At 62.1% G+C, this 55,449-nt stretch carries 56 protein-coding genes and 3 pseudogenes (2 of these 59 only partly in view); 24 read left to right on the top strand and 35 right to left on the bottom strand.

Going from position 1 to position 55,449, the window contains the following annotated elements; all coding sequences use genetic code 11:
- On the bottom strand, window positions 1-252 hold the 5' portion of the coding sequence (locus tag KDK82_RS09325) for an alpha-xenorhabdolysin family binary toxin subunit A (protein ID WP_088164668.1). It extends 987 nt beyond the left edge of the window; only the first 252 of its 1,239 coding nucleotides appear in the window; it begins with the start codon at window positions 250-252; the stop codon falls past the left edge of the window.
- A gap of 229 nt (window positions 253-481) precedes the next feature.
- On the opposite strand from KDK82_RS09325, the gene KDK82_RS09320 reads away from it, so the two are divergent.
- Window positions 482-1,681, top strand: coding sequence for a restriction endonuclease (locus KDK82_RS09320; RefSeq protein WP_306417366.1), 1,200 nt, complete (start codon window positions 482-484; stop codon window positions 1,679-1,681).
- A 59-nt stretch (window positions 1,682-1,740) separates the two neighbouring features.
- On the opposite strand, the gene KDK82_RS09315 is transcribed toward KDK82_RS09320, so the two are convergent.
- Window positions 1,741-1,947, bottom strand: coding sequence for a phage integrase N-terminal SAM-like domain-containing protein (locus tag KDK82_RS09315; RefSeq protein ID WP_088164667.1), 207 nt, complete (start codon window positions 1,945-1,947; stop codon window positions 1,741-1,743).
- A 154-nt stretch (window positions 1,948-2,101) separates the two neighbouring features.
- Here KDK82_RS09315 and KDK82_RS09310 point away from each other — a divergent pair, with 154 nt between their 5' ends.
- On the top strand, window positions 2,102-2,827 hold the full coding sequence (locus KDK82_RS09310) for a hypothetical protein (protein WP_143343426.1): 726 nt from the start codon (window positions 2,102-2,104) through the stop codon (window positions 2,825-2,827).
- A gap of 407 nt (window positions 2,828-3,234) precedes the next feature.
- Window positions 3,235-3,918, top strand: coding sequence for a hypothetical protein (locus tag KDK82_RS31875; protein ID WP_143343422.1), 684 nt, complete (start codon window positions 3,235-3,237; stop codon window positions 3,916-3,918).
- 261 nt (window positions 3,919-4,179) lie between these two features.
- Here the strand turns inward: KDK82_RS31875 and KDK82_RS09305 are convergent, their stop codons facing one another.
- Window positions 4,180-4,401 (bottom strand): hypothetical protein, encoded by a 222-nt coding sequence (locus KDK82_RS09305; RefSeq protein WP_013802306.1) that lies wholly within the window; start codon window positions 4,399-4,401, stop codon window positions 4,180-4,182.
- A gap of 286 nt (window positions 4,402-4,687) precedes the next feature.
- Window positions 4,688-5,093 (bottom strand): annotated as a pseudogene (locus tag KDK82_RS09300) (YkvA family protein).
- Between the two features lie 587 nt (window positions 5,094-5,680).
- On the opposite strand from KDK82_RS09300, the gene KDK82_RS09295 reads away from it, so the two are divergent.
- The 3 genes from KDK82_RS09295 to KDK82_RS09285 all read left to right on the top strand — a co-directional run bounded on the left by KDK82_RS09295 (window position 5,681) and on the right by KDK82_RS09285 (window position 7,843).
- Window positions 5,681-6,619: a hypothetical protein gene (locus tag KDK82_RS09295; protein ID WP_088164665.1), complete on the top strand. Its 939-nt coding sequence runs from the start codon at window positions 5,681-5,683 to the stop codon at window positions 6,617-6,619.
- Window positions 6,620-6,630: 11 nt separating this feature from the next.
- Window positions 6,631-7,140, top strand: coding sequence for a hypothetical protein (locus KDK82_RS33110; protein ID WP_256974426.1), 510 nt, complete (start codon window positions 6,631-6,633; stop codon window positions 7,138-7,140).
- Between the two features lie 211 nt (window positions 7,141-7,351).
- Window positions 7,352-7,843, top strand: coding sequence for a hypothetical protein (locus KDK82_RS09285; RefSeq protein WP_088164663.1), 492 nt, complete (start codon window positions 7,352-7,354; stop codon window positions 7,841-7,843).
- A 41-nt stretch (window positions 7,844-7,884) separates the two neighbouring features.
- Here KDK82_RS09285 and KDK82_RS09280 read toward each other — a convergent pair whose 3' ends face one another.
- Window positions 7,885-9,327, bottom strand: coding sequence for an iron-containing redox enzyme family protein (locus KDK82_RS09280; RefSeq protein ID WP_088164662.1), 1,443 nt, complete (start codon window positions 9,325-9,327; stop codon window positions 7,885-7,887).
- 295 nt (window positions 9,328-9,622) lie between these two features.
- Here KDK82_RS09280 and KDK82_RS09275 point away from each other — a divergent pair, with 295 nt between their 5' ends.
- The 6 genes and pseudogenes from KDK82_RS09275 (at window position 9,623) to KDK82_RS09255 (ending at window position 16,625) form a co-directional block, all read left to right on the top strand.
- The gene (locus KDK82_RS09275; protein WP_088164661.1) at window positions 9,623-9,901 is read left to right on the top strand and encodes a hypothetical protein; all 279 of its coding nucleotides are present in this window, start codon (window positions 9,623-9,625) and stop codon (window positions 9,899-9,901) included.
- A 489-nt stretch (window positions 9,902-10,390) separates the two neighbouring features.
- Complete coding sequence (locus KDK82_RS31870) at window positions 10,391-11,674, top strand: hypothetical protein (protein WP_143343421.1); 1,284 nt, start codon at window positions 10,391-10,393, stop codon at window positions 11,672-11,674.
- A 500-nt stretch (window positions 11,675-12,174) separates the two neighbouring features.
- A pseudogene (locus KDK82_RS09270) lies at window positions 12,175-12,438 on the top strand (dihydroxy-acid dehydratase); the annotation flags it as partial.
- An 83-nt stretch (window positions 12,439-12,521) separates the two neighbouring features.
- Window positions 12,522-12,905 (top strand): hypothetical protein, encoded by a 384-nt coding sequence (locus KDK82_RS09265; RefSeq protein ID WP_088164660.1) that lies wholly within the window; start codon window positions 12,522-12,524, stop codon window positions 12,903-12,905.
- 367 nt (window positions 12,906-13,272) lie between these two features.
- A complete protein-coding gene (gene aspT, locus KDK82_RS09260; protein ID WP_034398603.1) occupies window positions 13,273-14,964 on the top strand; it encodes an aspartate-alanine antiporter in 1,692 nt (563 codons plus the stop codon).
- Between the two features lie 64 nt (window positions 14,965-15,028).
- Window positions 15,029-16,625 (top strand): annotated as a pseudogene (locus KDK82_RS09255) (bifunctional aspartate transaminase/aspartate 4-decarboxylase).
- Between the two features lie 41 nt (window positions 16,626-16,666).
- On the opposite strand, the gene KDK82_RS09250 reads toward KDK82_RS09255, so the two are convergent.
- Complete coding sequence (locus KDK82_RS09250; RefSeq protein ID WP_088164658.1) at window positions 16,667-17,605, bottom strand: DMT family transporter; 939 nt, start codon at window positions 17,603-17,605, stop codon at window positions 16,667-16,669.
- A gap of 75 nt (window positions 17,606-17,680) precedes the next feature.
- On the opposite strand from KDK82_RS09250, the gene KDK82_RS09245 reads away from it, so the two are divergent.
- Complete coding sequence (locus KDK82_RS09245) at window positions 17,681-18,583, top strand: LysR family transcriptional regulator (protein ID WP_088164657.1); 903 nt, start codon at window positions 17,681-17,683, stop codon at window positions 18,581-18,583.
- A gap of 29 nt (window positions 18,584-18,612) precedes the next feature.
- Here KDK82_RS09245 and KDK82_RS09240 read toward each other — a convergent pair whose 3' ends face one another.
- From KDK82_RS09240 to KDK82_RS09225, 4 genes are all read right to left on the bottom strand, one after another.
- Window positions 18,613-19,872: a TolC family protein gene (locus KDK82_RS09240; RefSeq protein WP_088164656.1), complete on the bottom strand. Its 1,260-nt coding sequence runs from the start codon at window positions 19,870-19,872 to the stop codon at window positions 18,613-18,615.
- Window positions 19,873-19,949: 77 nt separating this feature from the next.
- Window positions 19,950-23,066: an efflux RND transporter permease subunit gene (locus tag KDK82_RS09235; RefSeq protein WP_088164655.1), complete on the bottom strand. Its 3,117-nt coding sequence runs from the start codon at window positions 23,064-23,066 to the stop codon at window positions 19,950-19,952.
- Complete coding sequence (locus tag KDK82_RS09230; RefSeq protein WP_088164654.1) at window positions 23,066-24,217, bottom strand: efflux RND transporter periplasmic adaptor subunit; 1,152 nt, start codon at window positions 24,215-24,217, stop codon at window positions 23,066-23,068. The genes KDK82_RS09235 and KDK82_RS09230 overlap by 1 nt, the downstream gene beginning before the upstream one ends.
- A gap of 102 nt (window positions 24,218-24,319) precedes the next feature.
- Window positions 24,320-24,736 (bottom strand): hypothetical protein, encoded by a 417-nt coding sequence (locus KDK82_RS09225; protein WP_088165477.1) that lies wholly within the window; start codon window positions 24,734-24,736, stop codon window positions 24,320-24,322.
- Between the two features lie 235 nt (window positions 24,737-24,971).
- On the opposite strand from KDK82_RS09225, the gene KDK82_RS09220 reads away from it, so the two are divergent.
- The 3 genes from KDK82_RS09220 to KDK82_RS09210 all read left to right on the top strand — a co-directional run bounded on the left by KDK82_RS09220 (window position 24,972) and on the right by KDK82_RS09210 (window position 27,186).
- Entirely contained in the window at window positions 24,972-25,874 is a 903-nt protein-coding gene (locus tag KDK82_RS09220) for a nitroreductase (RefSeq protein ID WP_088164653.1), read from the top strand.
- A gap of 120 nt (window positions 25,875-25,994) precedes the next feature.
- Window positions 25,995-26,906, top strand: a complete 912-nt coding sequence (locus KDK82_RS09215) for a bestrophin family protein (protein ID WP_088164652.1) — start codon at window positions 25,995-25,997, stop codon at window positions 26,904-26,906.
- A gap of 70 nt (window positions 26,907-26,976) precedes the next feature.
- Entirely contained in the window at window positions 26,977-27,186 is a 210-nt protein-coding gene (locus tag KDK82_RS09210; protein WP_088164651.1) for a DUF4287 domain-containing protein, read from the top strand.
- Between the two features lie 17 nt (window positions 27,187-27,203).
- Here the strand turns inward: KDK82_RS09210 and KDK82_RS09205 are convergent, their stop codons facing one another.
- From KDK82_RS09205 to KDK82_RS09195, 3 genes are read right to left on the bottom strand one after another with little or no spacing between them, the layout of a single operon-like run.
- On the bottom strand, window positions 27,204-28,175 hold the full coding sequence (locus KDK82_RS09205) for an alpha/beta hydrolase (protein ID WP_088164650.1): 972 nt from the start codon (window positions 28,173-28,175) through the stop codon (window positions 27,204-27,206).
- 2 nt (window positions 28,176-28,177) lie between these two features.
- The gene (locus KDK82_RS09200; RefSeq protein WP_088164649.1) at window positions 28,178-29,074 is read right to left on the bottom strand and encodes an alpha/beta fold hydrolase; all 897 of its coding nucleotides are present in this window, start codon (window positions 29,072-29,074) and stop codon (window positions 28,178-28,180) included.
- 42 nt (window positions 29,075-29,116) lie between these two features.
- Entirely contained in the window at window positions 29,117-30,172 is a 1,056-nt protein-coding gene (locus tag KDK82_RS09195; RefSeq protein WP_088164648.1) for a sugar phosphate isomerase/epimerase, read from the bottom strand.
- A gap of 142 nt (window positions 30,173-30,314) precedes the next feature.
- Between KDK82_RS09195 and KDK82_RS09190 the strand changes: the two genes are divergently transcribed.
- On the top strand, window positions 30,315-30,941 hold the full coding sequence (locus KDK82_RS09190; RefSeq protein WP_088164647.1) for a TetR/AcrR family transcriptional regulator: 627 nt from the start codon (window positions 30,315-30,317) through the stop codon (window positions 30,939-30,941).
- A 4-nt stretch (window positions 30,942-30,945) separates the two neighbouring features.
- Here KDK82_RS09190 and KDK82_RS09185 read toward each other — a convergent pair whose 3' ends face one another.
- The 5 genes from KDK82_RS09185 to KDK82_RS09165 all read right to left on the bottom strand — a co-directional run bounded on the left by KDK82_RS09185 (window position 30,946) and on the right by KDK82_RS09165 (window position 37,293).
- The gene (locus KDK82_RS09185; RefSeq protein ID WP_088164646.1) at window positions 30,946-32,061 is read right to left on the bottom strand and encodes an acyl-CoA dehydrogenase family protein; all 1,116 of its coding nucleotides are present in this window, start codon (window positions 32,059-32,061) and stop codon (window positions 30,946-30,948) included.
- An 82-nt stretch (window positions 32,062-32,143) separates the two neighbouring features.
- A complete protein-coding gene (locus tag KDK82_RS09180; RefSeq protein WP_088164645.1) occupies window positions 32,144-33,475 on the bottom strand; it encodes a cytochrome c in 1,332 nt (443 codons plus the stop codon).
- Between the two features lie 17 nt (window positions 33,476-33,492).
- On the bottom strand, window positions 33,493-35,793 hold the full coding sequence (locus KDK82_RS09175) for a molybdopterin cofactor-binding domain-containing protein (protein WP_088164644.1): 2,301 nt from the start codon (window positions 35,791-35,793) through the stop codon (window positions 33,493-33,495).
- A complete protein-coding gene (locus tag KDK82_RS09170; RefSeq protein WP_013802282.1) occupies window positions 35,790-36,377 on the bottom strand; it encodes a (2Fe-2S)-binding protein in 588 nt (195 codons plus the stop codon). The genes KDK82_RS09175 and KDK82_RS09170 overlap by 4 nt, the downstream gene beginning before the upstream one ends.
- Window positions 36,378-37,005: 628 nt before the next feature.
- Complete coding sequence (locus KDK82_RS09165; RefSeq protein ID WP_043782035.1) at window positions 37,006-37,293, bottom strand: hypothetical protein; 288 nt, start codon at window positions 37,291-37,293, stop codon at window positions 37,006-37,008.
- Window positions 37,294-37,797: 504 nt separating this feature from the next.
- Here KDK82_RS09165 and KDK82_RS09160 point away from each other — a divergent pair.
- On the top strand, window positions 37,798-38,073 hold the full coding sequence (locus tag KDK82_RS09160) for an H-NS family nucleoid-associated regulatory protein (protein WP_013802280.1): 276 nt from the start codon (window positions 37,798-37,800) through the stop codon (window positions 38,071-38,073).
- A 259-nt stretch (window positions 38,074-38,332) separates the two neighbouring features.
- On the top strand, window positions 38,333-39,121 hold the full coding sequence (locus tag KDK82_RS09155) for an Hpt domain-containing protein (protein WP_256974425.1): 789 nt from the start codon (window positions 38,333-38,335) through the stop codon (window positions 39,119-39,121).
- 11 nt (window positions 39,122-39,132) lie between these two features.
- Here the strand turns inward: KDK82_RS09155 and KDK82_RS09150 are convergent, their stop codons facing one another.
- The 4 genes from KDK82_RS09150 to KDK82_RS33100 form a co-directional block, all read right to left on the bottom strand.
- Window positions 39,133-39,828: a response regulator gene (locus KDK82_RS09150; RefSeq protein ID WP_081816131.1), complete on the bottom strand. Its 696-nt coding sequence runs from the start codon at window positions 39,826-39,828 to the stop codon at window positions 39,133-39,135.
- 63 nt (window positions 39,829-39,891) lie between these two features.
- Entirely contained in the window at window positions 39,892-42,840 is a 2,949-nt protein-coding gene (locus tag KDK82_RS09145; protein WP_256974424.1) for a sensor histidine kinase, read from the bottom strand.
- A gap of 114 nt (window positions 42,841-42,954) precedes the next feature.
- A complete protein-coding gene (locus tag KDK82_RS33105) occupies window positions 42,955-43,368 on the bottom strand; it encodes a response regulator transcription factor (protein WP_256974423.1) in 414 nt (137 codons plus the stop codon).
- A complete protein-coding gene (locus tag KDK82_RS33100; RefSeq protein ID WP_256974422.1) occupies window positions 43,280-43,612 on the bottom strand; it encodes a response regulator in 333 nt (110 codons plus the stop codon). Before KDK82_RS33100 ends, KDK82_RS33105 begins: the two co-directional genes overlap by 89 nt.
- A 333-nt stretch (window positions 43,613-43,945) precedes the next feature.
- On the opposite strand from KDK82_RS33100, the gene gloA reads away from it, so the two are divergent.
- A complete protein-coding gene (gene gloA, locus KDK82_RS09135) occupies window positions 43,946-44,401 on the top strand; it encodes a lactoylglutathione lyase (protein WP_218827066.1) in 456 nt (151 codons plus the stop codon).
- 60 nt (window positions 44,402-44,461) lie between these two features.
- Here gloA and KDK82_RS09130 read toward each other — a convergent pair whose 3' ends face one another.
- Window positions 44,462-45,124 carry an SOS response-associated peptidase gene (locus KDK82_RS09130; RefSeq protein ID WP_088164641.1) on the bottom strand — a complete coding sequence of 221 codons (663 nt, stop codon included), beginning with the start codon at window positions 45,122-45,124 and terminating at the stop codon, window positions 44,462-44,464.
- A gap of 237 nt (window positions 45,125-45,361) precedes the next feature.
- Here KDK82_RS09130 and KDK82_RS31860 point away from each other — a divergent pair, with 237 nt between their 5' ends.
- The 4 genes from KDK82_RS31860 to KDK82_RS09110 are packed head-to-tail and all read left to right on the top strand — an operon-like array spanning window position 45,362 to window position 46,347.
- A complete protein-coding gene (locus KDK82_RS31860) occupies window positions 45,362-45,631 on the top strand; it encodes a hypothetical protein (RefSeq protein ID WP_143343420.1) in 270 nt (89 codons plus the stop codon).
- A 12-nt stretch (window positions 45,632-45,643) separates the two neighbouring features.
- The gene (locus tag KDK82_RS09120) at window positions 45,644-45,847 is read left to right on the top strand and encodes a hypothetical protein (protein WP_088164639.1); all 204 of its coding nucleotides are present in this window, start codon (window positions 45,644-45,646) and stop codon (window positions 45,845-45,847) included.
- The gene (locus tag KDK82_RS09115) at window positions 45,840-46,049 is read left to right on the top strand and encodes a hypothetical protein (RefSeq protein WP_088164638.1); all 210 of its coding nucleotides are present in this window, start codon (window positions 45,840-45,842) and stop codon (window positions 46,047-46,049) included. Before KDK82_RS09120 ends, KDK82_RS09115 begins: the two co-directional genes overlap by 8 nt.
- 19 nt (window positions 46,050-46,068) lie before the next feature.
- The gene (locus KDK82_RS09110) at window positions 46,069-46,347 is read left to right on the top strand and encodes a hypothetical protein (protein WP_088165475.1); all 279 of its coding nucleotides are present in this window, start codon (window positions 46,069-46,071) and stop codon (window positions 46,345-46,347) included.
- On the opposite strand, the gene KDK82_RS33095 is transcribed toward KDK82_RS09110, so the two are convergent.
- From KDK82_RS33095 to KDK82_RS09050, 12 genes are all read right to left on the bottom strand, one after another.
- Window positions 46,344-47,240 (bottom strand): Gp49 family protein, encoded by an 897-nt coding sequence (locus tag KDK82_RS33095; protein WP_256974421.1) that lies wholly within the window; start codon window positions 47,238-47,240, stop codon window positions 46,344-46,346. The two genes, KDK82_RS09110 and KDK82_RS33095, sit on opposite strands and share 4 nt — an antisense overlap.
- Window positions 47,237-47,749 carry a hypothetical protein gene (locus KDK82_RS09100; RefSeq protein ID WP_088164637.1) on the bottom strand — a complete coding sequence of 171 codons (513 nt, stop codon included), beginning with the start codon at window positions 47,747-47,749 and terminating at the stop codon, window positions 47,237-47,239. Before KDK82_RS09100 ends, KDK82_RS33095 begins: the two co-directional genes overlap by 4 nt.
- Window positions 47,746-48,123, bottom strand: coding sequence for a hypothetical protein (locus tag KDK82_RS09095; RefSeq protein WP_143343419.1), 378 nt, complete (start codon window positions 48,121-48,123; stop codon window positions 47,746-47,748). The genes KDK82_RS09100 and KDK82_RS09095 overlap by 4 nt, the downstream gene beginning before the upstream one ends.
- A gap of 46 nt (window positions 48,124-48,169) precedes the next feature.
- A complete protein-coding gene (locus KDK82_RS09090) occupies window positions 48,170-48,751 on the bottom strand; it encodes a lysozyme (protein ID WP_088164635.1) in 582 nt (193 codons plus the stop codon).
- The gene (locus tag KDK82_RS09085; RefSeq protein WP_013802133.1) at window positions 48,748-49,071 is read right to left on the bottom strand and encodes a holin; all 324 of its coding nucleotides are present in this window, start codon (window positions 49,069-49,071) and stop codon (window positions 48,748-48,750) included. Before KDK82_RS09085 ends, KDK82_RS09090 begins: the two co-directional genes overlap by 4 nt.
- A 49-nt stretch (window positions 49,072-49,120) precedes the next feature.
- On the bottom strand, window positions 49,121-49,561 hold the full coding sequence (locus KDK82_RS09080; protein ID WP_256974420.1) for a hypothetical protein: 441 nt from the start codon (window positions 49,559-49,561) through the stop codon (window positions 49,121-49,123).
- A gap of 956 nt (window positions 49,562-50,517) precedes the next feature.
- Complete coding sequence (locus KDK82_RS09075) at window positions 50,518-51,024, bottom strand: hypothetical protein (RefSeq protein WP_012205272.1); 507 nt, start codon at window positions 51,022-51,024, stop codon at window positions 50,518-50,520.
- 9 nt (window positions 51,025-51,033) lie between these two features.
- Window positions 51,034-51,534 carry a hypothetical protein gene (locus KDK82_RS09070; RefSeq protein ID WP_143343418.1) on the bottom strand — a complete coding sequence of 167 codons (501 nt, stop codon included), beginning with the start codon at window positions 51,532-51,534 and terminating at the stop codon, window positions 51,034-51,036.
- Window positions 51,527-51,883 carry a hypothetical protein gene (locus tag KDK82_RS09065; protein ID WP_088164633.1) on the bottom strand — a complete coding sequence of 119 codons (357 nt, stop codon included), beginning with the start codon at window positions 51,881-51,883 and terminating at the stop codon, window positions 51,527-51,529. Before KDK82_RS09065 ends, KDK82_RS09070 begins: the two co-directional genes overlap by 8 nt.
- A gap of 53 nt (window positions 51,884-51,936) precedes the next feature.
- Window positions 51,937-53,745: a hypothetical protein gene (locus tag KDK82_RS09060; protein ID WP_088164632.1), complete on the bottom strand. Its 1,809-nt coding sequence runs from the start codon at window positions 53,743-53,745 to the stop codon at window positions 51,937-51,939.
- Between the two features lies 1 nt (window position 53,746).
- A complete protein-coding gene (locus tag KDK82_RS09055; protein WP_088164631.1) occupies window positions 53,747-54,199 on the bottom strand; it encodes a hypothetical protein in 453 nt (150 codons plus the stop codon).
- Window positions 54,196-55,449, bottom strand: partial view of a hypothetical protein gene (locus KDK82_RS09050; RefSeq protein WP_088164630.1) — the 3' portion only. 591 nt of this gene lie beyond the right edge of the window; the window shows 1,254 of its 1,845 coding nt (coding positions 592-1,845); its start codon lies off the right edge, out of view; it ends in the stop codon at window positions 54,196-54,198. Before KDK82_RS09050 ends, KDK82_RS09055 begins: the two co-directional genes overlap by 4 nt.

Here is a 55,449-nt window from a genome sequence, read left to right as displayed (position 1 = left end):
CTTGAACTTCTGGCCGACACCCTTGAGCGTGACGAACAGCTCCACCGCTTCGGAAAACTCCGGCCTGAAAGCATCCTGCTTCTGCATGCCCAGCATGGCGCGCATCAGCTCCGTGGTGGTCGGGTTGTCGGTGACTGCAGACTCGAAGAACGTCGTCAGCCCGATCCAGTCCTCTGAACTGAGAACAGAGATTCCCTTGTAGATATCGGCAGACGGGGTGAAGGCATTCGTTGAATTTGCAGAGTCGGACATGGCGAAGGCTCCTGATGGTGAAAGGCCGAATCCGGCCTCGAATCGGTGTGCAAACAAGCGGCGGCGTTGAAGAAATGACCGCACCGCAGTCATCGCCCGTCCTCCTTTTGCGCTCCAGTCGACCGGATGCTAGGTAGCCGCCATGGCCCTGTATGTCCCCCAAACAAGTGACACAAATTCATACAGCACTGGGGATAAGGACAGCCGCCGGACTGCTCTCTCACACCCAATGGCGCCTGTCCCCTGCGCGACCCATGGCAATGAGCACGATCAGTCCATTGCCTCAAACGACGAGACAGAGAATTTCGCAGACCAGACATACACCATCTGCTACGCAATCAATAGCACATTGCGCACTTTCATCGACAACCAGAAGACACCATCAGTGTCAATTTCTCTTGATTTCACCGCACCCATTGGCACAGGAATTCGCCTCACCCATAAATGTTGCAAAATGTTTGGCAATTTGAACGATGGAGGCGCAGGAGTGGCAAGAAAACGAAAGACCAGCACGGCAGAAGACCTCATGGATCTGATCGCCATGCTGCCCTGGTGGGCCGGCATTGCATTGGCACTTGCCAGCTACATGGTGCTGCACTCCATTGCCATCCGTCCCCTGCCTGCAGCACAAAGCCCGCAGCAAATAGGCCAATTGGCCACCACGGCCATATGGCAGGGCCTGGCTACCGGTGGCCAGTACATCCTGCCCCTCATCTGCCTGGCCGGCGCGGCCATTTCCGCCGTGCGCAAGCGCCGCCGCAGCCGGTTGTTCGAAACCACCTCGGCTAGCTCCAGCGCGGATGCGCTGAACAACATGTCATGGCGAGAGTTTGAAACGCTGGTGGGTGAGGGATTTCGGCGGCGCGGCTACGGCGTCAGGGAAACCGGTGGCGGCGGGCCCGATGGTGGCGTGGACCTGGTCCTCTCGAAGGATGGCGAAAAGACACTGGTGCAATGCAAGCAGTGGAAAGCCTTCAAGGTGGGCGTTTCCACGGTGCGCGAGCTATATGGAGTCATGGCGGCTGATGGGGCCGCTGCCGGCTTTGTGGTGACTTCTGGCCGGTTTACTCAGGAGGCTGTGGCGTTTGCTGCGGGGAGGAATATCCACCTCATGGACGGTGCCGCTCTCATGAAATTGCTCAAGGAGGCAAAGGCCCAGACAGGAGAGACTTCAGCAAACAAGGCCCGGACTTCTGTACCTTTGGCGAACCCTGTGCATGTGGCCGAGCCCGTCAAGACGGAGCCTGCTTTTGACACAGTGCAACCGGCTGCCGCCCCAATACCTGGCTGTCCTCAATGCGGGAAAGCCATGGTTCAGCGGGTTGCGAAGCGCGGGCCTGCTGCGGGAAAGGCGTTTTGGGGATGCTCGGCGTTTGGTGCGGGGTGTCGAGGGACTCGGGAGATGGTTGGGGTTGTGGATGGGAACTGATTTTGTAGATGCTCTGCTTTCGACCCTGCGCCGCCGTCCAGCTAGAAGCTCCAAAGCCGTCATTCAGCCATGATGACCAGAAAACCTCTGATTTCCATCTGGCCCATGTCGCGTGGATGCCGCAAACCGTGCCATTTCACGAACATGCGCACCCATTGCACATAGGCCTGCTCGATACGCAGGCTATAGTGTTTGTAACGAATTCGCTCACGGCCCCAGTCCAGCAACCGTGTGGCGCGCAACATAGGAGGGGAGGCAGGTTTCATGGCTGAATTTAGTACTGTATTTTCATATAGTTTTTCTGCCGTCAAGCTACAAGCCCCTTTCCCTATTTTTTCGTGCCAGCTTAGACCGCAGGTGCCAGATATGGCCTGCGGGTTGGCGTGGTCTACATTACGTTAGCTTTCACAAGGAATCGGATTGGAATTCGCTGCAATTGTATCCTCTTCCGTCGTCGCCGGTTTGATAGGCGCTTTGATCGCCTTACGCAACAGCGAACGGAAGATTCAAGTCGAAAACATTACAGCTGAGCGCGCCAAGTGGCGCACAGCCATGCGGACACTTGCTGCCGACTTAACTGCGGCTGCCCAAATCAACGATCAGCAGAAATTGGTACTTCTCTGTGGGCAACTTGCACTGAACCTGAACCCGTTCGACAGTGAAGATCAGGGCCTCGTCACTACGGCAAAACGCCTTTCTGATATCGACAAAGTGACCGATCACCTTAAAGAGTTTGAAATTCGAATGGCGTTGCTGCTTAAACACGATTGGGATCGTGCCAAACGCGAGGCTCAGCCCTGGTTCTATCGTGGCAATGAGCCTCTTCGCGTTCCGTACTGTGAGTACCTCTTTGGCATGTCCATCGCCCCAGCTACGGCACCGCTGTGGCGCAAACGTCGTACCTTGGTCTGGTATTTCATGACGCTCTTGTTCTCAGCGGGCATCATCTTCTTCCTTGCGACTGGCTTGGTTGATCCATTCCAGAAGTGGATCAAGGTCTTCAATGATCCAGTCGTCGAGAAGCCGATAGGCGCTTGGGTGCAGTTTGCAGTTTTGTCTGTTTTCTACGGCTCGATTTGGTCTGCTGCATACCTGTGGTTTAAAGACAGCGAGAAAAAGTTCTTGGAGAACTGGTCCTCTAAATGAAAGCTAACCTTACATTGCAGCGGACGCTCATAGGCGCCGCTGAATGTCAACGTTAGGCCACCAAGATAGATCAGATTACTCATGAGAAAAAGATGAAAAACGCAGCAGTAAGAATTCTAGAAGAAGCACAACAAAGCCCGGTTGCCGACCCTACTCGGTATCAATTGCAATTATTAGACCAATATTATCCTGTCTCCTCTACTCGCTAAAACAAGATGTAGTCACAGAGATGAATGGTTACGGGAATATCAAGTTAAAGATGTTACCGCGCCTACGAAGAGAGGGAGATGGCGACGGCATCTGCTTTGAGTATGCGGTCCACGATGCACTGCAAAGGAAGCACCCTCATATTACAGAGCGTATTTACGACGCACTAACAAGGTACTGCAAAGTCCCTGGAACACAGATTGAGTCAATTTTATTTGCTGCAAAAAAACGGCTACCTCCAAATTATCAATACAGCGGCTGGGGCGCTAACTGACAAATCTCGCATCCTCACTGGTGCTCAAGCACAACCACCAAAACTGAAGCAATATCTTAGCGACATAGCGCAAGAGTTCCGGTATAGCTCCGCACGAGAAAACTTGCCGAGCCCAATTAAGGGCCTTTGGAAAGCTGAATTATTCGTTGGCTGCCGAGATTCTGACAGATGGGTCGGCACGACAGTGAAAATAAACCTCAGCGCTCTTGAGGGCGCGCCGGGACTTAGGCTGGGTATTGTTCCCGCGCATCAAGGGAAGTTTGACGCCATTCGAGTTGATCAATCAAAAAATCTCGTGGTTTGCCCCGTACCTTACGATGCCTCATTCATGGAGGCATTCTACGCCTCATGGGGAATTGTTCAACAATTTCTGGCTGCTGATGCGAACATGCCAAGAAAAATTTACCTATCTTCGCCGCTTCAGAGGCAAATAGCTAACGAGCTATATATGCGAAGGGAATTTACCGTTCTTGATGCAATAGAAGGGTTGCGACCTTTGGCTCAACCTCATCTGTTGCTAAATAGACCATTAGTTGTACCTGTCGAAGTACATCAAGCAATCATTACCACAGACACACTAATCTCGCCCATCCCAGGCGTGGTTGCCTAACTAGGCGGTCAAGCGGACGTCAGCAAGGGCCATGCCTTCGGAATCTTCATGGCCCTTGCTGATTCCCTTCGCCCTGCCGGGCTTCGGCGCCGCTTACTTTGTGCATTGAATGTCTGATTCCTGATCCCACCAGCGACGGCTCATGGCGGAGAGCAGTCCTCAAGAGACTGACGGTCCACATGCTCCAAACCCCGCTATCAGCCCCAAACCACCTAGAAAGGCCACGCAAATCATGCGTGGCCTCCCAGTGCGGCGCCCCAGTCAATCTGTCCCCCGAACCACCCCGCGCTCACTAACTCCCCCCATCACCCCCTCAAGCGCCTCCTCCTGCGCCTGAATAAACGCAAGCAATTGCCCAGGAGTCACCGGCTCCAAGGCATGCCCCGGGTAGGCGCCAATGATCAAACTGGAAATCAGCCCCAACTGATCCTGCACGCGCCGCAGGCTGTTGTACTCCGGCTCGGAAAGTTGAAAGTACAGCATGGCAACTCCTCAATGAGCACGCTTGGCAGTTGATGCAAAGAAATGCCCATTCGCTCGAAGCACGGGGCCACGCAAAGGATTGGGAGAGGGTTCGGGCATTGATACGCCCGCAAGGAAAGCAGCCATAAGGCCTCCTGTGAGTACGTCCAACTGCTTTCGGGAGTGTGGCGAGGTCCGCCTGTGAAGGTGTGTTCAGCACCTGGGCGAGATGATACAGCGCTCTAGCGCAGCGCCCGCCCCTGCCTGTTGTCCGCCCGCCGCCGCGAAGCCCGGCAAGGCGCCGCGCTCAAAGACCCCAGCGCCCTCGGAACACAAGGAAGGCCCCCACGCAAACGCATAGCCAGACGCCCACCACCAGGGCGACTCCGGCACGGCTTCGGGGCTTGCAGCCTTGGGACTGCATCCAGGCCTCGGCCTGCTGGCGGCTGGCGGCTGTCGGCCAGCACGGCCGGGGGAAGCAGCCGCACGGTGAGCCAGATCAGCGCGGGCAGCAGCAGAACATCATCCACATAGCCCAGCACGGGGATGAAGTCGGGGATCAGGTCGATGGGGCTCAGGGCGTAGGCGACCACAAAAGCGCCAAGGGTCTTGGCATACCAGGGCGTCTGGGGGCTCTTGCAGGCAAACCACAGGCTGACGCCATCGCGCTTGATGCGTCGTGCCCAGGCCTTCAATTTTTCACCGGCTGTCATGGATATACGAGGTTGTGAACGGGCTGGATGATGGCGGCCGGCCGTTGCGGTTGGGGCTGTGCTGCCGTGCCCGCTCGGCATCCGATGATATGGAGCGCCAGCCCGCTGCGCGCGATTTCCTTGTACCGGGTCTTCATGACCGCATCGCCACGGTGCCGTGTCCGTGGCCGCATAGGCCCTGCAGCACGGCCGTGTTGGCAGGCCTGCGTCCACTGGGGCAAATGGCTGCACTGACTGGCAAAGCCTTGTCACCACCCTCTTCCCCATTCCAAATCCATATCGACTGCACTCAAGGCGTGCATCTCATATATGCATCTAGGAATAATCTGAAAATAATCACCCACCAGCCTTTCTGCTTGACTTCCAGATACCCAAGAAATCAAATAGCCGGACTCCCACAACAGAATTCCAAGGCCATTGATTGACATTGGCCTTGGGAATGATTGCGAACGCGCAATTCCCACTCTCATACCTTGATCGGACCTGATTTCTCACAGGCCTGATGGGAGGCCTGTGTTTGTGATTTTTCTGGCATTTGGCAAACCACCATTTCCTTATTCATTCCATTAACCATTCGCTTGCAGGCCATGGCAACATCCACAGATCTCACCCGCCCGTATATCAGCTATGAAAAGGCCTTCAACAGGCAGATCACCCGTGGCATGGACAGCCAGCAGGTGGACGTGGTGGTACTCACGCCGCAAGAGTTCCTAGGTGTCCTGCAAGACAGGTCGCGCAATGACCCACGCCTGGAGGCCAGCCTGCGCGCCATCCTGGCCCAAAGCGCCCTGGGCCGGTATTGGACGCACACGGCCAGCCCCAATGCCGGCAAACCCTGGACCATACCCGCCTCCATGCTGGCCAATGACGCGTACCTGTTCACCAGAACGCTGATTGCATTGCGCCTTGCCGGTGCGCGCACCTATGTCAAGGCGACGCCCAAAGGCACTTATATCATCATCACGGGCCGAGCCGGGTTTCGCGGCAATCTGCTGCAGGGCACGCGCTTTCTCACCACCAATCCCCGCATGGTGCAGATGGGCCTGGGCATGCGCGGCATTCAGGGCGTTGCCAGAGGGGGCTTCATCTTGAGCTTGGTCGTTGGCATCGGCGTGGAGACATTGGACTTCATCTTCAACGACGAGAAGACCATGCATGACCTGGTGGGAGGGATTGGAGTGGAGGCGGTCAAGGCTGGGTTGGCGACGATGGTGGACCTTGGAGCAGGATTAGTGGTGGGCGTAGGTGCAGCAACTCTTGCCATCTTGCCGTTAATCACAATGGCTGTCGCAGTGTTCTTGTCTGGGATAGCTTTGAATAAAATTGACGAGATTTGGGATATAAAGAAGAATGTGATTTTCGCATTAAAAATGCAAACAGACAGTACTCCCCATGGAATATATCGCATCAATCCCAATGCTGTGACTGAGAAAAAATTAAATAGTCAAAGTGAAAGAATAAAATACAATTATGCATCATCGGAACCAAATAATATCTTGCTACTTCCTATCAACAGGAAAAATTGACGGATATCAAAATGAAAACAAACAACTTAACCGAGATTAGAAAATCATTAATATATGGAATTCCATCAATTCTATTTGTTTTATTTTTTTCAATTTGGAATACAGAAAATTCATTTCTAAAAACAATCGCCGATCTAAAAAATTCAGCCCCCTCGGTAAGAATCACACCTGGTGATTTGGTCGGGGTATATTTCCCGATAATGGGATTTACGATACTTGTATCAGTGATACAAAAAGCAATCCCCTGCAAAGCAAGCACTCAAATAATCTCAGAGCGCATTCTTGCGATCTCTGTAATCACAGGCGGAGGAATTATGCTCTTCTGCCTTCTTGTTGTTACACCTTTTCAGTATTACGCCATGCCAAGATTAGGATACACACGCTGCAATATATTAGAAGGCCATCCAAATATTTATTTTTCAGACTGGGTGAAAAACCCTGACTGGTGCGTACGCGGCAAAAGCAGGGAGTGGATTAATGAGCAAGCCCGTCTAGGTGGTAGCCCCGAGCTAAATCCATAAAAAAAGTGCAGATCACAAGGCCTACAAATAGCGGTCGCATGGCCCCTCTTGCATAAAGCGAGTACTGGACCCGAAAAGGCCAGCCATGGCCTTAATGGCATCCTCTACCGGGATAGATTTAAATAGAATCGATAAAAATTGGGAAATAATAAACTTTATTTCCTAATAATCTGCCACCCCTCATCAATCGCAAAAATTGATGAGTCTTAAAATGGACAAAAGAAATTTGAACGAAATCAGAAAATCACTAATATGGAGTATTCCACTTTTCTTGCTGCTTCTAACAGTGTCAATTTGGAGTATTTTATATTCCCTATATCAAACCTTAGATGATTTAAATAAACTCGCCCCATCTGTAAGAATCACACCATTTGATCCAATTGCGTTGTGTGTTCTAATAATTTCAATCACAGGAATTATCATTGCAATACAGAAATCGGTACCTTGCACAGAAGACGCTATAAAAATCCCAACGCGCATTTTTTTATCTGCCATAGCCGTTGGAATTTTTATTATGTTTTTTTGTATTTTTGCAATTACGCCTTTTCAATACTATGCCATGCCAAAATTAGGTTATACACGCTGCAATATTCTGGAAGACCACCCCACCATTTATTTCACAGACTGGGTAAAGAATCCCGCCTGGTGTGTGCGCGGCAAAAGCCGGGAATGGGTCAAAGAGCAAGCCAGTCTTGCCCAATGACCAGATGATTTTTCCCGGGTAGGTAAAGAGGGTCGAATGGCCTACCGGCCCAGGAACAGGCGGGTGGCGCGCAGGCCCAGGGGCGTCCAGTGCAGGCCCGGTGACATGGCCTGTACCAGCAGCTCATGCTGGGCCGCTGGTTCGAGCGTGGGGTAGCGCTGCTCGAAGAGCATCAGGTCGGTGTCCAGTTCCTGCGCGCTGCGGCCCGGGTCCGGTCGCGCGCCACGGGATGTGCGCAGGCGCTCGGCCACGCGAAAGCTCATGCGCCGCGCCGGTTTGCCGGGCTCGGCCACGGATTCGAAGGATGCGCCATCCGCACTGGCCGGCCCACGCAGCCAGTCATGAATGACTTGCAGCTCATAGGGGGAGAAAACACCAAACATCTCTGCCCGCTCGCCCTGCAGCAGCTGCCAGAAGCGGCTTTCCTCCGCAGGCCGGTTGCGTTGTATCCAGCGTGCCTGCTCCAGCGCGGCCAGGAAGGCAGGCATGTCCTGCGGACGGGACAGCCAGTCATTGACGCTGCGGCCGGCCACCTTGCAGAAGTCCGAGTGCGCGCCATGCCCGGAAGGCGATTTGCGCGCCAGGATGCGCACCACCTCAGCTTCGATATCGAACGACCTGATCACGTCCAGCGTGCTGGTGCCCGTGTCTGCCAGCCGGGCGCCTGCGCGTACGCGGCGCCAGTATTCGCCGCCATCGTCAATGCGCGGCGCGTTCTCCCAGGCGGCAATGCAGGCGCGCCGGGCATGGCCGGTGTCGGCGTTGTCCACGGTCACATGCAGCGTGAAGTAGTAGGGGTCTATTCCCAGTTCATTGAGTTCGTAGGCGGTGATGAGCAGGTGCAGCGGCAATTGCTCATAGCCCAGGTTGAATCCCACGATCTCGGGCAGGAACTGCTGCGCATTCCAGCCCAGCGCCAGCTGTACCAGCCCCTGCCGGTACAGCTCGTCGGGCAGGTCCTCCACGGGATCAAGGCCATACCTGGCCAGGAGTTCCCGGTAGAGCTTGACGTGGTTCTTGTCGGCCATGCCGTCGCCCAGTTCTTCCACATAGGTGGTGACCAGGTCCGACATGCGTGAGTTGCCCGCGTGCGCGCAAAGGCCGTAGAGCCAGGAACCGTCCACCAGCTTGGTAGGTGCCACATTGCGCAGGAAGTACAGCGCATGGGCGCGGTTGCCAAAGTAGCGGCGTGCCGCACCCGCCTTGCGCTCTGCCAGGTAGGCCTGGTACTGGGCGTGCACTTTCTCGACATTGGCACGCATCCAGTCGGTCAGGTGCTCCGGGTTGTCCGGCAGGCCATCGGCATCGGCAGAGGTCTCGGCGATCACGCCGTGCAGGAAGTCCGCAGCAGCCTGGCGCTCCTGTTCGGTGGGCAGATGGTTGGCCAGGCGCTCGTAGAGCGGCACATGCAGGAAAGAAGGCTCAAGCGTGCCTGCGCCAGCGGCCGGTTCGGTACGTGGGGGGTCCAGCAGTTCTGTGTTCATGGTGGGGCATTGGTCCGTAACGCCTTCAGGATGCGGTGTGGCCCTCGGTACAGCCATCGGGCCAACGCCTTCCTGTGCGTCGTAATACGCCTACCCTTGGCGCAGGCGCCCGGGCCGGCCCGCCGTCGCCCTGGCGCCCGCGCTCTTGGCAGTGGATTCATCAAGCGTGGGCGAGCCGGCCTTCTGCGCCCCCGGCACTCGGCAGCAGATGCCGCACCCGCGCCGAATGCACGCACCAACAGCACCAGCGCCCGTGCGCAGGGAAGATGGAATCCCCTGGCACAAGAAGTCTTCCATGGCGATTGCCCAGAAGACCGAAACGATGAAGCAGTGGAACAGGAACCGGCCCGGCCTTCCCGGCGAGCATTGGCTGGTACCGGGCGCCGGCCTGCTGGCCCTGCGCTGGGCCCTGGGACAGCCCAGCGACGCAGGGCGTCTGATGGCTACCGCAACAGGCACCGCACTGATGGCTTGTACCGCGTCGAGGCGCGATGGGTTGGCAGGCGCATTGGATAGGCTACGAACAAGCGCGCTGGAACCAGAGGCCCGCAATAGGTCTGGCCTGCGCGGTTGAACTAAACAGTTGTCTGCAGCTTCAATTCGTCGGAGAGCGCCACAGGTGTATATGCGCTCATGATGTATTCATGATGACATATCAATATATCAGGAATTATTGACACATCCACACCGTGGCGGCCAACGCTCTGACTCGACGGATTTCGCTCCTTTTAGCCACAGACCCAGGAAATAAACTGTCCCGCACTAGACTATTAGTGGACATACGGTGAGATGTGGTACAACTCAATCGCGCAGTTTGTAGCGCACTTGTTGACTAGAGTCACAGCGCTGAATAGTTCCGCACTATAAGATAGAGCTTACTATAGATGAGGCAACTGGAATATCATCACATCTAGCCGTAATGAGATGAATTCCGCAACGGTGTTTAATACTAATATTTTACCAAAGGAGGAGACACGAGATTATTAGAAATATAAGCCGCTAAAATTCGGAGCAAGACTCCATTACAGTTTCCTTCCCAATTTGGAATTCAAGAGATTTTTTCATGAAAAATATCATATTATCAACTGCTATCTTTTTAGTGGGTAATCTGCAAGCAGCAGTGCCAATCATTGGAGAGTTCGAGACATCAAATCCAGATCACATATCTGGATGGGCATGCATAAACGGGAACCCAAGGAACGTGCATGTACATGTTTACTCGGGAAATGGTGAGTTTATTGGTGGAACTGTAGCAAACTCTTACCGCCCCATGCCATGGGCTAATTTCTGCGGAAACAATTCATATGTTCAATGGAATATCACAATTCCAAGGTCTTTTTGGAATGGCACAACAAGGGAATTACGCGCATATGCAATAGATGCTGATGGGACAGGCGATGTCTCTGAACTAAGGTCGTCCCCAAAGATTGTCACCTTCCCAAGCTCTCCAGGAAATTATTACAACTCCATCTTTGATCACAGGAATGGTCTAGCCACATCTTCCAATATCGATCAATTTATTACAACCCTGGATCAACCAGTGCCAAATGGATATTATATATCCATGAATTATCTCAACCCTTTTGGAAGTCAAAGCGCTGACAAAACACCGATATCCGGCGACAAATATCAAATCACCTCCAACCTTATTTATACCAATAGTCCAGCGGAGTATTCGCAATTTCAGAGAGGGCTGGCAGATGTACCTGGCGCAACGTTTGCTCAGGCACAAGGGGTAAATAATGGCATGTACCTAGATACATCAAAACAGCCAACGGTGACCGGATCGGCAAATATTAATTTTGGAGAGAGATTCAATCAGCCACTCCAGATATTCCAGAATGGATCCAAGTTGATCACCTCATTTGAGGCGGCAATACCAGTTTCAACATTTGATGCAGCCAACTCTGCCATAGGGGCAGTTGGATTTGCTTACGAATTTGTTGATAAAAACAATCCAAGCAAATGGTTTTATTACAGCCAGTATATGTACGATCCCAGGGGCTTCACGGACACCTATAGCTTTGCTGATTCAGGGTATACGGACATGCCGATTGTTGGTCAAAAATTCACCTCAGCAACCAGTCAATTTGGTACGCTTGGACCTCAATCCATGACATTTACCCACCTGACTTTCTCTGATTTCAGACACTACCAATGGAGCCTTGACATCAATCAGTTCCAGAACGTGCTAAATGCAATTGATCCGGCTTATAATTTCTCAAAAACACCCAGCGACTATGTTGTTAGAGCTTGGGGCACCGGACCAGAAGCATCTCAGAGAAATGGCAAAAACTCTTCGATTGGTTTTGGAATCCGCAATATTCAGATATACTCTAGCAATTAACAGTAAAGACAGTTTTAAAAAAACATTGATTGCTTGATATTTAAATTCTCTTTAACAAAAGAAGGGCCCACAGATGTGGGTCTTTCTTTTATGGCAACAGTCGAATGCTGTTTTCCGATAAACCTACTCTGCAGCTTGCTCCCCCCAATAGTAAAACTCGCTGGAACCAGCAATCCCCCGCGTATTCACTCTCCCCACTACCTCAAACCCCACATCCTGCGCAGACACCGTCACGCCTCCGGCCATGCGCGCAATCGGAGTCCAGGCGGCCGATGGTGGCGTTGCCCACGTTCACTGCCGAGAAGGCGGGCCAAGCACTAAGGCCTAGTCGCTAAAACCTAGCACGTCGAATTCCGCTGATCAAGTTTCCTCTTGCGTGGGATCATTGCTGGAGATGCCCAATGTGTTTTCGCAGCACTGGGCGGCAAGGGTGTGGATCAGGGATTGCAGCATGTCGGAAAACAGCGAGTGTCCTACGGCTACCTGCGGCACTGTTCACCGAGTCCGCCGTGGGCGGGCCGCTGGCCCTGGTGCGCACGGGCGACCGCATCACGGTCGACGTGCCCGCCCGCCGCATTCACCTGGAAGTCAGCGACACGGAACTCGCCACCCGCCGCGCCGCATGGACTCCCCCGGCCGCGCGCTACGAGCGCGGCTACGGCTGGCTGTTCGGCCGCCATATCCTGCAGGCCAATGAGGGATGCGATTTTGATTTTCTGGAGACGGGCTTTGGGAGGGCTGTGCCGGAGCCGGATATTTTTTGAAGCATGCGAATCAATTATTTTTTCAGACTTCCCTATATGATGGAAAGATTTTGTGATCCACATTGCATCAGAATATTGAAACCATGAAAGCAATTGAAAAGCAATTCTCCCAATGGGTTGACGAAACACTGTCCGGCGATCTGCCAGACGGCATTGCAGCATTCCACTTCAATCTGTATGACTCGCCCACATCGCACGAGCTCCAGATTGTGGGCTGCCCGACCTACGACCCGCAGGACCCGGACTGGGCGTGCGATGACATATTCATGTCCGACGATCCTCACTTCGAGTTGCCGCATGACGTCGTGGGAAGCGAGTGGGAGAAAGGGCTTGCTGCTGCCAGGAAGCTGCTTGGCTCCTACGTGGCCTCGGAAGCAGCGGGAGCCCTTCGGCTGCGCCAGTCGCAAGCGGTGAGCGCCGGTTTTGTGGATGGAGAACTCCACCTCATCTGGGCGCGAGATGCGTGATTGATGAATTCAGTTGGTGGCCAATAGTTTTCATCCAACAACTCGAACTCAAGGCCTGCAAACAAGGCAGGCCTGCATATACATCAGCTCTTTGCTGACGGCACAGTCCTACATTGCCGTTGGTCTTTGTCGTGAATAGTGGCTCTGTTCTCAATAAGGATTGACTCAAAGAAGTCAATGAAATAGCCATATTCGATTGAATATTTCTTGGTCACAATCATTTGTGCAGAAGTATTTTCGATAGCTATTTCCAATAGCGACTCGCCGTTTCCCAGTCCACGCGCACGCAATGCCCCCTGCCCTCCCGGGGCAGCAGCTTCCGTTGCCTTGCGCCGCCGTGGACCTCAACCCAGAAGCAGAGGTGGCTGTGGACTTTCTCAGAAGCATCTTTCATCAGGCTCCGGAAATCGCGCTGTTCGCGGCCTTGGCGCTCGGTTACTGGGTGGGCAAGTTCAGGTTCGGGTCGTTCCAGCTGGGGGGCGTGGCGGGGTCGCTGCTGGCGGCGGTGCTGATCAGCCAGGTAGGGGTGACCATTGATTCGGGCATCAAGGCGGTGCTGTTTGCGCTGTTCATCTATGCCGTGGGCTTCGAGAGCGGGCCGCAGTTCTTCCGTTCGCTGGGGCGGCAGTCGGTCAAGGAGATCCTGATGGCCCTGGTGGTGGCCGTGTCGGGGCTGGTCACGGTGGTGGTGATCGCCCGGGTGTTCCATCTGGACAAGGGGCTGGCGGCCGGGCTGGCAGCGGGCGGGCTGACGCAGTCAGCCATCATCGGCACGGCGGGCTCGGCCATCGAGAAGCTGGGGCTGGCGCCCGACGAGGTGCAGCGCATGCAGGCCAATGTGGCCATCGGCTACGCGGTGACCTATATCTTCGGCTCCTTCGGCGCCATCATCATGTGCGTGAACGTGCTGCAGTGGCTGACGGGCCGCAAGATCCGCGAGGACGCGATCCAGGCCGAGCAGGAGCTGCTCAAGGGCGTGCGCGTGTACGGAACCGGCGAGTCACCGGCCGTGCCGGATCTGGTGGGCCGCATTTTCCGCGTGGGACAGGCAGGCCGCACCGTGGCGGAGCTGGAGGCCAGCGCCACCGCCAACGGCGGCACGGTGACGGTGGAGCGCATACAGCGCAGGAACGCGATGGTGGGCGTGGACGGCAGCCTGGCGCTGGAGGCGGGCGACATCATCTTGCTGGTGGGACGGCGTGCGGCCGTGGTGGCGTTGGGCGCCTCGGTGGGCGAGGAGCTGCAGGGCGCCGAGGGCATGGACGTGGTGATGGTGCGGCGCGACGTGGCCATCTCCAACAACCAGTACCTGAACCGCAGCGTGAAGGACATCCTGGACAGCCTGTCGCAGGAGTTCAAGCACGGTGTATACGCAGTGGCGCTGATGCGCGCAGGCACGCCGGTGCCGATTGCGCCGGCCACCATGGTGATGCCGGGCGATGTGGTGACGCTGTTCGGCACGCCGCAGGATGTGCAGAAGGCCGCGCAGTCGGTGGGCCCCATCATCGTGCCGAGCGACAAGACGGACTTTGTCTTCCACGGCCTGGGCATCACGGTGGGCCTGCTGATCGGGCTGCTGGTGCTGCGCCTGGGCTCCATTCCCATCACGCTGGGCAGCGGCGGCGGCGCCCTGCTGGCGGGCCTGCTGTTCGGCTGGTGGCGCAGCCGCAAGCACACCTTCGGCAACATGCCCACGGCAGCGTCCACGCTGCTGCGCGACCTGGGCCTGGCCGGCTTCGTGGCCATGGTGGGCCTGCAGTCGGGCCAGCAGGCCGTGACCACGGTGATGCAGCAGGGCCTGACGCTGTTCCTGCTGGGCGTGGTGGTGACCATCGTGCCGCTGCTGATCGCCATGCTGTTCGGCAAGTACGTGCTGCGCTATGACAACGTGGCCGTATTCGCGGGCTCGCTGTCGGGGGCGCGCAGCGCCAATCCGGCGTTTGGCGAGATTCTGGACAAGGCCGGCAACTCGATTCCCACGGCACCGTTTGCGATCACCTATGCGCTGGCCAATGTGTTCCTCACATTGCTGGGCCCGCTGGTCATCGCCTTTGCCTGATCACCCCTGATCACCCCTGACCGATCCCCAAGGACCACCAAGGACCATCACAAGGAGCTGCGCAATGAGCAAGGATTATCGGAGTCTGGCGAATTTGAGCCCGTTCGAACTCAAGGACGAACTGATCAAGGTGGCCTCGGGCAAGGCCAACCGCCTCATGCTCAATGCGGGGCGTGGCAATCCCAACTTCCTGGCGACCACGCCGCGCCGGGCCTTCTTCCGGCTGGGGCTGTTCGCGGCGGCGGAGTCGGAGCTGTCGTACTCCTACATGACGGTGGGCGTGGGCGGGCTGGCCAAGCTCGACGGCATCGAGGGGCGCTTCGAGCGCTTTATCGCCGAGCACCGCGACCAGGAGGGGGTGAAGTTCCTGGGCAAGTCGCTGAGCTATGTGCGCGACCAGCTGGGGCTGGACCCCGCCGCCTTCCTGCACGAGATGGTGGACGGCATCCTGGGCTGCAACTACCCCGTGCCGCCGCGCATGCTCACCGTGAGCGAGCAGGTCGTGCGCCAGTACATCGTGCGCGAGATGGCAGGCGGCGCCGTGCCACCCGAGTCGGTGGACCTGTTCGCGGTCGAGGGCGGCACGGCGGCCATGGCCTATATCTTCGAGAGCCTGCGCATCAGCGGCCTGCTCAAGGCCGGCGACAAGGTGGCCATCGGCATGCCGGTGTTCACGCCGTATATCGAGATCCCCGAACTGGCCCAGTACGACCTCAAGGAAGTGCCCATCCACGCCGACCCCGACAACGGCTGGCAGTACTCCGACGCCGAGCTGGACAAGCTCAAGGACCCGGACGTCAAGATCTTCTTCTGCGTGAACCCCAGCAACCCGCCGTCCGTGAAGATGGACCAGCGCAGCCTGGACCGCGTGCGCGCCATCGTGGCCGAGCAGCGGCCCGACCTGCTGATCCTCACCGACGATGTCTACGGCACCTTTGCCGATGAATTCCAGTCGCTGTTCTCGGTCTGCCCCCAGAACACGCTGCTGGTGTATTCGTTCTCCAAGTATTTCGGGGCCACGGGCTGGCGCCTGGGGGTGATCGCGGCGCACAAGGACAACGTGTTCGACCATGCGCTGGCGCAGTTGCCCGAGTCCGCCAAGAAGGCGCTGGACCACCGCTACCGGTCGCTGCTGCCCGATGTGCGCTCGCTCAAGTTCATCGACCGCCTGGTGGCCGACAGCCGCGTGGTGGCGCTGAACCACACGGCTGGCCTGTCCACGCCGCAGCAGGTGCAGATGGTGCTGTTCTCGCTGTTTGCGCTCATGGATGAAGCCGACGCCTACAAGCAGGCGCTCAAGCAACTGATCCGCCGCCGCGAGGCCACGCTGTACCGCGAGCTGGGCATGCCCCCCGCTGGAGAACCCCAACTCGGTCAACTACTACACGCTGATCGACCTGCAGAACGTGACCTGCCGGCTCTATGGCGAGGCCTTCTCGCAGTGGGCGGTGCAGCAGTCGTCCACGGGCGACATGCTGTTCCGCGTGGCGGACGAGACCGGCATCGTGCTGCTGCCGGGCCGTGGCTTCGGGTCCGACCGCCCCTCGGGCCGCGCCTCGCTGGCCAACCTCAACGAGTACGAGTACGCCGCCATAGGCCGCGCCCTGCGCCGGCTGGCCGACGAGCTGTACGAGCAGTACAAGGCGCTGGGCAAGGAGTAGGCCCTGCGCACAAGGCCCGCACGGCTCATTGCCCGCACGGCTCATCGCAGCTGTCGGGCCTTGACCACCAGCAGCGCCCCGGCCATCAGGCCTACGCCGGCCAGTTGCACGGCGCCCAGCGCGCGCCCGTAGACCACCCAGTCCAGCACGATGGCCGTCAGCGGATAGACGTACTGCAGCACGGCGATGCGGCCCAGCGTGAGGCGCGCCATGCCCGCAAAAAGGATGGCATAGGCCAGGCCGGTGTGCAGCACGCCCAGCCCTGCCAGCCACGCCCAGGACGACGGCGCCTGCGGCCAGCCATGAACCAGCGGCACCCACAGCAGCAGCACGGTGCCGACCGCGCACTGCCACCAGGCCAGCGCAAACGGCGTGACCACTTTCTCGGTCTTGGCCAGGATGGTCACGGCCGCATAGCACAGCGAGCCGGCCAGGCACATGAGCAGTCCGGACACATGGTCCGGCCCCCAGGCCGCCACATCGCCACCCAGCAGCCCGGTGGTCAACACCAGTCCCAACAACGCCGCCAGCACGGCCGCCACCTGCCGTGGCGCCATGGCCTCGCGCAGCACCAGAGTGCCGAACAGCATGATCCACACCGGCTGGATGTGGAACACGATGGTGGCCACGCCAATGGAGGTCAGCGGTATGGCCGCAAAGAACAGCGCCCAGTTCAGCACCATGAGGACGCCCGTGGCCACCACCACCGCCCAGCTTCTGCCGCGCACGCGCAGCTCCCGCACGCGGCCCGTGGCCAGGCCCCAGGCCAGCAGCGCCAGCGCGCCGAAGGCGCAGCGAAACAGCACGGTGACCAACGGGTGCTGGCGGGCCTCTTCCACAAATATGCCGACCGTGCCCAGCAGCACACCGCCCGCGATCATCAGCCACTGGCCGCGTGTCTCCTGCGCTGTGGGAGCGGCTTGTGCGGGCGCGGCGGAGGCTACGGATGCGGCCTGTAAGGAATGGGTTCTGTCTTGCATGGCCGCGATCGTCTCGTGGCAGTAAATTCTCGTAAAGCAAATAGTTTGCAGGTTTAGTATTCGATATTCGAATCCATGGAGCGTGCCGTGAACCACCCCGACCTGCAGATCGACTGGCTGCGTGCCCTGGTGGCCGTGGTGGATGCGGGCTCGCTCTCGGCTGCCGCGCCGCTGCTGCACCGATCACAGGCCGCCGTGAGCATGCAGATCAAGAAGCTGGAGACCGCCCTGGGCCGGCCCGTGCTGCTGCGCGGCCCGCGCCATCTGCAGCTCACGCCCGCCGGCGCCGAGCTGCTGGGCTATGCCCGGCGCATGCTGGAGCTGCAGACCCAGGCGCAGGCGGCCCTGTTCGGCCCCGACCTGTCCGGGCGCGTGCGGCTGGGCGTGCCGGACGACTACGCATCCACCTATCTGACGCCGGTGCTGCGCAGCTTTGCAGGCCGCTACCAGGGCGTGGAGATCGAGCTGACCTGCGAGCAGTCCACCGCACTCATCCCGCAGGTGGTGCGCGGCACGCTGGACCTGGCCCTGGTCTCACGCGACAGGCCCCAGCGTGGACGCCTGCTGTTCCACGAGCCCCTGGTCTGGGTGGGCGCTCCGCAGCACGAGGTGTGGAGGAAGAATCCCCTGCCGATTGCCGTCTACGAGGCCGCCAGCCTGGCGCGCACGGCGGCGCTGTCCAGCCTGGCGGCCCAGCGGCGCGCGCACCGCGTGGTCTATCACAGCTCCAGCCTTGCCGGCCAGCTGGCCGCCGTGGAAAGCGGCCTGGCCGTGGCCGTGTTCACGCGCTGCAGCGTGCCGCCGCACCTGCAGGTGCTGCAGAACCTACCGGCCGGCTTCGAGCTGCCGCCGCTGGTGTCCATGCAAGTGTCGGCCCTGCGCAGCAAGGCCTCGCAAGGCTCGGCGGCCGTGGATGCCATGTACGAGCAGTTGATTGCGACGCTGGGCGGTGCGCAGGGCAAGTCTGGCGCCGCCTGAGAAATCCGCAGCGGCTTCTGCTCGCCCGCTCAGTCATCAAAATCCCACAGCTCATGCAGATCCAGCCGCAGGCGGCTGTCGCCTTCCAGCGCCTCGCTGCGGGCCAGGCGTTCGGCCAGCAGCGCTTCGGCCAGGGTGCGGCGCACGGCCAGCAGTTCGGTCAGGCCCGACTCACCGGCGCGGTAGGCGCGCAGTGCGCGGTCGGCGGCGCCCTGCTGCAGCGTGGCGGCGCGTGCCTGGGCCTGGGCGGCGGCACGCTTGCCGGCCAGCAGGCTCCAGAGCACGTCGAACTCAGCACCCAGGCGGCGCTCGGCCGCCAGGCGGCGGGACAGCGCGGCGTCGGCATCGGCCAGGGCCTGGTCGGCCTGGGCCTGGCGGTGCACCGAGCCCAGGGGCACGGACAGGCTGACGCCCGCAATGCGCTCGCTGCCGCCCCGCTCGCTGGTGGCGAACACGCCCACAGTGGGGTCGGGCCGGCGTTCCAGGTCGGCACGGCGGGCCTGGCGCAGGGCCAGGGTTTCCTCGGCCTGGGCCAGCAGGTATTCGTGGCTGTGCTCTATGTAGCGCAGGCGCAGCTGGGCCGGTGGCTGCTGCGGCAGCGATGGCAGATCCAGCAGCGGTGGCGCAGCCTCCCCCTCCTTCGTCCGCGCAGCCTCCAGGCCCGGAAAACGCGCCTGCAGGTCCGCCTGTGCCGCCTGGTACGCGGCCTGGGCGGTTGCCAGCGCGGCCTGCATGCGCGCGTGCTCGGCGGCGGCCAGTTCGGCGTCCAGCCTGGCCGCATCGCCTGCGCGCAGCCGGCGTTCGGTGACGCGGGCCAATTCGGCGGCAGCGTCCGCATTGTCCCGGGCGGTCTGCTGCGCCTGGCCTGCGCGCTGTGCGGCAAACCACAGCGCCAGCAACTGGCGTGCGGCTTCGTGCCGCACATCCTGGGCCGCCACGCGTGATGCGGCCTGGGTCGCTTCGGCAAGCTGCGCATCGGACTCGGCCTTGCCACCCAGGCGCAGGGGGCGCTCGATGGCGATCTGCCCTTCGGTAAAGCGCTGGCCCGAGCCGTCGTGCACCCAGCGGCGCTGGCCGCTGGCACGCACCACGGTTTCATGCGGGCCGGCGCGCAGGGCCTGGGCGCGCGCCGCAGCGCCGCGTTGCGCGGCGTCGGCCGCCTGCACGGCAGGAGAGCGGGCCAAGGCCTCGCGCACGGCGGCCTCGGGCGGCAGATGGCCTTGGGCCTGGGCCTGGACAGCGCAGGCACACAGCAAGGCAGCGGCCCAGGCATGCAGCAGGGGTTTCATGGGCATGTTCCTGAAAGAGAGTCCGGCAAGGCCTTGCGCCCTGCAGTGGGGAGAGGTGGTGGTGGTGTGGGTGGTGCTCATGACCGGGCCTCCCGCTCACGCCGCGGCAGGCCGAAGCGTTCGAACAGCAAGGGCAGCAGAAGCAGGGTCAGCGCCGTGGAACTGACCAGCCCGCCCGCCACCACGATGGCCAGCGGCCGCTGGATCTCCGAGCCCGGCCCGCTGGCCAGCAGCAGCGGCACCATGCCCAGCGCGGTGATGCAGGCCGTCATCAGCACGGGCCGCAGCCGGTCGCGCACGCCGTGCCGCACCACCTGGGACAGGGGCTGGCCCGCAGCCAGCAGGTTGTTGAAGTGCGATACCAGGACCACGCCGTTGAGCACCGCAATGCCCAGCAGCGCGATGAAGCCCACGGAGGCAGGCACCGACAGGTACTCGCCCGCCGCACTCAGCGCTGCCATGCCGCCCACCAGCGCGAACGGGATGTTGGCAATGACCAGCAGCGCCTGCCTGGGCGAGCGGAAGGTCAGCACCAGCAGCACGAAGATGGCGCCCAGCGCCAGCGGCACCACCAGCGCCAGCCGCGCGGCGGCGCGCTGCTGGTTCTCGAACTGGCCGCCCCAGACGATGCGCATGTCCTTGAGGCCGGCATCACCGGCGACGGCCGCCTGGGCATCTCGCACAAAGCTGGCCAGATCGCGCCCTTCGACGTTGACCTGCACCACGGCGAAGCGTGCGCCGTTTTCGTGGTCCACGCGCACGGGGCCGTCGCGGGCCGCCAGCGTGGCCAGGGAAGTTAACGGCCAGCTGCTGCCGTCCGCCGCCGTCACCAGCAGCCCGGCCAGGCCTTCGGGCGACTGGCGCAGCGCCGCCCCGCCGCGCAGGATGAGCGGCGTGCGCGCCACGCCTTCGGGCACGATGCCAATGCGCTCGCCTTCCACCAGGGCGCGCAGTTGCGCCTGCAGGCCATCGCCACTGAGCCCGGATTGGCCCAGCGCCGCGCGGTTGAGCGCCACCTGCAGGTATTGCACGCCGCTGTTGCTGGGCGCGATGACTTCGGAGGCCCCGGCCACCGCGCGCATGCGCGCGGCCACGGCCTGGGCGGCAGTGTCCAGCCGCGCCAGGTCGGGATCGAAGATCTTGATGGCCACGTCGCCGCGCGTGCCGGTCAGCATTTCGGAGACGCGCATTTCTATGGGCTGGGTGAAGCCGTAGATGAGCCCCGGAAAGCCCTGCATGACGTGGCGTATGGCCTCGGCGATGTCTTCCTTGCTGCCGCGCCACTCGTCGCGCGGGCGCAGCACCAGGAAGGTATCGGTCTCGTTCAGGCCCATGGGGTCCAGGCCCAGATCGTCGGAGCCCGTGCGCGCGACGATGGAGCGGATCTCGGGCACCTGCTCCAACAGCGCGCGCTGCACGCGCCCGTCCATGTCCAGCGAAGCGGCCAGCGAGATGGAGGGCGTCTTTTGCAGCTGCACGATCATGTCGCCCTCATCCATGGTGGGCATGAAGGTCTTGCCCACGGACAGGTAGAGCACGGCCGCCCCGGCCAGCGATGCCCCGGCAATGCCGAAGACCGCAGGCCGGTGGGCCAGGCTCCAGCGCTGCATGCGCTCGAAGCCCTGGGCCACACGCCGCATCAGCCAGGGTTCATCGCCGCCATGCGAGCGCAGCAGCAGCGAGGCCAGCGCAGGCACCACGGTGAAGGCGATGAGCACCGAGGCCCCCAGCGCCAGCACGATGGTCAGCGCCACGGGCGCGAACAGCTTGCCCTCCAGCCCCTGCAGCGTGAGCAGCGGCAGGAACACGATGGCGATGATGGACACGCCGGCCAGCATGGGCACGGAGACCGCCGAGACCGCCTGGCGGATCAGCACGGCCCGGTCCTGCGGCGGGGAGCTGCCTGCCGTTTCGATGGCCGTTCCGCCCGCAGACTCATTCGCCAGCGCGGTCTCTATGTTCTCCACCACCACCACCGCAGCATCCACCAGCATGCCCAGGGCGATGGCCAGGCCGCCCAGGCTCATCAGGTTGGCCGTCAGGCCCGCGTGGCGCATCAGCAGGAAGGTGGCCAGCATGGACAGCGGCAGCGTGGCCGCCACCACCAGGGCCGCCCGCAGCCCGCCCAGGAACAGGTAGAGCGTGACCAGCACCAGCACGCTGGCCTCGACCAGGGCGCGCACCACGGTGCCCGCCGCGCGCGAGACCAGGTCGCCCCGGTTGTAGAAGACCTGGGTGCTCATGCCCTTGGGCAGCCGGGGAGCCAGTTCATCCAGCCGCGCCTGCACGGCGTCCACCAGACTGCGCGCATCCACCCCGCGCAGTCCCAGCACCAGGCCCTGCACGGCTTCGCCACGCCCGTCGCGGCTGACGGCGCCGTTGCGCGTGGCTTCGCCCAGGCGCACGGTGGCCACATCGCCCACGGTGGCGGCAACGCGCCCCTCATGGGCGGGCGCCACGACAATGGCGCGCAGGTCGTCCAGCCCGCGCACGCCGCCTTCCACGCGCACCACCCAGTGCTCTTCCCCGCGGTCCAGCCGGCCTGCGCCGTCGTTGCGGTTGTTGGCCTCCAGCGCCTGGCGCAGCTGGTCCAGCGTCACGCCGCGCGCCCGCAGCCGGGCGGGGTCGGGGATCACCTCGTAGCCGCGCACCATGCCGCCCAGGGCATTCACGTCGGCCACGCCGGCCACGGTGCGCAGCGCAGGGCGAATCACCCAGTCCAGCACATGGCGGCGCTCGGCCAGAGACCATTGCTCACCGTCGATGGTGAACATGAACATCTCGCCCAGCGGCGTGGTGATGGGGGCAAGCCCGCCTTCGGCCGTGGCGGGGAGGTCGCGCTGCAGGCCGGCCAGCCGCTCGGACACCTGCTGGCGCGCCCAGTACACGTCCGTGCCCTCGCTGAAATCCACGGTCACGTCGCTGATGCCGTACTTGGACACCGAGCGCACCATGGTCTTGTGCGGCAGGCCCAGCAGTTCCTGCTCGACGGGCGTGGAGACGCGCTGCTCCACCTCCTCGGGCGTCATGCCGGGCACCTTCAGGATCACCTTGACCTGGGTGGGCGAGATGTCGGGGAAGGCATCGATGGGCAGGTGCACATAGGCCCAGGCCCCGGCCAGGGCCAGCGCGCAGGCGGCCATCAGCACCAGCGCGCGCTGGCGCAGCGAAAAATCGATGAGGCGCGCCAGCATCACTCACCCCCGCCCAGCAGGCCCTTGAGCGCGGCAATGCCCGTCACGGCAATGCGCGCCTTGGGCGGCAGCGTGCCGCGCACCACGGCCGTGGCCTCGTCGCTGGCCTCCACGGACAGCGGCATGAAGCGCGCCCCCTGCCCGGTGGCGACAAAGACGCCGGTGCGGTTGTTCCAATGCGCCAGCGCCGCAGCGGGCACGCGCAGGCGTGCACCGCCAGAGCCACCGCCAGATCCGCCGGAAGGCCCGGCGTCCGCACCGGCCAGGGCCAGCGACGCGGTCACGCTTTCGCCCACGCGCAGGTCGCCAGCGCGTTCCAGCGCAACGCGCACCCGCATGCCGGCCGATCCATCACCGACCGGGGCCATGCCAGCCACCTTGCCCTGCGCACCGCGCGCCGCCACCTGAACGCGGTCGCCCACGCCGGGCAGCGGCACCTCGCGGCCCAGCAGCAGGTCCAGTTCCAGCGCCGTGGGGTCGGCCACGCGCAGCAGCGGCGCCGAGGCCTCCACCCGCGCGCCCGGCACCGCCAGCACCTCGGTCACCAGGCCTGCGCGGGGCGCCACCAGGTGCACCTCGTTGCCGACGAACTGCAGGCCGCTGGCGGCCAGTTCGGCGCGCCGCGCCTGGGCCATGGCCGCGGCCTCGGCGGCGCGGGCCTGCGTGGCCTGCCAGCGGCTGGCGGCGATGATGCCGTCCTCATGCAGCGCCTGGTCGCGCGCCAGGGCCTGGCGTGCCAGGCGCGACTGGGACTCGGCCTCCAGCAGCGCGCGCCGCGCCTCATACAGCTGCGGGCTGGTGAACACCGCCACCGGCTGGCCGGTGCGCACCGTCTGGCCCAGGGCCACGAGCACGCGCGGCACCGCGCCCGCATAGGGGGCGGCCACTACGGCCTGGGCATCGGGCCGCAGCACGACGCGCGCGTGGGCCGAGACCTCGATGCGCTGTGCCGCCTGAATGGGTTCGAAGCGCACGCCCAGCGCCTGTGCCTGTTCGGCGGACAAGGCAACGGATGTGGGCGTGGATGTGGATCCGGATGTGGGTGCGGACGGGGGATTGGACGGGCTTGCGGGTGCGGCCTGGGCCTGGGCGGCCATGCCGACGGCTGGCAGCGCAAGTGCGCCGGCCAGCAGCCATGGGGAAAACATCATTCCTGACTCCGGGAAAAAAGACGAACGCCGTCCACGCGCAGGCGGTTCGCTGCGCGCGGGCGAAGAAGGACTGAGGCGGGCCTGTGGACCAGGCCGGGGAGGTCAGGAAGCCAGGGGTGGTGCCTGGGCGGGAGAAGGCCGTATCACGCGCCCGCGCCAGCGCGGACTCAGGCGCATGGGCTGCAGCGGCAGGGCGGGCCGGGGCGCAATGCAGCGCATGCGCGCGGCCCGCAGGCCCAGGGTGAGCAAGACCAGGCCGACCACGGCCAGCAAGGGCATGGGCAACAGGTCCAGCGGCTGTATGGCGTCCTGCACATCGACCTCGAAAGGCTCGACATGGTCTTCATCCATATCGGTGAAGGAGCCGTGGGCCACGAACAGGTGGAAATGCGAGTCGGCCACCCGCGACGGCGCCGCGTGGATGTGCAGGCCGGCCTGGTTCGGAGTGCCGAAATGGCTGTGCAGCAGCGGTATCAGCAGCTGCGCCACCATGATGAGCAGCAGCAAGGCGCTCCGCATGGATAGGCTCCGGATGGCATGCAACATGGCCGGGGATTGTAGTGCCGGTGCCTGCGCAATCGGTTCAATCCCGCAGTTCGGCAAGGGCACCATGCACCTGTCACATGCGCGCGCCCGCCCCCGGCCTGCCCACCGCAGCCCGCCGCCGGTTCAAGCTGGCATGACGTATTTCATTGTATTCTTTCAGATATAACGATGCCCTACACGGAGCACAGGCCCGCGCTGGAGAACCGACTTGACGCAAAAATACATCCCCCATCTGCTGGCCCTGGACCGCGAGCGTGACTGGGCGCGCGCAGCGCAGGCCTGCGGCATCTCCGACAACGCGCTGGCCCAGGCCATACGCTCGGCCGAGGCGGAGTTCGGCCACGCGCTGGTGCGTGCGGGCCGGCCCTTCCAGGGGTTCACGCTGGAGGGCGAACAGGTGCTGGCCTGGGCACGGCAGTTCGCCCAGGCGGTGGATGCACTCAAGCACTGCTTTGCCGACACGCGCAAGCGGGCAGGCCTGGCGCCCCTGTTGGCGCGGCGCTCCGTCTCGCCCAGGCGGCTGGCCATGCCGGGTCCGGACAGTGGCGACATGGACCTGATGATCGAGGCGGCGCTATGCGCTCCGGACCACGGTGCCTTGCACCCCTGGCGGGTTCTGGAGTTTCCCGCCCACCAGCGCGGGGCCTTGGCCAGCCTGTTCGAGCAGGAAAAACTGCGCCGCGACCCGCTGGCCCCGGCCGACGATATCCGCCGTGCGCGCGAGCATGCAACGCGCGCGCCGGCGCTGATCGCCTTCATCATCTCGCCCCGGCCGCGCTCGCGGGTGCCGGTACGTGAGCAATGGCTGGCTGCGGGCGCGGCCCTGGGCAACTTCCTCAATGCCGCCCACCATTTGGGCTTTGGTGCCATCGTGCTCAGTGGCGAGCGCTGTTTTGACCCGGCCCTGCATTCAGCGCTGGGTTTGCGCGAGGGCGAGCACCTGGCCGGCTTCATCAGCCTGGGCACCATCACCAGCCAGCCATCCCCGCGCGCAACGGTGGCGCCCTCTTCCATGCGCACGGCATGGCAGGCGGAGCAGGCAGCAGCGGTCACGGCACAGGCCCTTCTCCAGCCCGACGGCAACCACGACAGCCACGGCAGCGATCTTTGAAGCCGCAGCCAGCGCGTGCAGGGTTGCGCACAGGTTGCGCGCAGGTGGCGCACTGACTGCGCGGGGCGGTTAGAGTTGCGGGACTGCTGCGCCCTCTTTTCCATCACGGAACAAGCTTTCATGATCATCAGGCCCCGCCCCCACTGGCTGCGCATGCTCTTCGTGCTGCGCGGCTCGGTGCTGCCCGACATCCTGCCCCAGCTGATGGCCGCCACCTTGTTCGCCGTGCTGGTCACGGCCCTGCATGGCCAGCTGTTTGCGTGGAAGGTGCCGCTGAACTTCGTGCCGTTTTCGCTGATCGGGCTGACGCTGGCCATCTTCCTGGGCTTTCGCAACAGCACCAGCTATGCGCGCTATTGGGAGGCGCGCACGCTGTGGGGCACCCTGCTCAACGAGACACGCACCCTGGTGCGCCAGGCCCGGACCTTGACGGACGCGCCGCAGCACGCCCCGGCCCTGGCCATGGCGCTGGCGGCCTTTGTGCATGCGCTGCGCCACCAGTTGCGCGGCACCGATGCCGCGGCCGACATGCGCCGCCTGCTGCCCGCCGCCGACTGCGAGCGCCTGGCCACGGCGCGCTTCAAGCCTGCCGTGCTGCTGCTCATGGCCGGCGAATGGCTGCAGGCGCGCCGCCAAGACGGCAGCCTGCAGCCCGTACTGGTGCCCGCCATGGAGGCGCCGCTGTGCAAGCTGGGCGAGGCACTGGGCGGCTGCGAGCGCATTGCGGGCACGCCGATTCCCTTCACCTACGCAGTGATCATCCATCGCACCATCTACCTGTACTGCCTGCTGCTGCCCTTCGGCCTGGTGGATTCCATCGGCTTCATGACGCCGGTGATCGTGGCCTTCATCGCCTACACCTTCTTCGCGCTGGAGGCCCTGGGCGCCGAGCTGGAGGAGCCCTTCGGCACAGCACCCAACGATCTGGCGCTGGACGCCATGTCGCAGATGATCGAGGCCACGCTGCGCGAGCTGACCGGCGAGGTGCTGCCGCCTGCGCCGCAGCACAAGGATGTGCTGTTCCTGACCTGACCCTGCCTGCCGGCCCGGACAGCGCAGCGGCACAATCTGCCACCCGCATCACAGAAAAAGGACAAGCGCCATGACGGAGACAAGCAAGGTCAAGGGACCGGCCTCGTATTTCCCTTCCATCGAGAAGACCTACGGCCAGCCGATTGCGCACTGGATGGACCTGCTGCAACAGCAGGACACCCGCAAGCACATGGAACTGGTGGGCTGGCTCAAGGCCCAGCACCAGATGGGGCACGGCCATGCGAATGCGCTGGTGGCCGTGTTCCTGGCACAGACCTGACCTGCAGCCAGCAATCCTCAGCCGATGGCCGTGCCAAAAGCCTGGCGCACGGCGGCACCCGCTTCGTCAAACAGGCGGCGTGATGCCGGCGCCAGCCCCAGCATGTGCATGCAGGCGTGCACCATGCCGGGCAGGCGCACAGCCTGCACCGCCACACCGGCCTGCGTCAGCCGCTGCGCATAGGCTTCGGCCTCGTCGCGCAGCGGATCGTATTCGCAGCTGATCACCGTGGCTTGGGGCAGGCCTGCCAGGCGTTCGGCGCGCAGCGGAGAGACAAGTTCGTGCCGCCCCGGAGCCGCATCGCCCAGGTACGCGCCATAGCAGTACTCCATGGCCGCACGCGTGAGGTAGTGGCCCTCGCCGAACTGCTGGAACGACGGCGAGTCCATGGCCGCGTCCAGTGCCGGGTACAGCAGCAGCTGGTGGGCGATGGCCGGTGCGCCCGCCGCTCCCCAGCCTTCTTGCTGCCGTGTCAGCAGGCAGGCGGCGGCCGCGAGGTTGCCGCCCGCGCTGTCTCCGGCCACGCCGATGCGCCTGCGGTCCAGGCCCAGCGCATCGGCCTGCTCAAAGGTCCAGGCAATGGCATCGCAGAAGTCATGCAGCGGCACGGGAAAGCGGTGCTCGGGCGCCAGCCGGTAGTCCACCGAGACCACGACGGCGCCTGTTGCCGCGGCCAATGCGCGGCAGGGGTTGTCGTAGACCTCCAGCGAACCCAGGCACCAGCCGCCGCCGTGGGCGAAGACCAGGGCGGGCTGGGGCGTGGGTGTGTCCGAGGCCAGCGGCCGGTAGATGCGCACGCGCAGCGGCGCACCGTCGCGCGCGGGCAGCGTGAAGTCTTCGGTGCGGGCCATGGCCTCGGCCGGGCCGTGCAGGGCGCGCAGCCCGGCGTCGGTGGCCTCGCGCAGCGCCGCCAGCGTGGGCGGGGCCACGGCCTGGGTCGCCTGCGCCAGCTCGGCGAGATAGCGCGCAATGTCAGTGTCCAGGCCCATGGTCACAGCGTCCTTTGCAGGAAGGGCAGCAGCTCGGCGATGAAGGGCTCGGCAGCCTCCTCCATGATGAAGTGGCCGCAGCCCGGCACGATCACGCCCGACAGGTCATCGGCATGGCCGCGCAGCGTGGCCAGCGGCGCATCGGCCGTGGCGTGCTCGGCGCCAATGGCCAGCACGGGCATAGCCAGCGGGCGCAGCGCACGCTGCCGGTTCTGGCGAATGGTTTCGGGAATGGCACGGTAGTAGGCAAAGCCGCCGCGCAGGCCACCGGGCGCCGCATAGGCATCGACATAGACGTCGACGGCCACGCGGTCGCGCCGCAGCGACCAGCGGTTGAACATGAATTCCAGGTAGGCACGCTCGCGCCCCGCGATCAGGGTCTCGGGCAGGTCGGCCAGCTGGTTGAACATAAAGTGCCACAGGAAGATGTTCTGCTCGGGCGGCGCAAAGATGCTGGGCTCGGGCGCCAGGCCGGGGATCACGGCCTCGGTCAGCGCCAGGGACTGCACGGCCTGCGGCTGGTCGCTGGCCAGCGCATAGGCCACCCACATGCCCACATCGTGGCCGGCGACCTGGTAGCGCTCATGGCCCAGCGCCAGCATGGTGCGGTGCAGGGTCAGCGCAATGGAGCCCGTGTCGTAGCCGGTGTCGGGCCGGTCCGAAAAACCCGTGCCCGGCGGATCGACGGCAATGGCCTGGAAGCCCTGCGCCGCCAGCGCCTGCATGACGTGGCGCCAGGCATACCAGGTCTGGGGCCAGCCCGGGATCAGCAGCACGGGCGCGCCCTGACCGGCCGTGATGCAGTGGATGCGGCGGCCGTCGATGCGCACGTAGTCGTGCGAGAACTCGCAGGCCTGGTCTTCCTGCTTGCGCAGGGCGTTCGATGTGAAAGCGTTCATTGTTTTTTGATTCTTTTTGAGGTTCTTTGGCTGCGGGCGTGCTCAGGCGATGCCGAGCATGGCGTTGATCTGGCGCTGGTCCACGGGGGCGCCGGCGAAGTCGTCAAAGATCTTGTCGGTGACGCGGATGATGTGGCGGTTGATGAAGTCCACGCCTTCGCGCGCACCGTCTTCCTGGTCCTTGAGGCAGCACTCCCATTCCAGCGAGGCCCAGCCCTGGTAGTCGTACTGCGCGAACTTGGAGAAGATGGCCTTGAAGTCCACCTGCCCGTCGCCCAGCGAACGGAAGCGCCCTGCCCGCTCCAGCCACGAGGAATAGCCGCCGTAGATGCCCTGGCGCCCGCTGGGCAGGAACTCCGCATCCTTCACATGGAACATGCGGATGTGCTCGCGGTAGATGTCGATGTAGTCGAGGTAGTTGAGCTGCTGCAGCACGAAGTGGCTGGGATCGAACAGGATCTTGCAGCGCGTGTGCTGGCCCACCAGTTCATGGAAGCGCTCGAAGCTTGTGCCGTCGTGCAGGTCTTCGCTGGGGTGGATTTCGTAGCACAGGTTCACGCCCTGCTCATCGCAGGCGTCGAGGATGGGGCGCCAGCGGCGCGCCAGCTCCTCGAAGGCGGTTTCGATCAGGCCGGCCGGGCGCTGCGGAAACGGGAACAGATAGGGCCAGACGAACGAGCCCGAGAACGTGCCCATGTCGCTCAGCCCCATGCGGCGCGATGCACTGGCCGACAGCTTGAGCTGCTCCAGCGCCCAGGCCGTGCGTGCGGCCGGATTGCCGCGCAGCGCCTCGGGCGCAAAGCTGTCGCACATGGCGTCGTAGGCCGGGTGCACGGCCACGAGCTGGCCAAAGATGTGCGTGGTCAGCTCGCTGGCCACCAGGCCGTGCGAGGCCAGCATGCCGTTGACATCGTCGCAATAGGTCTGGCTGCTGGCGGCCATGGCCACGTCGAACAGGCGCTGGTCCCAGGCGGGAATCTGCAGGCCCTTGAAGCCCACGCCGGCTGCCCAGCGTGCGATGTCTTCCAGGGAATTGAACGGTGCCTTGTTGTCGGCGAACTGCGCCAGATGAAGGCTTGGGCCCTTGATGGTCTGCATGTGTTTTCCTTGCGTTGAGCTATTGTTTGTTGATCGACAAAGAATAGTATCACGCCAACGCGGCTGCTTTTGAGAAGCCGATGCAAGACAGCATCACGGCGCCGCTAAGATGCCGCCCTGACTGTTGAGAAGGATGAGGAAGATGGCCGGAAGACCCAGGGAATTTGACCGAGACCAGGCGCTGGAGCGCGCCATGCTGGCGTTCTGGCGGCGAGGCTACGAGGGCACGTCCATGGCCGACCTGGTGCAGGCGCTGGGCATTGCGTCAGCGCGCATCTATGCGGCCTTCGGCAGCAAGCAGGACCTGTTCCGCGAGGCCGTGCAGCGCTACGAGGCCGGTGATGGCGGCTTTGCCGACCGCGCCATGGCCCAGGAGCCGCGTGTGCGCGACGCTTTGGCCCGCGTGCTGCGCGATGCCGTGGCCACCTATACGGACGATGCCCATCCGCTGGGCTGCATGGTGGTCACCGCCGCCACCAATTGCGCCGAGGAAAACGAGGCAGTCGCCGCGTGGCTGGCCGAACACCGCCGCCAGCGCACGCAGTCCCTGATCGACCGCCTTCAGCGCGCGCTGGATGAGGGCGAGTTGCGCGCCGGCACCGATGTGCAGGCGCTGGGGGATTTCTATGCCACGCAACTGCACGGCATATCGGTGCAGGCCCGCGATGGCGTGCCGCGCCAGCGGCTGCTGGCGGCGGTGGAGACCGCCTTGCTGCTGCTGGACACGGCGCTGGAGCCGGCGCTGCAGCCCGCAGCCAAGGCGGGCTGAGCCGTCAGGCGCCGAGCTTTTGCAGTTTTTGCAGCTCGGCGCGCAACTGGATCACGCTGGGCGTGACGATGGGGATGAAGGCCGATTCACGCCAACGGCGGGCAAAGCCATCGTCCGCATCCAGACTGTAGGCACGGCCGCCGGCCGTCTGCAGCTCCAGCTGCATGGCCTGCTGCACGCAGTCGTGCAGGGCCAGGCGCAGCGCGAAAAGCCGCTCGGGCGCCTCCACGAAATCGCCGGCCTCGACACCGGCCTTGAGTGCCGCCACCGCCTGCTCCAGATGGCTGCGCGTATCGTCCAGCGGCTGCTGCAGCACATGACCGCCCTGCCCCATGCGCGAGGCGGCCTGCGCACAGGCCGCGCGCGCCAGGCCGATGGACAGGCCGCATTGCATGCCCAGGAAGGCCGGGCGCACACGCGGCAGGAATCCGCCGGCGCGCTCGGCCAGCAGATCGTCTTCGGTGATGGCCACGTCCTTGAGTTGCAAGGCGGCGGTGTTGGTGCCGCGCAGGGCAATCAACTCCAGATCCGGCGAGCGCTCCAGGCCGGGACGATCGGACGGCAGGGCCACGATCATGGGCGGCGCGCCGTCGTCACGCGCCACGGCAATGGCGGCCAGAAAGCGGGGGCCTCGCAGGTTGGTGCACCAGGGCACGCTGCCGTTGAGCAGCCAGCCGCCGCCTTCCCGGGCCGTGGCGCGGATGTTGAGTGCCTCCAGCCCGCTGAGGAATTTCATGATGTTGGACAGCCCCGAGGCACCGGCCACCTCGCCCGCCAGCAGCGCGGGCAGCCAGCGCTCGCGCAGGGCCGCATTGCCGGTGTTCGCCAGCATCTCGATCAGCACACGCTGGCCCCAGAAGGCAAAGGCGGCGGACATGGAGTGCGCGGCCACCTGGGCAATCGCTTCGATGGCATCGCCGGCGCTTGCGCCCTGCCCGCCCAAGGCATCAGCCAAGCCGTGGCCCAGCAGCCCGGCTTCGGCCAGATAGGGCACGACGGCGGCCGTGGCCTCGCCGTTGCCGGCATCCAGCGCCTGGGCACGTGCATCCAGCCATTGGCGGTTGGCGCCGGTCAGCAGGGGGAAATCGGGTATGTGGCTTGTCATCTTGCGGGTCACCATAAAAAAAGGGACCGCTGTGGGCACAGCGGTCCCTTGCCATCCTAGCGCAGCGCACAGGCTGCGCAGATGACGCAGCGCAGGCTCAGTGCGCCGCCACCTTGCCGGGGCGTGTTTCCTCGCGCAGGGCCTTGACCTTGTCGCTCAGGCCGGGCCATGGCTGCAGGCCGTACTGGCTGCGCATGGTGTTGAGCAGCGTGGCGATCTGATCGTCGCTGAGGTTGTGGCGGAAGGCGGGCATGGTGCCCAGCTGCGGGCGCGCCGGTTGCGTAATGCCGTTGAGCACCACATGGATGGCGTTGGTCGGCGATTCGCTGTACAGGTTGGTGTTCAGCGACAGCTGGGGACGCACGCCGAAGCTGCTGCCGGCCAGCACGCCGCTGGGGTCGGCGCGGTGGCAGGCCATGCAGGCGCCCTGGTACAGGCGGTAGCCCTGGGCGTCGACCGGCAGCTTGGCAACCTCGGTCTTTTCCTTCACCAGGGCCTGGGCGTCCCCTGCGCCAGCGGCGTCTGCCACAGGCTTGCGGTACGACATCAGGTAGGTGGCCATGGCGTTGATGTCCTCGGCCGACTGGTGAGACAGGCCTTCGATCACGGGCGCCATGGGGCCGGCGGCCACGCCGTGGCGCTCCGAGAAACCGGTCTGCATGTAGCGGACCAGGTCTTCTCGCGTCCAGGGCAGCGGGGCCACGGCCTTGTCGTTGAGCGCGGGCGCATCCCAGCCGTCGATGAAGGCGCCGGCCAGGTGGTCGGCACCCTTTTTCTCGGCGCCGAACTGGTTGCGCGGCGAGTGGCAGGCCGCGCAGTGGCCCAGGCCTTCGACCAGGTAGGCGCCGCGAATCCACTCGCCCGACTGGTTGGCGGGCGCGGGCTGCTCGCCCGGCTCCAGGTACAGCGCATTCCACAGGGCCAGGCCGCGGCGCACGTTGAACGGGAAGTTCAGCGCGGTCTTGGGTGCCTCGTTGGAGACAGCCGGCTCGGTCATCAGGAAGGCGTACAGCGCCTTCATGTCCTCATCGGTCACGCGGGTGAACGCGGTGTACGGGAAGGCGGGGTACAGGTAGTTGCCCTCGCGGTCCACGCCATGGCGCATGGCGCGCTCGAAGGCCTCGTACGACCAGCGGCCGATGCCGGTTTCTGCATCGGGCGTGATGTTGGTCGAGTAGATGGTGCCGAAAGGGCTGGGCATGGCCAGGCCGCCTGCGTTGCGCTGGCCGCCCGGTGCCGTGTGGCAGACCGCGCAGTCGCCCATGTGCGCCAGGCGGCGCCCCTGGTCGATCTGCTGCTGGCTGAATTCCTGCACCGGGATCTGCTGCAGGGGCGCGATTTCGCTGCGGCCCGTGGCCAGCCAGAAGGCGGCGCCGGCCACGGCGGCCAGGCCGACCACGCCGAGGGTGATTTTCTTGAGTGTGTGCATGTTCCGGTCCTCCGCTCTCAGTTCTGTGCCTTGTCGGCCGGGGCTGCATCGGCAGCCTGTGCCTTGAGTGCGGCCAGCACGCGTGCCGGGGTGAACGGCACTTCGCGCAGGCGCACGCCAGTGGCGTCGAACACGGCGTTGGAGACAGCGGCGGCGCTGGGCACGGAGGCCGATTCGCCCGCGCCCATGGGGTCTTCGCCCGGGCGCTCGACCAGTTGCACGTCGATCTCGGGCAGCTCGTCAAAGCGCAGGATGGGGTAGCCGCCCCAGTCCAGCGAGGTCACGCCCTTGCTGTCGAAGGTCACGTACTCCTTGAGCACGCGGCTGGTGGACTGGATGATGTTGCCGTGCACCTGGTGGCGCACGCCGGCCGGGTTGACCATCTCGCCGCAGTCATGGGCCACGAAGACCTTGTCCACCTTGATCACGCCGGTCTCGCGGTCCACGGTCACGTCGCAGATCCAGGTGGCCCAGGCCGCGCCGTAGCCAGGGAACTTGCTGTGGTAGTAGCGGGCATAGGCAAAGCCGCGGCCCTTGACCAGGCGCTGGTCGGCCGGCGCGGGGTTGCGGTGGGCCGGGCCATCCTGCCAGGCGGCCTGCTTGTGCGCAGCGTGCGTCAGCGCCACGGCGCGCGGGTCCTTCAGGTAGCGCAGGCGGTAGGCCAGCGGGTCTTCACCGGCCAGGTAGGCGCATTCGTCGATCCAGCACTCATGGGCAAAGACGTTGGGCAGGGCCGAGACGCCGCGCATCCACGAAGCGCGCACGATGGGCGCCGCATCCTGCGAGACCACGCGCATCTTGGGGTACTCGTACTGCGGGATGGCCGTACGGTCGCCCATCTGCAGCACCTTGGGCTTGTTGGGCACCTTGCCCGTCAGGATCAGGGCCAGGGCCGCCGCGTCGTTGGACGGGTAGCAGGTCTTGAGTTCGTAGCCCAGCACGGCATGGTTCTCGTCCAGGCCGCCGCGCACGCGGATCAGCTGGCCCGTGCCCTTGGGCTCCCAGGCGGCTTCCTGCTCGCGCATCAGTTGCACGCGCACCGGGCGGCCCACGGCCTGCGACAGCAGCACGGCGTCGGATGCCACGTCGTCCGCGCAATTGCGGCCATAGCAGCCCGAGGCTTCCAGGCGCGTCACATTGATCTGGTCGGCCGCCATGCCGGTCAGCGTGGCGATGTCCTTGCGCACGTCGTGCGGGTTCTGCGATCCGGTCCAGACCTGGATCTGGCTGGCGGACACCTCGGCCACGGCGCAGGACGGGCCGATGGAGGCATGCAGGTGGTAGGGCCAGACGTAGTCGGCCTCGATCACCTTCTTGGAGCCTGAGAAGGCCTCGTCAATGCCCGCGTCCTCGCGCAGCATGCGGTCGGTCTTCTCGTGCTTGACCAGGGTGTCGTGCATGGCGTTCAGCGACAGGTCGGGCACGCCGGCCCAGTCCTTCCACTTCACCTCCAGCTGGCGCATGGCGGCAATGGCCTGCTCTTCGCGCTCGGCCACGATGCCCACGAAATCGCCCTGCACCACCACCTTGACGATGCCCGGCAGATGGGCCACGGACTGTTCGTTCACCGAAATCAGGCTGCTGCCCAGCGGCGCCGACGCATCGGCACCGCCATAGGGCGGGCGCACCACGCGGCCGTGCAGCATGCCGGGCACGCGCACATCGTGCACATAGGCCAGCGCGCCCAGCACCTTGGCCGGAATGTCCACGCGCTGCACGGACTTGCCGATGTAGTTGAAACCGCCGGTGCGCAGCGGCACTTCCTTGTCCAGCGCAATGTTCAGGTCCTGGCCCTGGGCCAGTTCGCCGTAGCCAATGCGTCGCCCACCCTTGGCCACCACCGCGCCCTTGGACGTGGCCAGTGCGGACACGGGCTGCTGCAGCTTCTCGGCAGCCAGGCCCAGCAGCAGCTGGCGCACCTGCGCGGCGGCCTTGCGCATGGGGATGGCGTCCACCTGGATGGTGTTGCTGGCAATGGTCGGGCCCTGGTTGGGCGTGCGGCCCGTGTGGCCCAGAACCATGGTGATGCGCTCGAACTCCACATCGAGTTCATCGGCCACCAGCTGCGCCAGCGAGGTACGGATACCCGTGCCCAGGTCCACGTGGCCGTGGTAGGCCGTGACGCTGCCGTCCGCGCCAATGGCGATGAAGCTGCTCACCCGGTCGATGGGGGGAATGGGGAAGGCGCCGGCCACGGCGGGCGCCGTACCCGTGCTTTCGGCCACCAAGCCAGCGGCCGCCACCGAGCTGACCATGACCATGCCGCCCAGCTTGAGCAGGTTGCGGCGCGTCAGTTGAAGGGGGTTGGATGCACTCATGCTGCACCTCCCTGGGCGATCAGCACGCGGGCGCGGGCGGCGGCCCGCATGATTTCCACATGCGTGCCGCAGCGGCACAGGTGGCCGGACAGGGCCTGGGTGACTTCCTCGTCGGTGGCCGTGGGCTTGTGGTCGAACAAGGCCACCAGGGCCATGACCATGCCGTTGGTGCAGTAGCCGCACTGGGCGGCCTGCTCGTCAATGAAAGCCTGCTGCACAGGGTGCAGTCGGTAGACAGCCTTGCCCTGTGCATCGGCTGCGGGCTTGCCGGCAGGCATGCCCGGCACGGCGGCCGGATGGGCTGCTTCCCAGTCACGCGCCACGCGGGCGTGCTCGGCCTGGGTCGCGTCCTGGGACAGGCCTTCCAGCGTCGTGACCTTCATGCCCTGGACCACGCTCACGGGAACGGAGCAGGAGCGGGCCACCTTGCCGTCGATCAGCACGGCGCATGCGCCGCATTCGCCCAGGCCGCAGCCGAACTTGGGACCGTTGAGCTGCATGTCGTTGCGCAGCACATAAAGCAGCGGCGTCTCAGGGCTCACGCCCTGGATCTCGACCTCTTGTTGGTTGAGAGTGAATTTCATCGTGTGCAAACCTTGTGGTTGACAACAGGTGCAAACCATAGGTGCGCACTGAAAAATCAGGCGACGGGCTCGCCGCGGCCAAGCCCGAAAAAGAAAGCCCACCGCCAACGGGGTGGGCTGTTTTCACGTGGTTTTTAGAGGCAACTCTGATAGATGACTGCCTGTTGTATGCAAACGATTCTATGCCTCGGACTTGCCCATCACTGCCAGCTGGCGTCCATACAAGGACCTGCACAGACCCGCAAACTCCGTGGCTTTTTGCTCACATAACTCACCATACAAATCGGAAATATCCGCAAAAACACAGCGCTACCAGCCGATCCGGAAACCTGCACCAAGACCCGAAAGATGTGCACCACCACAGTGCACAAAGGGCAGAAATCCTTGCATCACAGCCCCGGCCCAGTCTTGCAGCCATGCACGGCTGGGCATAAAGACAGCAGGGCACCCTGGCAGCCGGTGCATCGGCACGGCCATCACACCAACCAAGCAAAACACTCGGCTTTTATCTGCATCAAATTCCAGTGAGAACGCTTGAAATTCCCGAGCACGCCATGCACAGCGCCCGTAAAACACGCGCCCGTCTGCAGCATCGATGAACACAAGGCGCGGACCAGCGGCCCAGCCGTCAACGGGTGCCCGGCGTGATCTGGATGGTGCCCAGGCCCGAGCCCACGGCCTCACGCCGACGAGGTGCCAGCCAGTGCACCCAAAGCCCCTTGAGCCAGCCCAGCGCAAAGGCGCCTGCCAAGGCCAACATGCCCCATTGCCCGGCCAACAGAGCCACATATATCCAGTAAGGCATGCATCCCAGGCCGAGAAGGCAGGCCCACCGCCGCAGGGCAACGGAACGGGACTGCGACAGCCAGACGGCAAGGACTGCGGGGAGTGCGAAGGCGATCTGATCGATGCTCATGGCCGCATCATACTGTATGAATAAACAGTTTTGTGGGCAAAAACGCGTGTCTTTTGCGAAGGATGTCCCGGGACCACCAACACCCTCATCTTTCGCTTGCAGTCCGCTCGCCACCCTCCCCAAACCCCACGCAAAAAGCCGTTGGCAAGCAGCGTACAGACTGGATCTCAATAATTTCGAATGTGCGGTGCAGTTTGATCACGGCATCGCCTTTCACATCCCCTTCAATAAGCCCAAACTCCTTCGCAGCCGATCACTCACTTCTGTGAACCACGGCGCTTCAAACCTGAAAGCGAGGGCATGCAGGATTTTGAAGGGCTCCGGAACATACAGCGCCCCATAACTACCGGCTCTTTACATGGCCTTTACCTGGCGTTGACCGGACATTTTGAACACGGTCAGGACGGCCAATGGCAGTCATAGGAGAAAATGATCGAAAGCATGCAAACTTGTTCTTAAAAAACCGTTAATATTCGCGCTTCAATCCATGAAAGGCAAACTACCGTGAACACCACATACAAAGAACTTCTGGCACAGCGCGAGGCACTCGAGGCCCAGATCCAGACAGCACGCAAGCAAGAAGTCAGTGATGTGATCGCCAAGATTCGCGGTCTGGTTCAGGATTACGGCCTGACTGCCGACGACATCTTCACGGCACGCCGCGCCCCCTCCACCGTGGCCCCCAAGTTCCGCAATCCCGAAACCGGTGACACCTGGACCGGCCGTGGCAAGCCCCCCGCCTGGATCAAGGACAAGGATCGCGCCCAGTTCGCCATCTGAAGCCTGGATAAACGCCTCCATGAAAACAGCCTGCAGTTCTCTGCAGGCTTTTTTCATTCTTGCGGCACTTGCTGACACACCTGAATTCCCGGGCTTGGGCTTCCAAGGCCAGACGCCACGCAGGTGAAACAAGGATGCTCTATGGACATGTCCTTAAACATGCACCATGGATGGATGCCGTGGTCCAATCTTCCAGCCGGATCTGAAGCCTCCAGCGAGTGACTGGCTGCAGATGCCGGCTCCAGATGCTCGGCCACCCATGAAAAAACAGACATCCACCTTGGACAGTGCACCCACACCATACCGTTCTGAAAAGTTCTCGACTGCCGCCGAATCGATAACCACCACAGAAGAGCCCCCCTCCTCCGCTTTGTCATTTTCAGGCGAGCAGGTTTTGTTCATCTCGTCATCCGATGAACTGCACGCCCATCTGCTCCCGCACCTCAAAAGTTGGGGCCTGGCGACCACGGCCTGCCACCATCCCACAGCCATTCGCCAGGATCGCCTCCAGAAGTTCCAGGTTGTTGTGCTTTGCGGATCGAAAACGTCCTGGAATCCCAAGGATGAAAACCGCCTGGTGGCAGGAGCTGCAAGCATCATCGAATGCGAGGCTGATCACCCCCTGCAACCCAAGGTGATCAACGCCCGCATCATCGAAGTCTCCTGGCGTTCGCTGCAGGGCCTTTTTGATGCACTGCAACTGGCCGTTCAGCCCCGGCCTGCCAACAGCGGCCGCATTTCGTCGACCGATGACGTCGCCCATTTTCAACAGATCCCGGCCCCCATCAGAACGGCCTTTCTGGAGTCTGCACGTTCGTCGCTGGCGATCATCAAATCCAGCAAGAATCGCAAGGATGTGCAAAGAGAGCTGCACAATCTTTCCGGTTCACTGCGATTTTTTGACCTGACTGAGCTGTCAATACGCTGCGCTGGCCTGGAAAACGGCATCAACCATGATGGACTGATACACCATGCGCACTCGCTGCTGGCGCTGGAATTGCAGCTTGACCAGCTCCTGGAAGAAATCCGGACCTTGAACGGCAGATAAAGAACCGGCCGTCATTGAGATCTCGATGAGGTCACCCATCCGCACTCAAGGGCATACTTCATCAGATCAATGTCCCGTTCAATTCCAAGCTTGTGCATGGCCTTGACTTTCTGGGTACTGATGGTTTTCTTGCTTCTGTTCAGCTTGGCCGCGATCTCGTCGATACGCAAACCGGCCGCATAAAGCCTTACCACCTCCGATTCCTTGGGACTGAGCACCCCCGGTGATTTTCCTTCGCCTCCCATGACACCCGCATTCATTTTTTCCAGTCGCTCGGAAATGGCGGGGGAGAAGTATGTCCCTCCTGTATAAGCGGCATGAATGGCTGGAACCAGATGCAGCACAGGGTCCGCCTTGCTCACGATGCTGATGTTCGACACCTTGCCCAGCGCCTGAAGAATGGCGGAATTGTCCAGCATGGTCAGAACCACCAAACCCAGGTTAGGAAATCTTCTGGATATATAGCCAAACAGATTCAAGCCATCTCCGTATTGACCCGTAGGCATGGAGTAATCCGACACAAGCACGTCAAAGCCACCCTCATCCAACTTTTTCACCAGATCGGTTGAATTTGAAACACTGGCTTTCAACAGGATTTCCAGCTCAGAAGACAGCTCATGCCGAATGCCTGAGATGATTCCAGGATGATCATCGGCCAGCAGTACGGATATATTCAAATCTTTTCTATGATTCATATTGGAAAACATGATTTGGCGCCATCAACGGAATAAACACAATCGTTCAGTGCAGCATCATTGCACCACGGCTCATCAGATATCTCTCAGGTTCTCCAGCAGGTCAGTCAGGGCATCATCCACTGCACGGAGGCGCCGCATATTGACAAGAGATGATAATCGGTCCATATCTTCCACTCTATCCTTCAGCCCAGCCACCGCAAATGACCCTTTCATGGCATGAATTTCACGATGCACAGCCATCAGATCCCCTTGCAGCAAATGCTTTTTCAACGCAGCCAATGAGCTTTCGGTTGCTGAAATCAATACATCACGATAAGGCAATCTACTGCCCGGGACTTCCGCAGCTTCAGCGACACCCTTGCCAGACTTTCCTATATTTTTCCCAATGAATTCCTTGATGTTTTTCAAGGAGGCCGGCTTGACAAGAATATCTACGATGCCAAATTTCGCACATTTGAATTTTTCCTGCTTGCCTGCATGTGCCGTTATTGCTCCCACAGGAATTCCCGGATAATTCTGTTTGATGCGCTGAGCAAGTACATAACCGCTCATGCCAGGCATTTGCAGGTCCGTAAGGACCAGGTCATAGATATTCTGCGACATCATTCGCAATGCGGATTCCCCGCCTTCTGCAGATTCCGCCTCGAAGCCGAGGATTTTCAGCTGATCCAGAAGCAGCAGCCTATTGACCGGGTGATCATCGACGATGAGAATCCTTGCGCCATAACCTGCGCTTTCATCGTCTGCAAGCATGACATCGCCATCGTCCCACCCCAAGGAAGCAGGAACAGGCTGGGCGTGGCATGCGGGCAAGGTCAATTCGAAAATGCTGCCCTTTCCCGGCACGCTGAAGAACCGGATTTCCCCGCCCATGAGATGTGCCATACGCTGACACAGCGTCAGGCCCAGCCCCGTACCACCGAATTCCGCCGCTATATCCGATCCTGCCTGCTTGAATGCATCAAAGATGAAGGGGTGCTGTGAGGGATGAATGCCTATCCCGGTATCTGACACTTTGATCTTGAGCTCACCGGCCCTGTCTGATGCAAATACGTCAATCTTGCCAGCCTTGGTGAATTTCAAGGAGTTGCTGAGAAGATTGTTGAGGATTTGCTTTATTCTCTCGCCATCTCCTATATATCCCTCCCTCAGCGAATGGTCAATGATCAAGGAAAATCCTATACCTAATTCCGCAGCCAGCGGTTTGTAAATGGCAGCCACCTGCCGAATCACAGACTTGAGATCAAAGCTGGCAAATTCCACACTCATCTGACCAGACTCGATCTTCGAGAAGTCGAGAACATCATTCAGCAGCGTCAAAAGAGAATGGGATGAAGATGATATGGTGGTGAGCCTGGTTTGCTGCTCTTCTGACATGGAGCTTCTTCCCAGTATTTCCAGATTGCCCAATATTGCATTCAGTGGCGTGCGTATCTCGTGGCTCATGGCAGCAAGAAAAGAAGATTTTTCCTGGTTTGCCTCTTCTGCCGCCTTTTTGGCATCTTCCAGATTTCTTTGCACCTGCTTGTGTGCAGTGATATCGGCAAATCCACACAGCAGGACATGCCTCCCCTGATATTTGGCCTTCACCATGATCACTGAAAGCTCTGCAACTGTTCCGTTGTAAGAGACCACGACTTCGCTGACTACCGGCAAATATTCAGTCTTTTTTCCACTCAGATATTTCTCACCGTAGAATCTGAGAAAATATTCAATCAACCGCTCACCAGCAGACTTATCATCCAACACCATGCTTTCTTTGTACTTGTACATCATGCTGTTTTCCAACAGCATCTTCTTTTCCTTGAAATCAAGAAGACCAAGTCCATAAGGCGCCATGGCAATGATGGTGCGGCTTAGATGTTCCGTGTCAAAAACATTTTTGGCTTTCCCATATATTGGAATAAAAACCCTATCATAAAAATATATCAAAAAACACCAGAAAAAAATGATGAATATCAATGAAAATAGCAAATATACAAGGGACTTCCCATTTAAATACACAGCATCTTTCCAGGAAAAAACCTGGAGAAGTATCATGTTCGTATTTGATATTCTCGAATAGTAATAAAAATATCCATTTTTATAGACGGCACCATACTTGCTCAAAATATATCTACTTATCAGTCCTCCGTGAAATTTCGACGCCTCGATATCAAAAAAATCCCCTATTGCATCGCCGATCCCCTCCCCACCCAACGCAACGCTGCCTTGAGAATCAATAATAAATAAGGAGTTCCTGCCTTCACCCTGCTGCATAAGGCTCTCGATATATTGAGTCGGCATGTCGCTCACCACCGTGAGAAATGGCTTTCCATCTTGGAAAGCCGAAACAACAATCTGAAATGACATCTCCCCAGTCAGAATGCTTTTACTCGGAGGCAGCCATATGGGATGACGCAGCTGGACGGACGGAATGATGGTGCCGTTATCTTCAGGCAAAGTCGAAATCTGTTCCCTGAGTTTCAAGAGCATGTCTTTTCGCTCATGCTCGTTTGGCACCTGCGGCACAAGGACACCTATGAACGATCTGTCCGGACTGAAGACATAGGCAGATATTGCTCTTCCATTTTGAAGAAAGCTGGAATTTGCCAAATATGCCAGCTCTCCCAACATATCTCTGTAGTGCTTGTGTACATTCTTGTTGATCTTATTCTCAAGCAATACCACAGGACTCACCCCTGCCATCACAGCATCTGCCCCGGCAAAGACACCGGGATGAGATGTGTGCGTCTGCCCCCAAAGCAACTCTGATGCAATGATTCCTCGCATCATAATGACTTGCTTTGTTTCTATTTCTACCAGAACCCGGGTTCTCTTGCTCTGGAATACTGCTCTTCTTTCCTCCATGAAGTCATTGAGCTCGAACAGGGCTGCAAGCATTGCCAAAACAATGATAAGAAGAGAGAAAACCAGGCCACCGCCAAAAAGCAGTGTCTTGTTGTATTTGGTCAGAAGGTGGAGCTCTTCCTTTTCTCCAGCCTCTTTTTTATATATTTCCATCTGGGCATCAAGATACAACCATCGATCAGGCTGTGGATCTCCTCATGTAATAAAAGAAATCTTTGCAAGAAAGCTGCGGATGGCATGGAGCTTGGTCGGATCGTCTGCGGCAATGACGATGCATTTCTGCACCTATTTTCTTACGTCAATCCAGCCCATCTCAATTCCATAGCGAATGAGATCAATGTCCTTGCGTATACCCAGCTTGTTCATGACAGCCACCTTGTGCGTGCTGACCGTCTTGATACTGCGATAGAGTTTTTTTGCTATCTCGGACACCGTCATGCCAGAGATGAAAAGAAGCAGAACCTCTTCTTCCCGTTTTGAGAGTTCTATCGATGTCCGCACCGCGCCCAGCCATTCTCCTCCCAGCAGCTTGCTTGCACTGGGAGATATGAATTGACCATCCGTGTATGCAGCGTAGATGGCGGGCAGCAGACTTCCCAAAGAATCCGTTTTATGGACAATTCTGTAGATTCCTTGGTTGGTAAGAGATTTGATGATTCCAATGTTCTCGATCATTGTCAGCATGACGATGCTTGACACTTGGAAATCTTTTACGAATGACATTCAGCATCACCAGACCATCACCGTAGGTTCCACCGGGCATGGAGTAATCAGTTACCAAAACATCACATTCGTTTTTCTTCAGAAAGCTTATGATTTCCGTGGAGTTTTTCGCTCGACCTACAATCTCTATTTCATGCTTATCCTCCAAAACACTCTCTATGCCTGCCAGAACTGCCGGATGGTCATCGGCAATTAATATCCGCAAGACGAAATTTTTCATGACTCAAAAAATTAAAATAATTCGCACGAAGAACATTCCTATTCTAGGCAGCCGGCTACTAGGATTTAATTGGATTTGTCTGATTTTTCAATCCAAAAATCTAAGATTTGTCTGATTTGCAAGATTTATTTCCCAAAAATCGGGTACCAGTCCTAGGGCCCACTCCTAGAATTCAACAGACAGTTGAACCAATGGTTGAATGGATTCGGGCCAGATGCCGTCAGGACCTGAAGTGCCCGATCTGCGGGAAGGCGCCAGGCCTGTGCGGGAGGAGATCACTGCGGCGCTTGGCGGGCGGCTGAAGAGATGGCGGAATCCCGGCACAATCGAGGGATGCGAATCCTCCACACCATGCTGCGCGTTGGCAACTTCCAGCGCTCCATCGATTTCTACACACAGGTTCTTGGCATGCAGCTGCTGCGAACCTCCGAGAACCCGGAGTACAAATACTCCCTGGCCTTCCTGGGCTTCGAGGGCGGCAACCCGGCCCAAGCCGAGATCGAGCTGACCTACAACTGGGGCACTGAGGCCTATGACATGGGCTCGGCCTATGGCCACATCGCCATTGGCGTGCCGGACGCGTACGCCGCCTGCGAGAAGATCAAGGCGTCCGGCGGCAACGTGACGCGCGAGGCAGGCCCCGTCAAGGGCGGGACCACGGTGATTGCCTTTGTGACGGATCCGGACGGCTACAAGATCGAACTCATACAAGAAAAATCAAGGACTTACAAAGACGACCGCCATTCAGAAGCCAATGGAGAGAAAATAGATCCATTGCGCAGCGCTTAAACGACAAAAGCCCCCTCGGCGCCGTGATGGCAGCCGAGGGGGCTTTTTTGCGTTTGGGGTTCAGGTCACCGGGCCGGCCTGGAACACTTCGACTGGCGCCACGCGCAGCAACTGCGAGGCCTCGGCCACTGTGCCGGCAAGCCACTGATCAACGTCACCGAGCTCGATTTGGATCACGCTGCGCTTGTCCTGTCGATCAGCGGGCAGCTTCGGATCTGGCTTGTGCATCCTCGACATCAGCGGATGCGCGTCGGCGTTGATCGTCAGCATCGTGTAGCTCTCATGCACCTGGCCCGTGGCAGGGTCGGTCCACACATTCCACAAGCCCGCCAGACCCCACGGGTCTCCGTCCGCGCGGGCGAATCTCCACCACACGTTTTTCCCGCTCTCCCAGTTCGGTTCATCGAACGTCGTCGCGGGGATGATGCAGCGCTGGCCTCTGGCCCAGGGGTGCTTGTAGCTTGCCTTCTGGCTCAATTCTTCGCTGCGCGCGTTGTTGGTCTGGAATTTCAGGCGCGGCTCCTTGGCGAACCACGGGATGAGGCCCCACTGCCCCGCCACCAGCTCCCGGCTGTAGCCCGTGTCGTCCTGGGCGCGGCGCACGAACGCGCCAGTGCCGCGCGGGAACACCTCAGCATCCCACCAGCGGTTCGGGTCCTGGCGACCGACACGCCACATGCGTTCGATTTCATCTTCCCGGGGCGACTTATATCGATTGCACATAAGTGGATGCTAACTTTTCCGGGGTCAATCCTATAGCTGTATATTTACACAGTGTTTTGCGAACTCATTGAACTCCGCCGCGCCGGCCTCCGCCTGGCGCCCAAAGACTGGCCAGCGCCCGTCCGAGGAGACCTGCGCATCGCCTACGACGACGGCAAGACCAACAACAGCCGGCGCAACATGCGCGTCGCGTCCCTTTGGGTCGAGTGGAGCAGTCAGGACATACCAGGGCCCCGCATGTTTGAGCCCGTCCTGCTGGACGTTCTTGGCGATGCAATGCTTTGGCGCGGCCACGTCTGCGCCCGAGTCGAGGAGGGGATTGCTGAGTACGAGCAGATGTGGCTCATCCGCCCAATTGCATCCCTCGACGCCGCGCCGCTGAAGAAATTCGATGCCGCCCGTTTCACTCCGAAGCTACCCGAGACACTGCCTCCTCGTTCCGAGGCGCCCAGCGTTGCAAGGCAGTGGCATGCAGAGCAAGGGCGCGAGATGCCGTTCACACGCTGATAGGAGACAGTCATGCACCCGCCGCTGATCTATCCAACCATCTTGCGCATGCACCCCTGGTTCGGCGTGCCAGAGGAGGAGCTGCTACCAGGCCGACCCGAGGAATACCGCATCGAGCAGGCGCATCGAGACTGGTTTGTGGTGCTTGGCCCAGGCGGTCAGATCGTGCACAGCGGCCTCGGTCCCGTGCAGATCCTGCCGGCGCGCCATGGCTGATGGCATGACCTGGGGCGGGTCGCCAACCGCACCGGGCTGGTATGCGGTCGTCGTGGACTATGGCCGCCTACCCTTCCCTGCTGCACGGCGATGGACCGGAGCACTCTGGGACGATGAGCGCGGCATCAAGGCGTTCGACGGGCCGCACGACACGGCCGAGGCTGCGCTGGACTGGGCCATGGAGTGCTGCCCCGAAGGCTGAGCACGGCACAATGCCGGCCATGCCAATCGATCCGACACATCCCAAGCACACAGTCCACCAGCGCGTCGTCGCAGGTTTCGCTGGACATTGGAAGGCCCACGGCGACAAGTACCCCCAGCGGTTCAGGCTTCCCCCCGAGGAGCTGTATCACCTGGACCACGTCATGCACAAGGGCGAGCACCCCGGGACGATGTGGGGCGTGCCGCTTGATGCAGACCCGAATACGCGCGGGGAGATGATCGCAATCGACGGCACGGTGGTCTCGATAGCGCCGGCTGACCCGGCGCCTGCGGCTTAGGCTCCAGCCGGGCGGCTGCTCAACGGCCAGGGGTCCACCAGCCCGATGATCTTGTCCATCGCCTCATGGACTGTGCCGCCATCCGGCGGGAGGAAGTGCTGCACGACAGACAGCACTTCCTCCAAGACCTGCTCCGCCTTGCTGGGGTCGTTGATGCCCGCCAGCTTGTCGCGCAGCCGGAAGCCCAGCAGCGGCCAGATCTTCTGCACGGCGTTCTCGCGCGCGATGCGGCGGCCGATGGCGGCGTCGAAGTTCTCGGGGGACGCGCAGGCCGACTCGCCGGTCACGGTGAAGCCATTGCGCAGGCGGAGCACGCAGAAGGTCAGCAGATTGAGCGGGCTGTCGGCGGGTTCGTCGTAATCGAAGCCGTGGTTCTTGTGCGAGTGGCCGTGCCGGCCTTCGGCAGCAGTGAAGTAGGTCTCCTCCACGATCTCCCGCTGGATGTCATCCGGGGTGACCCGTGCCGCTGTCTTGCCCTTGGCCTGGATCTCGGCTTCGATAGACTGCTCAGCCGGCGAGGCCTCGGGCAGCGGGCCCGGACCGGTGGCCACAGTGCCGTCGGCGTAGGACTTGAATTCGATCGCACCAGGCGCGGCCTCGGTCTTCGCAGCCTGGCCCTTCTGGTAGGGCATCCACTCGCACACCATGTAGTCGCCGTCGCTCGGCTCCCATTGGCCTGCCAGGAGCGGCACGCTGGGCACCATGTGCGTGCGGCCAACGTGATCGCACACCGCTAAGTTCACCATGTGATCGTGGTGGACATAAACGATGCCTGCATCCATGGGCTGGAGGGGCCCCAGTTGCGTCACGGTCGGATTGCGCTCCAGGAACTGAGCGCTCGGGCGGAACCAGACACGGCGGCCGATGGTTGGCTTGATGGGGGAAGTGGTCATGGATTGCTCTCTGCGGTGGTGCCTGCGGCCGGCAGGCTCGGGATCACGGGCCAGGCGGCACCGAGGGTTTGGACATCAGCTGCGTGGCCTGCAGCCTTTGCTGCCATGTCCCCATACGCTGCGCGGCAGTCGTCGTATACGGCGTTGACGGCAGTGGCGTACTCAAGGACGGCGGCGGCGGGAGCGCTGGTAAGTCGGCGGGCGGCATCTGCGGATTGCTCGCGCAGGCCGTCAGAGACAGCGCGCAGCTGGTCAAGATCACGGCGCAGCAGCGCCTCGCGGTCACGGGCGGCATTGAGGGCTCCTTGGTATTTGGTGGTCATGGCCTTTTCGGCGCTGCGCACGCGGGCGTCGGCCGCGCGCTGCGCCGTGCTGGTGGCCAGCTGCTGGGTGGTGGTTTCCAGCCGTGCCTCGGCCAGCTCGGCGCCCAGTCGCGCGCCCTGGTAGCTCCAAGCCAGGAAGGCGGCCACGGCGGCGGCGGCCAAGTGGGTGTAGAGCGCGGGAATCATGTGCACACCCTCCTGGCGTACTCGCGCATCAGCGCTTCAGAGATGCGCTCGATGGAATAGGCCTCGAACTCCCTCGACGGCCTTTCCTCGCCAATGCTGTCGCACAGCCTCTGGAAAACGTGAACAGACTCGTGGACCAAGGCGCATGCGACGGATATGGGGTCTGCCTCTGCAGCCGAGCGGTTCAAGCACACCACGCAGAACAAGCCACTGTCGTTTTCCCATGTGTGCACTACCGCCAGTTGGCGATCGACATCCATCCACACTCCAGGATCGGGCACGTTGCAGCGAGCGGCCACCTTCAAGAACTCTGCCTGAGACAGGCAAAGAGTCATGTACGGCAGGCGCACCGTGTCACGGCTGAGCCACTTCATCGCCCGCCCCTCCACCAGTACCACCACATTGCCCAGAGGATCGGGTTCATTGCTGGGCCTCCATACACGCGGCGTACCGCGCCTGCTGACGGATCCAGACTCCGCGGCAGATGCGGTTGCCGGGCGTGCTGCAGTCGTAGCGCCAGCGCTTCGGGCGGCCAATTGCATCCCACTGGTATGCGCTGTAGCCCTGCAGCGGCTGGGCGCTGGTCATGTAGCGATAGGCCAAGTAGGCATTGCATGCCCCGGCATAGTCCCCAGCCCGTGTGCGTGCCAACATTGAGGAGCCGCGCCAGGCCCCGCAGCCGTACTGGCCCGCGAAGTCCACGGCCTGGGCGAACTCGACCGGATGCACCAGCGTTTCGCCCAGCGAATCGCGCACGCAAGCACCGTACTGCTGCTCCAGCAGGTTGATGGCCAGCTCGCGCGCCCGTTCGCGGGTGATGGGCGGGTCGGCCAGGGTCACGCGTGTGCCGTCCTCGTAGCGCGTGGCGCCGTGGCCGATGGTTGGCACGTCGCCGCGCACCGGGATGATGGGCGCGGAGCTGAAACCCTCGGCAGCGATCCAAGACGCCAAGATGGCGGCGCCGATGCTCAGGCCAGCGGCAGAAACGCGGCCGGCGTTCATTCGTCCACCTCGAGCACACCCAAATCTGTGTCGTAGTGCTGCGCCGGAGCGCCTGTGGCTCGCATCAGGTCCATGCGCAATTGCCGCTCGGCATCTCTGCGTAGAAACTCCCGTTCCCTGCGAGCGTCATCAGCGCGCCGGAGCTTGGCTGCCTCACGCTTATAGAACCAGGTGATCAACAGGCCGATGATTGCCACCAGAGCCCCGACGTAGGCCGCGAGGTCTGCCGCAGACATCTTGCCGGCCACGGCGACAGATCCACCAAGGATCGTCGCCTTGTTTCCTGCCGCGCCAATGGCTTCGAGGGTTTCAGTTTTCATGCCCCGATGATTCCGGGGCTGGGCCGCGCTGGCGAACCCTACACGGGGGCTACGCTCGCTGCGCTGCTGCCCAGGCGAACAACGCGTCCACCTGCTCCGCTGTCAGGCCCAGCACAGCAGCCACCGCCGCCACGGTCTCGCTGTCGCGCAGCCAGTCCTTGGCATCGTTGAGCACTGCGTCCACCCGGTCCAACATCTCGCCGGGCTGCAAGGTGTCGCGCCACGCCAGCACGCGCGCCAGCAGGTTGTCCTCGGGACGGGCATCGTCAGGGGCCAGCAGCACCAGGGCATCCTGCCCCAGCACATGCCGCTTGAGCGCCAGGCGGCCGGCCCAACGGGGCACCTCGTGCGTAGGGCCTGCCACATCTTCCGGAGCCGGCTCAGGGGCAAGGCGCCACGCCCCGGGGTGCAGTTGCTCTGCAATCTCGATGGTTGCAAGGATGCGGTCCACGGCTATGCCCGCACCGTCCACGATTTCGATCACAGGCATCAGGACACTCCTAAATCTGCGATGAACTCGATGCAGGCGTAGCCATTCCCACCGCGCGAAGAGGCGCCGAAAGAAGTGCACCCGCCGCCTCCTCCGCCAAGCCCCCCCTGGCCTCCGGAGGCGCCGCCCCCTCCGCCACCGCCGCCGTTGCCGCCTGCACCACCAGTACCTGATGTGCTCCCGGCGCCGCCACCACCGTTACCGCCGCTGCTTGTGCCGCCCCCACTACCCCCGTAAAAACTGATCAGCCAACCGCCATCGCTGGCGTCGACATTCGCTCCCGCATTCGTCGCAAGCAGGCCCGTGGCATCTGCGCCATTGGGCATTGCACCGCCTCCTCTTGTTCCGGGAGATGGCCCTCCAGTGCCCCCTCCCCCGCTATAGGCGCTGCTGCCCGATGTTGTTGCATTGTTGCCAAGACGCAGGATGTCCACGCCAGCCCCGCCCGTTCGACCAGATGCAATGGCACCGGGCTTCACGCATCCGGCCCCAATGTCCCAGCCGGCGGGTAGCGCCGCGCCGTCAGGTACGTTGGGCACTCCAGACGCAGAGTAGATGCCAGCCGGGCCACCGGGCAAGGTGTACGTAACGCCCTGCACGGTGATTGTGGTGTTGCCCCCTGCATTGCCGTTGCCAGTCGCAAGTACAGCGGCTCCACCAGCTCCGATGGTGACCGTCACAACGTCATTCTTCACAACGCGCAGCAGCTTCATTCCCCATGCGCCGGAATAGCCGCCGGTGCCAGCCGTGCCTGTGGAATTTGTGAGTGCGCCCGATCCACCTGCCGACATTGCACGCACAACAATGATGCCGTCTTGTGGCGCGGTCCAAACGCCGCTCTCGAAAAACGGCGTCTTCAGGCCAGGGCCCAAGATTCGCGCGGGCAGCACATCCCCCACTGGCAGCTCCCGCAGAGCGCCATTGATCAGAACGACAGGGCGACGTTGAGCCATGGCTTACGCGAGCACCACCGGGACGCCGGATTCGAAGTTGATGGCCGTGGCGCTGATGGCGATGCCCAGGCGCTGTACCACGTTGCCCGCTGCACTGGGGGCCGTGGCCCCTGCTGTTCCGGCCGTGGTCTGCAGGAAGACAGGGCCAGCCGTCTGGCCAGACACCTGCGTGTTGGTGCCCTCGAAGTACACCGTGGCGTTCGCGCCGCTGGTCACGGCGGCCAGCACGAAGCCGTGGGCCTCCTTGCCGGACACAGTGCCATCTGCCTTGCGGACCTTCGCGCCGGTGCTGTTCCAGATGTTCACGAAGTCGCCTGCTGCGAGGGCTTCGCTGGAGGCAATGACAGCCGTATCGGCCCCCATGCCCACCGGCATCATGCTCATGTCCAGGCGCCCGGAATCATCCAGGGAGACGATATCGCCAGCATTGGCGGCGCCTGTGGATGCCTGTACGCCAAACACCTCGGTGATGTTGTTGCCGACGAAGCGGAGAATTTTCTTTGCAGCCATGGTGGCCTCCTATGCAAGGGTGATGGGTGGGTTGATGTCGATGAGTACGCGGGTAGAAGACAGCGCTCGGCCGATGACCTGGGCGAACAGCGCGCCAGCGGGCGGAGCCTGGGCCAGTTGCCCCGACAGCCCGACCAGCACCGGGCCGGGCGCCCAGGTCCAGCCGACGTGCTCAAGCACATAGCCGGTCTGCACCACGGCGTCGTCGCCAGGGCTGTATGCGTCGGCCACCAAGCCGAGGACGGCGCCGCGATGTGCGGGATTGGTGGCGTCGGCTGCGACCAGTTCGCCAGCGCTGTCGCAAGCCACAACGCTGTGGCCGCTGATGGGCAGCTGGCCGACCTTGACGGTGGCGGCGCCGCCGGGCGGCCCTGGCTGACCTTGGCGGCCAGGCGGCCCCTGCTCCGCCACTGCCAGGATCTCGGTTTCCTCGACCTGCTCGACCAGAACCGAGTCCTGGGCTTCCTCGGCCAGGATCTCGGTCTCGTGCACGATCAGCACGTCAGTCACGGGTGACCTCCGGGCTCACGCAGCAGGAGCCTTCAGCCAAGCGCGTGACCTCGCCGCCGGGGTGAACGATCTCCAGGTCGTGCACGCCACCGCTCCAGGTGATGGCTGCCGTGGTGCCAGCATCGACCAGCAGGTCCACCGTGCCGGCAGTACCGCCCAGGGCAATGCGCCCGTTCTCGGTGCTCAGCTCCAGCAGCGCGGCCGTGGACTCCACCTCCTCGCGCACCTGCATACGGGCCGTGCAGCCCGTCAGGTCTATGGGCATCTTGTCGGGGCTGAGCCAGCGCAGGCGCCGCCGGAACGTGGCGCCTTGGTAGATCTTCAGTTGGAGCTTGGCCGGCTTGGTCATGCCCCGCAGTGTCCCGGCCGGGGCCCGCAGAAGCGAACCCTAGCCGGGGGCGGTCAGAGCTGGCCGCTGTAGGTCCAGTTGACACCGCCGCTGATACCTGCGGTCGTGGACACCATGGACCATGCGCTGGCCACGCGCTGCGCCGCAGTGGTGTATGCGACCTTGGCCGCGTCCAGCTGCGCGTCCTTGGCATGCATCGCCGCGTCGTTGTTGGCGCGCGCTACCTGGAAGGTCAGATTTGTGCCTGCCTCGTACTGCTTGAGATCTGCTTCCCAGCGTCGCATGTACGCGCCGGCCTGGGCCTCCGCGGCCGATGCGCCCAGACGGTAGCCGTCCACAACGATCGAGGACTGGCGCGCGGCGGCCTCCATGCGGCTGCTGGCGGCCGACAAGCGGGCTTTCCAGCCATCCCACTCCAGCGTCTTCGCGGCAATCTGCGCCTGGTACCGCGCCAGCTCGACCCGCGCCTTCTCGGCCTGGGCTCCGACCTTCGAGGCATAGGCCTGGGTAAGCGAACGGAACGCCTCCACCTTGGTACCCTCAGCGCCGACCTGCGCCTTGTACATGTCGGCGCGGGCGGTCTCTGCGTTGACCGTGGCAACGAAGGCCCTGACCTGCTCGCCGCCGGCCTGGATGCGGGCTTTCTCCAGTTCAACCAGCGTCTGTGCAGCGCCAACGCGGGCCTTGTAGATCTCGACCACCGCCATGCTCCCGTCGATCTCGGCGCGGTAGCGATCCACAAGGGACTTGTTGATCTCGGCCTTTGTCTGCTCTGCCGCCAGCATGGCCTTGTAGACCTCGACCTTGTTGAGCTCGGCCCGGATCACGGTGTCATAGGCAGTGGCATAGGCTTGATAGCCGGCCAGCAGCGCCTTGTAGTGCTCAACCGCCGCATTGAACGCGGCCAGGGCATTGTCTGCCGTGGTCTTGGCGGTCTCGAACGCCAGCATCTCCAGCTTGTAGGCGTCATCGAGCAGCGTGGTCTCCAACTGCAGGGCCTGGGTGATGGCGTCCTTGACGTTCTGCTGCTCCATCTCTGCTTGCTTGATCGCCACGTCCCGCGACAGGCCGGACAGCTTGTCGTGGAACTCGCGGCGAGCGTCCGCCAGTTGGCCCGCAAGCGCGCCGCTGGGCAGCGGGAAGCCCAGCGCCTCGGCGCCGCGCAGCACCTCCTGCTCTCGCGCCAGCGCCAGGGCAGTCTCTCGGTCGCGTGCACGGTCCCAGATCTGCTGCTCGACCGCCGGAGCGATCCCGGAGCCTCCCTGGATGCGCGCATTCAGCGAGGCCTTCAGGTTGTCCAGCAGCTGCGAGGCATATTTCGCCCCGGGCTTGTGCTGGAACGGCGCGGGCTGCAACACGGACAGGGTCGGTATGTCGTCCAGCTTCGCAAGCCAGTCCTCGTGCAGGTTCACGCCGCCGAAGGTGTGGGTCTGCAGTTGCAGGAATTGGGGCGCATCCGGCAGCACGACATCAGGGGCATCTGGCACAGCGACGTCACGGACCTCGGGCAGCGCCGGGGCCTGGCCGATGTTCAGCGTCGGCGCCTGCCCAAAATTCAGCTGCGGCGGCGTGACATCGAAGCTGTCGATCTGCACGTCGTCCATCTGGAGCATCAGGCTCCCCGGCATACCCTCCGGCTCATCAAAGGTGACGTTGGGCAGCTGAGGCAAGTCGGGGATGGGCGGCAGGTTCGGCGCGGCCAGTGTCTGCCATCGCACGTCGATCTGGCTGGGCTTGTAGAGGTTGTTCGCCAGCGCCGTGGCGCATGCCGCAGCCTCTCGGTTCGCGGCCTCGGCCAGCGCGACGGATCGGGCGTATTTGTCCTCGACGATTTCTGCGGGTCCGTTCAGATCCAATGCCATGTCATGCTCCTACTCGGCGGGTTTTGGACGAGACCGTCACGACTTCAATGCGGTCCAACGTGAAGGCCTGGCCGGCCGGGGTGCTCAGGCCGAAGCCAAGGTAGTTCTGGCGGATGCCGCGGCCCGGCAGGCACCGCGTCTGCCCTGAGGCCACGAGCGGGAAGCTGTAGGCCCAACGCTCCGAGTTCGGCCCCAGCACCGAGAACTGCGCGCACCCGCGCCCGCGCATGGACAGATAGACCATCTCCAGGTGCTTTTTCAGCGTGCTCTCGCGGATGGTTGCTGGCAGCCGCAATTCGGCAACGATGGGCAGGCCGTCGTCGGTATCGCCGCTGGCCAGGGCATACAGGCCCGTGGCACTGCCGCCATGGGCGGGCGTCAGAGACTGAAAATCGTGGCGCGTGTATTCGGACACGGCACCGCTCAAGGTGTTGCAGACAATGGTGTTGTTCATACGGAGATCAGGCTTTCATCAGTGCGCACACGCACGGAGTTGTCCGTGGGCAGCTTCATCACGGCGCCCAGTTCGCGCGCTCCCGCATCGTCCGCAATGAATATCCAACTCCTGCGGACCACGGTTCTGTTGGCTGTTGTGTATTCCATGAGGTTTGCGCAAATGGCGCCAGTCCACGGGTCCGCTGCAGCGGAAACCGCAAAGTAGTCTGTCTCGTTGTGAGAGATGTCGATGGTTGCAATGGTCTCGCCACGGCACTGCACCATCACTGACCCATAGCTCGAAACCACGGTTCCAGTTTCGCGTGGCGGCACAGCTTGCGCAAACCACCCGCCATCGGGCGTTTGCATGGGGACGATTTGCGCGTTGTAATCTTCCCGATGGATCTTCTGCACAATCACGACAAACTCTGTGGTCGGATCGAAGTACAGCACCTCAATTTTGTCCCACGACTCCACCCAGTCATGGATGAATCCAGAAGCGGTGTACGTCAGAGTTTTGTTATCGACAGTCGTGCGGGTCACAAGTGACTGGCTATTGCTCTGCCCGGATAGCCCGGGAAAAACAATATCCCGACCATTGAGCTTTACGCGCCCACCCGGATACGACATGCTGGTGGTGGTATATAGGCCCTCGTTTTGTAAAAGAATTGGGCCAGCCACTGGATCAGAGCCAATTTCAACGCTTGAAAATGTCTCGCGGTATGTCCAGTTATCGACCCTGCCGCCGCCGCCGAGCAGTGCTTCAACGTCATCGCCTTTTCCATCGAATCCATACGCCGCATTTCCATAGGAGATATCGCCTACCCGAACTCCGACCACGTCTGGCAATTCAGGTGTGCCGGAGTTGTGCGACTGTTCATATCCAGGTATGAAATAGCCGCGCTCGGTCATGGCCGTGATGGACAAGCTGGCGTCACCAACTGCGATGTCCACGAGTTTGAAATTGCCCCCAGTGACGATGAACACCGCGCGCAGGCGCTTGCCATCCGGGCTGGCCGACAACGAATCCCAGTTGACGGTGTGATTTGCTGGGATTGGGAGTGTCGCCAGCAGATCCCCCACCGGCCCACCGGGCGGCCGATATGGCTGCCCCCAGAGCTCAATGCGCTGCTGTCCGTCGTACTTGGCCACCGCCTGCATGATCCAGAGCGTTCCGTCGCCGCGCTTGCGAAAGAACGGCAGGGGCTCGGCGCCGGAGCGGAATTGCGCGACGGGGCAGCGCTGGCCGTAAATGCTGGAGCCCCGGCC

The sequence above is a fragment of the Delftia sp. K82 genome (assembly GCF_002193035.1).
GTDB lineage: Bacteria > Pseudomonadota > Gammaproteobacteria > Burkholderiales > Burkholderiaceae_C > Comamonas > Comamonas acidovorans.
Note: the sequence above shows the minus strand (reverse complement) of the source record. Positions and strands in the feature narration are given on the sequence as shown.

What these genes read in the sequence shown, in the direction of transcription:
- KDK82_RS09200 (WP_088164649.1), bottom strand. Translation starts at nt 29,074, where the DNA reads ATGAACGCTTTCACATCGAACGCCCTGCGCAAGCAGGAAGACCAGGCC.
- KDK82_RS09235 (WP_088164655.1), bottom strand. Translation starts at nt 23,066, where the DNA reads ATGCTGGCGCGCCTCATCGATTTTTCGCTGCGCCAGCGCGCGCTGGTG.
- KDK82_RS09055 (WP_088164631.1), bottom strand. Translation starts at nt 54,199, where the DNA reads ATGAACAACACCATTGTCTGCAACACCTTGAGCGGTGCCGTGTCCGAA.
- KDK82_RS09210 (WP_088164651.1), top strand. Translation starts at nt 26,977, where the DNA reads ATGACGGAGACAAGCAAGGTCAAGGGACCGGCCTCGTATTTCCCTTCC.
- KDK82_RS09120 (WP_088164639.1), top strand. Translation starts at nt 45,644, where the DNA reads ATGCACCCGCCGCTGATCTATCCAACCATCTTGCGCATGCACCCCTGG.
- KDK82_RS09240 (WP_088164656.1), bottom strand. Translation starts at nt 19,872, where the DNA reads ATGAAACCCCTGCTGCATGCCTGGGCCGCTGCCTTGCTGTGTGCCTGC.
- KDK82_RS09110 (WP_088165475.1), top strand. Translation starts at nt 46,069, where the DNA reads ATGCCAATCGATCCGACACATCCCAAGCACACAGTCCACCAGCGCGTC.
- KDK82_RS09165 (WP_043782035.1), bottom strand. Translation starts at nt 37,293, where the DNA reads ATGAGCATCGATCAGATCGCCTTCGCACTCCCCGCAGTCCTTGCCGTC.
- KDK82_RS09175 (WP_088164644.1), bottom strand. Translation starts at nt 35,793, where the DNA reads ATGAGTGCATCCAACCCCCTTCAACTGACGCGCCGCAACCTGCTCAAG.
- KDK82_RS09230 (WP_088164654.1), bottom strand. Translation starts at nt 24,217, where the DNA reads ATGATGTTTTCCCCATGGCTGCTGGCCGGCGCACTTGCGCTGCCAGCC.
- KDK82_RS09150 (WP_081816131.1), bottom strand. Translation starts at nt 39,828, where the DNA reads ATGTTTTCCAATATGAATCATAGAAAAGATTTGAATATATCCGTACTG.
- KDK82_RS09265 (WP_088164660.1), top strand. Translation starts at nt 12,522, where the DNA reads ATGAAAGCAATTGAAAAGCAATTCTCCCAATGGGTTGACGAAACACTG.
- KDK82_RS33110 (WP_256974426.1), top strand. Translation starts at nt 6,631, where the DNA reads ATGAAAACAAACAACTTAACCGAGATTAGAAAATCATTAATATATGGA.
- KDK82_RS09185 (WP_088164646.1), bottom strand. Translation starts at nt 32,061, where the DNA reads ATGGTGACCCGCAAGATGACAAGCCACATACCCGATTTCCCCCTGCTG.
- KDK82_RS09095 (WP_143343419.1), bottom strand. Translation starts at nt 48,123, where the DNA reads ATGAAGTGGCTCAGCCGTGACACGGTGCGCCTGCCGTACATGACTCTT.
- KDK82_RS31870 (WP_143343421.1), top strand. Translation starts at nt 10,391, where the DNA reads ATGAAAAATATCATATTATCAACTGCTATCTTTTTAGTGGGTAATCTG.
- KDK82_RS09295 (WP_088164665.1), top strand. Translation starts at nt 5,681, where the DNA reads ATGGCAACATCCACAGATCTCACCCGCCCGTATATCAGCTATGAAAAG.
- KDK82_RS09075 (WP_012205272.1), bottom strand. Translation starts at nt 51,024, where the DNA reads ATGGCTGCAAAGAAAATTCTCCGCTTCGTCGGCAACAACATCACCGAG.
- KDK82_RS09090 (WP_088164635.1), bottom strand. Translation starts at nt 48,751, where the DNA reads ATGAACGCCGGCCGCGTTTCTGCCGCTGGCCTGAGCATCGGCGCCGCC.
- KDK82_RS09225 (WP_088165477.1), bottom strand. Translation starts at nt 24,736, where the DNA reads ATGCGGAGCGCCTTGCTGCTGCTCATCATGGTGGCGCAGCTGCTGATA.
- KDK82_RS09320 (WP_306417366.1), top strand. Translation starts at nt 482, where the DNA reads ATGGCGCCTGTCCCCTGCGCGACCCATGGCAATGAGCACGATCAGTCC.
- KDK82_RS09100 (WP_088164637.1), bottom strand. Translation starts at nt 47,749, where the DNA reads ATGATTCCCGCGCTCTACACCCACTTGGCCGCCGCCGCCGTGGCCGCC.
- KDK82_RS09170 (WP_013802282.1), bottom strand. Translation starts at nt 36,377, where the DNA reads ATGAAATTCACTCTCAACCAACAAGAGGTCGAGATCCAGGGCGTGAGC.
- KDK82_RS09180 (WP_088164645.1), bottom strand. Translation starts at nt 33,475, where the DNA reads ATGCACACACTCAAGAAAATCACCCTCGGCGTGGTCGGCCTGGCCGCC.
- KDK82_RS09060 (WP_088164632.1), bottom strand. Translation starts at nt 53,745, where the DNA reads ATGGCATTGGATCTGAACGGACCCGCAGAAATCGTCGAGGACAAATAC.
- KDK82_RS09065 (WP_088164633.1), bottom strand. Translation starts at nt 51,883, where the DNA reads ATGACCAAGCCGGCCAAGCTCCAACTGAAGATCTACCAAGGCGCCACG.
- KDK82_RS09115 (WP_088164638.1), top strand. Translation starts at nt 45,840, where the DNA reads ATGGCTGATGGCATGACCTGGGGCGGGTCGCCAACCGCACCGGGCTGG.
- KDK82_RS33100 (WP_256974422.1), bottom strand. Translation starts at nt 43,612, where the DNA reads ATGAAAAATTTCGTCTTGCGGATATTAATTGCCGATGACCATCCGGCA.
- KDK82_RS09245 (WP_088164657.1), top strand. Translation starts at nt 17,681, where the DNA reads ATGGAGCGTGCCGTGAACCACCCCGACCTGCAGATCGACTGGCTGCGT.
- KDK82_RS31860 (WP_143343420.1), top strand. Translation starts at nt 45,362, where the DNA reads ATGTTTGAGCCCGTCCTGCTGGACGTTCTTGGCGATGCAATGCTTTGG.
- KDK82_RS09305 (WP_013802306.1), bottom strand. Translation starts at nt 4,401, where the DNA reads ATGCTGTACTTTCAACTTTCCGAGCCGGAGTACAACAGCCTGCGGCGC.
- KDK82_RS09085 (WP_013802133.1), bottom strand. Translation starts at nt 49,071, where the DNA reads ATGAAAACTGAAACCCTCGAAGCCATTGGCGCGGCAGGAAACAAGGCG.
- KDK82_RS09205 (WP_088164650.1), bottom strand. Translation starts at nt 28,175, where the DNA reads ATGGGCCTGGACACTGACATTGCGCGCTATCTCGCCGAGCTGGCGCAG.
- KDK82_RS09080 (WP_256974420.1), bottom strand. Translation starts at nt 49,561, where the DNA reads ATGCCTGTGATCGAAATCGTGGACGGTGCGGGCATAGCCGTGGACCGC.
- KDK82_RS09275 (WP_088164661.1), top strand. Translation starts at nt 9,623, where the DNA reads ATGGCGATTGCCCAGAAGACCGAAACGATGAAGCAGTGGAACAGGAAC.
- KDK82_RS09215 (WP_088164652.1), top strand. Translation starts at nt 25,995, where the DNA reads ATGATCATCAGGCCCCGCCCCCACTGGCTGCGCATGCTCTTCGTGCTG.
- KDK82_RS09285 (WP_088164663.1), top strand. Translation starts at nt 7,352, where the DNA reads ATGGACAAAAGAAATTTGAACGAAATCAGAAAATCACTAATATGGAGT.
- KDK82_RS09250 (WP_088164658.1), bottom strand. Translation starts at nt 17,605, where the DNA reads ATGCAAGACAGAACCCATTCCTTACAGGCCGCATCCGTAGCCTCCGCC.
- KDK82_RS09190 (WP_088164647.1), top strand. Translation starts at nt 30,315, where the DNA reads ATGGCCGGAAGACCCAGGGAATTTGACCGAGACCAGGCGCTGGAGCGC.
- KDK82_RS09280 (WP_088164662.1), bottom strand. Translation starts at nt 9,327, where the DNA reads ATGAACACAGAACTGCTGGACCCCCCACGTACCGAACCGGCCGCTGGC.
- KDK82_RS09155 (WP_256974425.1), top strand. Translation starts at nt 38,333, where the DNA reads ATGAAAAAACAGACATCCACCTTGGACAGTGCACCCACACCATACCGT.
- KDK82_RS09195 (WP_088164648.1), bottom strand. Translation starts at nt 30,172, where the DNA reads ATGCAGACCATCAAGGGCCCAAGCCTTCATCTGGCGCAGTTCGCCGAC.
- KDK82_RS33095 (WP_256974421.1), bottom strand. Translation starts at nt 47,240, where the DNA reads ATGACCACTTCCCCCATCAAGCCAACCATCGGCCGCCGTGTCTGGTTC.
- KDK82_RS09315 (WP_088164667.1), bottom strand. Translation starts at nt 1,947, where the DNA reads ATGAAACCTGCCTCCCCTCCTATGTTGCGCGCCACACGGTTGCTGGAC.
- gloA (WP_218827066.1), top strand. Translation starts at nt 43,946, where the DNA reads ATGCGAATCCTCCACACCATGCTGCGCGTTGGCAACTTCCAGCGCTCC.
- KDK82_RS09130 (WP_088164641.1), bottom strand. Translation starts at nt 45,124, where the DNA reads ATGTGCAATCGATATAAGTCGCCCCGGGAAGATGAAATCGAACGCATG.